Here is a 54,757-nt window from a genome sequence, read left to right on the forward strand (position 1 = left end):
CGGCTTCTTCACGCTGGAGGAGGCCGGCGGGCTGCTGGCCGCACACGTGTACGACCGGCTGCTGTCGGCTTCGGCCGCCCGCGGCTCCGGCGCGCTGTCGTATCTACCGCCCCGCCGCGACGGGCTGCTCGGCGAGCAGGGCTGAGGGCAGGGCCACCGTCGCGGTCAGGCCGCCGTAGGGCGACGGCACGAGCGCGACCTTGATGCCGTGCCTGGCCGCGAGCCTGGAGACGACGAACAGGCCGAGCCGGTCGCTCTGCGCCAGGTCGAACTCGGGCGTGTCGGTCAGCCGGTCGTTCAGCTCGTCGAGCTCGACGCGGGGCAGGCCGAGCCCGCGGTCCTCGACCTCGACGACCAGCCCGTGCGGGGTGCGGCCGGCGCGTACGTCCACTTTGGTCTTGGGCGGGGAGAAGAGGGTGGCGTTCTCGACCAGCTCGGCCATCAGGTGGGCCACGTCGGTCACCGCCGAGCCCACGAGCGCGACCGGGGGCGGTGTGAGCACCTCCACCCGGTCGTACTCCTCCACCTCGGCCACGGCGGCGCGCAGCACGTCGAGGATCGGCACCGGGTTGCGCCAGGCGCGGCCCGGGGCCTGGTCGGACAGGATGATGAGGCTCTCGGCGTGCCGGCGCATCCGCGTGGTGAGGTGGTCGAGCTTGAACAGGTCTGCCAGCTCCTCCGGCTCCTCCGTGGCCCGCTCCATGGTGTCGAGCTGCAGGAGCTGCCGGTGCAGCAGCGACTGGTTGCGCCTGGCCAGGTTCACGAAGACCTGGCTGACGCCGTGGCGGAGCCTGGCCTGGCTCACGGCGGCCTCGACGGCCGTGGACTGCACCTCGTTGAAGGCGCGGACGATGTCGTGGACCTCGGAGGTCTCGGCCTTGACCTCCAGCGGCGCCACTTCGGCGGCCGTGGGCGGCGCGGTGTTCGAGCGCAGCCGCTTGACCAGCGCGGCCAGCCGTACCTCGGCCAGCTCCGTGGCGGCGTCGCGCAGCCCGGCCAGTTCGCGGACGAGGCGCCTGCGGAAGCGCAGCGACAGCAGGATCGAGGCGACGACGACGACCAGGCCGACGCCGCCCGCCACGCCGAGCTTGACGAGCATGCCGACGGCCGTCGGCATCACCCGCTCGGTGATGCCCCGCACGGCCAGGGCCTGGTTGCGCTCGACCGCGGCCCACAGGTTCTGGCCGTCGATGTGCCAGGTGGCCGCGCCCACGGGCAGCCCGTTGGCCGCAGCCTGCCCCCTGACGAGCTCCTCGGCCTCCAGGAACTCCATGTAGACCGGCGAGGCGGCCATCTGCGCGTACGGCCCGCGCAGGCTGTCGTCCAGGTGCGACATCGCCTGCGAGAACAGCAGCCGCCTGGTGGCCACCATGCCCGTGAACGACTCCCGCTCGGCGTCCTCGACCCTGCCCTTGGCCAGCACGATGGCGATCAGCGCCCGCTCCCTGGACAGCACGTCCTTGGCCTCGCCCAGCATGGTCACCGCCCTGGCCTGCTGGTAGAGGGCCATGTCGGGCACCAGGACCATGGTGTCGTACATGCGGAAGGAGGCGTCCACGATCTGGCTGTAGCGCTCGATGACGTCGAGCGGCTCGGCGCGGGCGTCGTCGACGTCGCGGCGCAGCTCCGCCAGCTCGTCGAGCTTGACGTGGAGCCCGTTGAGCTGGGCGATCAGCTCCGGCGACAGCTCGCGCAGGTTGCCGGACAGCGTGCGCAGCTTCGTCACGGCCCGGTCGGTCCGCTCGCGCTGGCCGGCCAGCTTGTTCGCGCCCTGGTTGGTCACCAGGAGTTCCACCGAGGCCAGCCGCTCGTTCTGGAGGTGGATGTTGACCTGTTCGGACGGATCGGCCAGGTTGGTGGCCAGGTCGCTGATCGACAGCAGGCGCGTGGCCTGGCCGCCGGTCAGGCTCGCCGCGAACGCCCACAGGCCCACCAGGGACAGCAGTGGGACGAGCAGGAGCACGAGAAGTTTCAGCGCGATGGGGCGGCCACGCGTGGGGGGCATGCGACCTCCGGGTGCATGATGAGATCGCCTCGCAGATTACACCCCCCATTGGAAGGATTTCTGTGCGTCTTCCGCGTTCTTTCTCCGGCTGGACCATGGCGGTGTTCGGCGTCCTCGCCTTCGTGCTCGGCGTGCTCGGGCTGATCTCGCCGGACACGCTGCTGGTCATGCTCGGTTTCGAGGTCGTCGACGTACGGCCGGCCGGCGACTACACGCTGGTCTACATGGCCGCCTCGTCGATGGCGGCCGTGAACATGGGCGTCTACTACGTGTTCGCGGCCTCGGCCGACTACACGCCGTTCTTCCGCTGGACGGTCCCGTTCCGGCTCGTCACGTTCACCGTCTTCACCATGCTGGTCGTGACCGGCGCCGCGCCCGCCGAGTTCTTCGGCGTCGGGCTCTGGGAGGGCTTGGGGGCGTTGATCACGGGATTCGCGCTCTGGCGCGAGGGCAAGCTGCTGCCCGCGCGCCAGAGCGCGGAAGCGGCCTAGCGCTCGTCCGGGCCGCGGGCGACGAGCCGGTCGCCGGTCGCGGGCTCGCGTTCGAGCCGCCGTTCCAGGTCGCGCTTCTCGTCCTCCAGCCGGGCCACCCGGCTGGAGGACTCGGCGCGGGCGTGGCGCAGCCGGCGGTGTCGCCTGGCGGACCTGCGCGAACCCGAGCCCATCAGCCAGAGGCCCACCAGCGCGAGGGCCGCGGCGGCCGCTCCCGCGAGGAACATCTCCACGTGATCGAGCTCGAAGGCGTGTCCGAACAGGAGGTACCTGGCGCTCTCCTCGGTGAGCACCAGGGCGAAGGCGCCGCCGGCGAGCAGGATCAGGAGCAGTCCCAGTAAGATCATCCAACTCACCCCTTGTCGAGAGCGGTTCCACTGCCCGGAGATCGGCGGGGTATGCGCGATGATGGCGTTCATGAGACCCGAGCCAGGGCAGGTCCTGCACTTCTCCGAAGATCCGACGATCGAGAGGTTCGTGCCGCACGTGGCGGTGACCAGCACGCTCACCGAGCCGTACGTGTGGGCGGTCGACCACGACCGCTGCCCCGACTACTGGTTCCCGCGGGCCTGCCCGAGGGCCATGGCCTGGTCCGGCCCGCGCACCACCGACGACGACGTCGTCCGCATCGTCGGCGCGGGTTGCGGGCAGCGGGTGCACGCGATCGAGTACTGCTGGCTGAGGGCGCTGATGGACGTGCGCCTCTACGCCTACCGCCTGCCGGCCGACGGGTTCGCGCCCATCGGCGACCCGCCGCACGCCGTGGTCTCCCGCGACCCGGTGACGCCGCTCGGCCCGCCCGAGCCGGTGGGCGACCTGTTCGAGCTGCACGAGCAGGCCGGGATTCAGCTCAGGGTGCTGGACAACCTGTGGCCGTTCTGGAACGAGGTGACGGCCAGCAGCCTCGAGTTCAGCGGGATCCGGCTGCGGAACGCTCGTCGATGAGGGCCCTGAGGGTCTCGGGCGGCATCGAGCCGGGCGGCAGCTTCTCGCGCGCGTACCGGTTGGCCTCGCGCCGCAGCGTCTCGTTGACCGGGGTGGGCACGCCGTGCTCGCGGCCGAGCAGGACGATCTCGCCGTTGAGGTAGTCGGCCTCGATCGAGCCGCTGGCCCTGGCCAGGCTCTGCCACGACGATCCGCCGCCGCGGCCGACGCCGTCGATGGGCCGGGCGACCACCTTGTCGCCGCGCACCTCGGCCTCGTCGCCGGGGGTGGCGTAGGCGATGCCGGCCCGCTCCAGCACGGCCCTGGCCTCGCTCCTGGCCGACTCGACCAGCTCGACCTGGCCGGGGGCGTGGCCGATCAGCGCCTCGACGGCGTTGTTCAGGTTTCCGATCAGCTTGCCGTACTTCCAGCGCATCACGTCGGGCGAGGTGCGCGCCAGCAGGCCGTGCTTGCCGAGGTCGGCGACGATCTGCTCGTTGAGGTCGTCCACACCCTGTGGATAGCGTCCGACGTGCAGCATCCCCGAGTACGGGCGCGCGTGCGCGGCCACGACGCCCGGCGCGGGAATCTGGGCGGGCAGCCAGACGCACGCGCCGTAGACGCGCTCGAACCGCCGCAGGACCATGCGCTCGTTGGCCACGCCGTTCTGGGCGCAGACCACGGGCAGGTCGGGCGACCAGGGGGCCAGCGCGGCGATCGTGTCCTGTGACTTGGTCGCCAGGACGAGCACGTCGTCGTCGCGCGTGGGCACGGGGCCGTCGGCAGCGGGGACGTCGAGAGTCTCGGTGGACTCAGGGGTGATCAGACGCAGGCCGTCGCGCCTGAGCGCCTCGTAGTGCGCTCCTCGGGCGACGAGGAGGACCTCGTGCCCGCCCTGGTGCAGGCGGGCGCCGATGGTGCCGCCGACTGCTCCTGCTCCGATCACGATGTAACGCATCGTCCGAGAATGTCACTCCTCACTTGGCGAGTGCCACTCCGACGACCTCGGCGGCCGGGGCGGGCACGGCCGCGCCGTGGAGCCGTTCGCGCCAGATCGTCCTGAACACCCGCCAGCCGTCGCGCAGCGCGTGCAGGTTGCTCTCGCCGTGGATGCGGCAGCGCTCGTGGCTGGGCACCTCGCGGATGACGAGGCCGGCCTGGGCGGCGCGGACGTTCATCAGCGTCTCGATCTCGAAACCGTCGCAGTCGAGGTCGAGGACCTCCAGGTGGCGGGCCCAGAAGGCGTTGTAGCCGTAGCAGAGGTCGGTGTAGCGGGTGCCGTAGAGGAGGTTGGTCAGCCCGGTGAGGAACCTGTTGCCGAGCGAGCGGATCGGACTGAGGTCGTCCGAGCCGCCACCAGGGGCGTACCTGGAGCCCTTGGCGAAGTCGGCGCCGTTGACGAGCGCGGAGACGAAGGAGCGGATCTCCCGGCCGTCGGTGGAGCCGTCGGCGTCGATCATGACGATGATGTCGCCCCGGGCGGCCTTGAAGCCCTCGATGAGCGCGTTGCCCTTGCCGCGGCGGGTCTGCACGACGACCCGGAGGTCCGGGCGGAGCCTTCGCGCGACGGCGATGGTGTCGTCGGTCGAGTTGCCGTCGACGAGGACCACCTCGTCGATCCAGTCAGGCAGCGTGGCGAAGACGTGAGGAAGGTTCTCGGCCTCGTTCATCGCGGGAACGATGACACTGACGCCGACGGCGAAAGGCTGCTTGTTCATGGCATCAAGGTGCGCCTGCCTGCATGCAGGCCACTTGACAGTTCCTTGCAGCGGATCGGGTTATTGGCGAGGCGCTGGAATTTCCGCCTCTCCGGCCCGGGAAATGATCTCTTCCACGGTTTCTTCCGGCGTTTGCGCGGAGGTGTCCAGCCATAGTCCGAGTCGTGGGGTCTCCTCCCACAGAGCCCTGTCGAGCTGGGCGATCGTCCATCCGGCGCCGTAGCCGGTCTTGGCTCGTGCGTGTTCCCGCCGTTCGATCGCGGCGGGATTCGGCGCGAGCACGATCACGTACAAAGGGCGGCTGCGGATAAGTCTGGTAAAACCCTCCAGCTCGCTGCCGATAATGATGTCTTGGACAATTGCCGTGAATCCGGCCTCGTAATACAAATCAGCCGTATTCGCGGCGATCTGATGGCGCAGCCTGAGCTGGCGGACGGCCTCGGCGTTCACCTCCGGCGTCATCTCGGCGCGCCCGCTGACCACCATGCGCCGGAACGCGTCGCCCCGGACGTGGGCGGCCCGCGGCAGGCGCTCGGCCAGGGTCTGCGCCACCGTCGACTTGCCGGCGGCCGAGACGCCGGTGATCACGACGACGCCCTTCATCCGCGCGCCGTCCTCATCTGCGCCGTCCTCATTCACGCGCTGTCCTCATTCACGCGCCCACCAGCTTGCGTACCCGGTCGGCGCCCACGGCCATCAGCAGCGTGGGCAGGCGGGGGCCGGTGTCGCGGCCGACGAGCAGCTTGTAGAGCAGGGCGAAGAAGGCCCGCTGCGCCGCCTTCAGCTCGGGCGTGGTGGCCTTGGCGTCGGCGGGCAGCCCGGCCTGGAGCTTGGGCACGCCGTAGACCAGCGTCGTCAGGCTGTCGAGCGTCCAGTCGTCGAGGCCGTCGGCCAGCAGCCGCAGCGCCTCGCGCTCGTCGCCGCCGAGCGAGCCGAGCAGCTCGTGGTCGGGCGTCTCGCGGACGCGGGTGCGCTGGTCGGCGGGCAGATGGTCGTCGACCCAGCGCTGCGCCCTGTCGAGCCGCGGGCGGGCCTCGTCGAGCGCGGACACGCCGTCGAGGTCGCGCAGGATGCGCAGGGTCTGCTCGGCGTGCCCGGTCGTGATGTCGACGACGGAGGCCAGCGTGCGGTAGGCGACCGGGTGCGGCGTGGCCGGCAGCGGGCCCGCCGCCGTGCCCACGGCCCTGCGGTACGCGGCCAGCTCGGCGGGCTGGGCCTGCCCCGCGGCGACCTTGCGGCCCAGGGAGTCCCACTCGTCGTAGAGCCGCTGGATCTCGTGGTCGAAGGCGATCTTGAAGGACTGGGCGGGCTTGCGGCGGGCGTACAGCCAGCGCAGCACCGGCGCCTCCATGATCCGCAGCGCGTCGCCAGGGGTCGGCACGTCGCCCTTGGAGCTGCTCATCTTGGCCATGCCGGTGATGCCGACGAACGCGTACATGGGGCCGATCGGCTGTCGCCCGCCGAAGACCTCGCCCACGATCTGGCCGCCGACGACCCACGCGGAGCCGGGAGAGTGGTGGTCGACCCCGGACGGCTCGAAGACCACACCCTCGTGGGCCCAGCGCATCGGCCAGTCGACCTTCCACACCAGTTTGCCGCGGTCGTGCTCGGCCAGCCGGACGGTCTCGCCGAAGCCGCACTCGCAGGTGTAGGCCAGCTCGGTGGTCTCGTCGTCGTAGGCGGTGACCGTGGTCAGGTCGCGCTCGCACAGGTCGCAGTACGGCTTGTACGGGAAGTAGTCGTCGGCCTGCCGCTCCCCGCCCTGCTTGGTGCGGTAGCGCGACAGCACGGCGTCGATCCCGGCCCGCTCGCGCACGGCCACCAGGATCTGCTCCCGGTAGGCCCCCGAGGTGTACTGCTCGGTCTGGCTGATGCCGCGCACCTGCACGCCCAGCTCGGCGAGGGCGGCGGTCATGGGCGCCTTGAAGTGCTCGGCCCAGTTGGCGTACGCGCTGCCGGGAGGGGCGGGCACCGAGGTCAGCGGCTTGCCGATGTGCTCGGCCCACGACGGGTCGATGCCCGCGGGCACCCTGCGGAAGCGGTCGTAGTCGTCCCACGACAGCAGGTGGACGCATTCCAGGCCGCGCCGCCTGATCTCGTCGGCGACCAGGTGAGGAGTCATCACCTCACGCAGGTTGCCCAGGTGGATCGGGCCCGACGGGCTCAGCCCTGAGGCGCAGACGATCGGTTTGCCCGGCGCGCGTCGCTCCGCCTCGGAGATCACCTCGTCCGCGAACCTGGAGACCCAGTCGGTCTCGGCACTGTCAGCCATCGCGCCATTCTCGCGGGTAAGGGAGGTTCTAGCCAACGCGGCCACCGATCATCCCGATCAGATGGGCGGCGAGACCCGCCGCCCATCCGTCGGGCCACGGCTCAGGACAGCGTGGCGGCGTACGGGTCCCAGTCGTCGGGCAGCGGTTCCGGCGCCGCCGGGGTGGAGGCGACCCGGCGGAACTCCGACCGCTCGCCCGACTCCGTGATGGCCGACATCAGCTCCAGCACGTGGTAGGCCAGCTCGCCCGACGCGCGGTGCGGGGCGCCCGTGCGGATCGACCTGGCCAGGTCGAGGACTCCGATGCCCCGGCCGGCCATGGTCCCCGACACCGGCAGCTCCCGCCAGTCCGCGTCGCGCGGGCCCCGGACCAGCAGCGGGCCCTCGAAGGTGTTGGGGTCGGGCAGCGACAGGGCGCCCTCGGTGCCGATGATCTCGATCATGCGACGGTTGACGGCCGAGTCGAAGCTGAACGTGGCTGTCGCCGTGGCCGTGCCGGGGAAGTCCAGCAGGGCGTTGACGTGGGTGGGCACGTCGACGGGGAAGAGCGTGCCCTCCTTGGGACCCGAGCCGATCACCCGCTGGTCGCGCGCCCTGCGCAGGCCCGCCGCCACCCGGGAGACGGGGCCGAGCAGGGAGACCAGCGCGGTCAGGTAGTAGGGGCCCAGGTCGAACAGCGGCCCCGCGCCCGGCTGGTAGAGGAACTCGGGGCTGGGGTGCCACGACTCGGGGCCCAGGCTCTGCACGGCCGCCGTGACGGCGACCGGGTCGCCGATGAGGCCGGAGCGCAGGGCGTGCACGGCCGACTGCAGCCCGGCGCCGAGGAACGTGTCGGGGGCGCCGCCCACCCTCAGCCCGCTCCCGGCGGCCTCGGCCATGACCTTCGCGGCCTCGTCCAGGTCGAGTGCGAGGGGCTTCTCGCCGTACACGTGCTTGCCGGCGCGCAGGCTCTCCAGCGCCACGGCCGCGTGCGCGGAGGGGACGGTGAGGTTGACGACGATCTCGACCTCGGGCAGCGCGAGGATCTCGGCGAGGGTGCCGGACACCGGTACGCCGTGCTCCCCGGCCGCGGCGGCGGCCCGGCCGGTGTCGAGGTCCGCGACGGCGATCACCCGCACGTCGGGGAAGGCGGTGAGGTTGCGCAGGTACTGGCCGCTGATCACCCCGGCGCCGACCAGGGCGACGCCGACCGGGCCGTTGCTCAAGAGTCCTCCAGAGAGGTGAGGTACGCGTGGCTGTCGGCGAGGGCGGCGAACACGTCGGTCGCGCACTCGTCGAGCTCGACGACGCGCACGGCGCCGGGGGCGGCGGCGAGGATCTCGGGCACGGGCATGACGCCCCTGCCGACCGCGGTGTGCGGCTCGCCCTTGATCACGGGGCCGTCCTTGACGTGCAGCGCCTCCACCCGGCCCGACAGGCGGCCGAGCAGGGCGGGCACGTCCGCGCCGCCCACGGCCGCCCAGTAGGTGTCGATCTCCAGGAACACCTCGGGAGCGAGCAGGTCGGCCAGCACCTCGATGGCGTGCCTGCCCTCCACCTCGGGCTCGATCTCCCACCAGTGGTTGTGGTAGCCGATCCGCAAGCCGTGCCCCGCGGCCCGCTCGGCCAGGCCGTTGAGCAGGTCGGCGGCCCGCTGGAGGCCGTCGCGGGTGGTGAACTCCTCGTGCGCGACGCCGGCCGGGATGATCACCCTGTCGGTGCCGATCGTGGCGATCGCGTCGAAGACCTCCGCGGGCTCCCTGTGGAGCAGCGCGGACGCGTGCGTGCCCGACACGCTCAGCCCTAAGTCGTCGGCTACCTGGCGGAAGCCCTTGGGGTCGGTCGTGGGGTCGTAGGGCTCGACGGCGCGGTATCCGATCTCCGCGAGGCGGCGCAGCACCGTGTCGCGGTCGGCGCTCAGCGCGTCCCTGACGGTGTAGAGCTGGACACTGATGGGTTCGCTCATCCGCGTACTCCCAGGAGGTGCTCGAGCGCGAGCTGGTTGAGGTGGCTGAAGTGGAAGCCGCGGGCGGCCGCCGCCTCGACGTCGAAGTCGTCCTTGGCCAGGTCCTGCCAGGTCTCTCCGGCGGCGAGGGTGGGCCGGGCCAGCTCGTCCACCCGGGAGGCGCTGAGTGCCTGGCGCACCTCGGGGTCGGCGCGGAAGGCCCGCGACTTCTCCTTCAGAATCAGGTACGTGCGCATGTTCGCCGCCGCCGAGACCCACACGTCCTCGGGGTCCTCGGTGCGCAGCGGCTTGTAGTCGAAGTGGCGGGGGCCGTCGTAGCCGCCGTTCTCCAGCAGGTCGACCAGGAAGAACGCGCTCTTCGTGTCGCCGTGGCCGAAGATCAGGTCCTGGTCGTACCTGGGCCCGTGCTGGCCGTTGAGGTCGATGTGGAAGAGCTTGCCGTGCCACAGCGCCTGGGCGATGCCGTGCACGAAGTTGAGCCCGGCCATCTGCTCGTGTCCGACCTCGGGGTTGAGTCCCACCATCTCAGGGTGCTCCAGCTCGCCGATCAGCGCCAGGGCGTGGCCGATCGTGGGCAGGAGGATGTCGCCGCGGGGTTCGTTCGGCTTGGGCTCCAGGGCGAAGCGGAGGTCGTAGCCCTGGTCGATCACGTACTGGCAGAGGAGGTCCAGGCCCTCCTTGTAGCGGTCGAGCGCGGCCCTGACGTCCTTGGCCGCGTCGGACTCGGCGCCCTCGCGGCCGCCCCAGCACACGTACGTCCTGGCGCCGAGCGAGGCGGCCAGGTCGAGGTTGCGCATGACCTTGCGCAGCGCGTGGCGGCGGACGTCGCGGTCGTTGCTGGTGAACGCGCCGTCCTTGAAGACCGGGTGGGTGAACAGGTTCGTGGTGGCCATCGGGACCTTCATGCCGGTCTCGTCGAGGGCCTTCCTGAAGGCGGCCACGGCCCTGTCGCGGTTGGGCTCGACGGCGAGGAGGTCGTCGTCGTGGAAGGTGACGCCGTACGCTCCCAGCTCTGCCAGGCGGTGGACGCTCTCCACGGGGTCGAGGGCGGGCCGGGAGGCGTCGCCGAAGGGGTCACGGGCCTGCCAGCCGACCGTCCACAGGCCGAACGTGAAGCGGTCGTCGGGGGTGGGAGTGAATGCGGTCATTTCGCCGGTTCCTTATTTTTAGTCCATAATCTGAACATAATCCTGAGGAGGTGAGCGCCATGTCGTCAAGAGGGGTTCGGCATGATTCCATGCGCGCCCGAAACCTGGCCGTGGTGCTGGCGACCATCCACCGATCGGGACCGCACACCCGGGCCGCGCTGGCCGAGCGGACCGGGCTCACCAAGACCACCGTATCCAGCCTGGTCGCCGACCTGCTGGAGGCGGGCGTGGTGACCGAGAGCGGCGCGGTGCGGGGCGGCGAGCGCGGGCGGCCCGGCGTGGCGGTGAGCCTGAGCGGGCACCGGGTGGCCGCGATGGGGCTGGAGATCAACATCGACTATCTGGCCGCCTGCGTCGTCGACCTCACCCGTACGGTGCGGCTGCGGCGCACCAGGCCCGCCGACAACCGCAGCTCCGCCCCCGCCCGGATCCTCGCGGAGCTGCGCGACCTGGTGAAGGAGACCACGGCGGAGGCCGAGTCGACCGGGCTGCGCGTCATCGGCGCGGCGCTGGCCGTGCCCGGCACGGTCGAGGGCGGCGTGCTGCGCAGCGCGCCCCACCTCGGCTGGCGGGACGTACGCGTCTCCGGGCTGGTGGACGTGCCCTTCGCGCTCGACAACGAGGCCAACCTGGCGGCGCTCGGCGAGCTGTGGTTCGGCTCGGGCGCGAACGACTTCCTCTACGTCTCCGGCGAGATCGGCGTCGGCGCCGGGCTGGTGGTCGAGGGGGACCTGTTCCGCGGCACGTTCGGGCTGGCCGGCGAGCTGGGGCACGTGGTGGTCGTGCCCGACGGGCCCGACTGCCGGTGCGGAGGGCGGGGCTGCCTGGAGGCGTACGCGGGCCAGGACGCGCTGCTCGGCGAGCTGACCTCGGTGCGCGAGTTGGTCGCGCGCCTGGAGTCGGGCGACCCCGTGGCCGCCCAGGCGGTCGAGCGGGCCGGGCACGCGCTCGGCGTGGCGCTCACCTCGGCCGTGCACCTGCTGGACCCCGGCCGGATCGTGCTCGGCGGCATCTTCGCGCCGCTGTTCCGCTGGCTGGCGGAGCCCGTGTCGGAGGAGCTGCGGGCCAGGCTGGGGCCGATGCGCGACACCCCGCCCGCCCTGGTGGTCTCGGGGACCGGCGCGGACGCCGCCGTGCTCGGGGCGGCCGGGCTGATCATCCAGCGGATCATCGCCGAGCCCGCGCAGCTTCTCGGCCTGTAGCCGTGCAGGCCCGGCGGCTCCGCCGTTCCCGTGAAACCTACGGCTGGGGTGGCGGCTCCACGGGGAACAGCTCGTCCGTCACGGTGACCTCGCGTTTTCCGCAGGCGGCGCAGTCGTCGAGCCTGGGCAGCAGCACGCCGTACCACCGCAGCACGCTCAGCTCGTCCACGGACACCCCCATGGGCGCCAGCCCCGCGTGCGCGGCCTCCCGCCGGTTGACCCACTGGAACAACGGGGCCACCAGGTCCTGGCTGAGGCCGCGGAAGGCGGGCGACTCCTGCCCGAGCAGCTCCACCAGGGACAGCTTGACCATGTGCAGCGCGATCGGGATGACGTCGGTCGACAGGCCCGGCTGCGGCAGCACCGCCCGGTCCGTGTAGGAGAACCGGGCGGCGTCGGCCTCGCTGCTGATCTCGGTGTCGCCGGCCTGGGCGGGCAGCGCCTGGACGTAGCACTGGTAGCAGGCGGTCAGCCCCGGTATGACGCGCTGGACGATGCCGCCGTAGGCCCGCTGGAAGACCCCGCCGATGACCATCGGCAGGCCGTTCTCCACGCAGAGCCGGTTGACCAGCAGGCGGCTCTCGCGCGAGTCGGTCGCGCAGACCACCAGGTCGGCCCGGAGCTTGCCGATCAGCGCCAGCACCTCGTGCCGGGTCCTCCCGTCGATGTGCAGCGTGCTCGTCACCACCTCGGCCGCGGGGTTGTGCCGGTGCACCAGGTCTCGTACGGCCAGCGCCTTCAACCGGCCCACGTCGTTCAGGCCGCACTCGTGGCGGGAGACGTTGCCCGGCTCCAGCCGGTCGTGGTCGAGCAGCAGGAACTTGCCCACGCCCGCCTTGGCCAGCTCGCGGACGATGAAGCTGCCGCCCGACCCGAGCCCGAGCACGGCCACGGCCCGGTCGCGGAGCACGTCCGTCTCGAAGATCCCGCGTACCCGGTCGAAGACGTCGATGGAGGCGGGCACCACCGTGACGGGCACCTCCTCGCCGGGCTCGCCGTCCACCACCCGGCGGCACCGTACGGCGTCCGCCTCCACCTGGCAGACGAGCACCGCGCCGTCGGCCTTCGCCGCGGAGCCCCCGCCGTCGGACGCGGAGCCGCGCACGACCACGACGTCGGTGCCCGCCGTGCCGTCGATGACGCCGAGGTCGCCGTCGTCGAGCAGCCTCAGCGCCAGCCCGCCCACGTCTTCCGCCAGCGCGGCCCCGTGGACGACGACGTGCCGCGGGGCGCTCATGACGCGAAGGCCTTCATGTCCTCGGCGTCGATCTCCGGGACCATGTCGCCCGTCCGTTCGCCGGACGAGCGCACCTCCCATTTCCCGGTCTGCGGGTTGAAGACCATGCGCTTCCCCTGTGGCATGGCGCCCTTGGCCGCCTGCTCCATGAAAGCGCGAATGTCGTTGTGCCGGTCAGTGGCCACGGATTCTCTCCCTTTCAGGCGTCCATCAGGAATCGTGAGATGGGACTGCCGTCCTGCAGGTGGCATTCGTAGGCGGTCACCCAGAGCATCGCCTTGCGTACGACCTTGTTGAGGGAGATCGCCGCCGACCATTTCTCCGGCCGGTACGTGCAGATCTTCACCCAGCCCTCGCGGTCGCTCTCCCAGGTGTGCATGTCGTGGTTGGTCTTGTACGAGCTGATCGGCTTCGTGTAGCCGAGCAGGGGGAGCGGGTCGGTGACGTAGGACGCCGGGCACTCGTCCGGATATCCGGCGGGCAGATAGATCCGCAGCCCGTAGGGATACCCGGTGTTGCTGTAGTAGGTGCCGTGCACGAACGTGTCGCCGAGCGGGTTGAAGAAGTCGAAGGCGGGAAACTGCTGGCGTAGTGCCTTGCGATCGGCCGCCAGCCGATATCGCTGCCACTCATCCCATACCAATGGAGTCTCCTTGTTTCTTACTGCTCCTTCAGGTTTTGGATCCCCCAGGCGAAGACCTCCGGCAGGAGATATCTGTCCTCCGGGGCCTTGGGGGTCCATTCGAGGCTTTGGCGGCCGGTCTTGAGAATCGCGTGCCAGACGAATGGCTTTTCGCCGTCCCAGCCCAGCGTGTAGAGGAAGACGGCGCGGTGGCGGTGCCCGTGGACGATGATCGAGACGAGTTGTTCTCCCAGTGGGCGCAGCTCCGCCTCGTACCCGCTGCCGTGCATGAGGGGGTTGACGTACCGCGCCAGGAAGGTGGTGTGGTCGGGGATCGGGACCGGCTCCAGCCGGCCGGGGCGCGGGTCGTCGGGCGTCTCGCGGCGTCCGCCGGGGCGCGGGTCGGCGGGCTCCGCACGGCTCTCCGCCCTGGGGGCGATCTCCGGGAGGAGGGTGCGTTCGCGGGCCCGCGGCAGTTCGGCGCTCGCCCGGGGCTCGCCTTCGTGCCGCGCCGCCGAGGTTCCCAACTGATAGCGGGTCCGCGCCCGCGACCTGGCCTCCCGCAGGAGGTCGGAGCCGATTCCCGACGGGAGTTTCAGCCGGTCGGCCTCCTTGCGCACCGGGCTCTCGCCCGGGATCACGGCGAACGAGGCCGCCGCGCGGTCGAACGTCTCGATGTCGGGATAGAAGAACGGCGCGAGCCGCACCACGGCGTCCCTGGACGACTCGCCCCGGCCCCAGAACCGCGACCGCTGCTCGGGCGGCGTGGCGTCCCCGTGGACGAAGTTGGCGAGGATCTCCACGTGGCGCTGGCGTTCGGCCTTGGCCGCCAGCCGCTGGGCGCGGTGCCGGTCGCCAGAGCTGGGCTCGAACAGGTTGATCCAGTGGTGGGAGTGCCACATGCCCAGACATTGCAGCCCGAACGTCTCCCACATGCCGCTCTCCATGACCCGGGCGACCTCCGGATCGAGCTCGAGCGCGGTCTCGTGGCGGGTGACGTGCCCGGCCGGGCGGGTGGCCAGGAAGATCGTGGCGCTGCCGCCGTGGCTGAAGAGGCCGTAGAGGCTGCCGCCGGTCTCGATCTTCTGGTGCTCGAACGTCTCGTCGCAGATGACTTCGAGTTCGGACTCGTAAATCCTGATGACGTAGTGGTCGCTCATCGAAGGCTCTCCACGATCTCGAGAAGGGTACGGTCGGGGGACCACCCCGACTCGTCGAGGTCAAGGCGCTCACCTTCGGCTCCCGACTGCACGAGCACCAGGGGCGGGGTCGCGGGATAGTCGGCGGTCACGATGAGCGCGACCTGGCTGTCCTCCAACTCCACGATGACCGCCACCTGCTGGTCGGTGAAGGCCGCGACCTCGGGCTCGTACCCCGCGTGGATCAGCTCGCCCAGCTCGGTCTCCAGCCGGTAGCCGAACACCTCGCCGAGCGGCGGCTCCTCGGGCGGCGTGGGGACCGTCCGCGCGGTGTCGGGCGCGGCCCGCAGCACCTCGCCGAGCAGGTCGGCGTCGTGCACCCCGCGGGCCTGCCAGTGGCTGTCCAGGCACGCCAGCACGAACCAGGCGATCACCGCCGCGACCACCCTGTCCTCCGGCTGCGGGGCCGCCGCGAGATTGATGTACTGCCAGGTCGGCAGATCGCCGTCGCCGGGCAGGCTGTGCCGCGCGCCCGGGGTCTGGTCCCATCCGAAACTCGCCACCCGCAGCGAGAAGCCGAGCGACCCGTCGACGGTCGGGAAGAGCGAGTTCAGATACGCGAAAGCGGAAAGGGTGTCGCCGTCGCGTTCGAAATACAGAATGAGCGCCGGTTGCCCGGGGAACTCCAGCGCGCCGATCTCCTCCGCGCCCACCGATCCCGTGATCGCCCGCGGCACCCCGTTGTCGGAGACGAAAGAGCCGGTGTGCAGATCCGCGAATTTCGCGAACGCCGAGACGCCGCGCAGCGCTTCGTGCACCAGCCCTGGGACCCGGTTCCCGGCCAGCCGCCCGGCGGCGGGCACGGGCGAGATCAGCACCGACGGCCGGAAGTTCGGCGTCTTGTGCTGGAGCCGGCCGACCAGGCCGAGCGGGTAGTGCGCGTTCCGCAGCCGGTAACGCTCCAGCAGGAGGTCGCGTTCGTGCTGCTCGCGGGCGAACGACTGGCGCGAGTTCTCCAGCCGTTCCTCGGCGACCTGGTTGACCGACGCCTGTTGGTCGACCAGCGCCTGCTCCTCGGCCGCGCGCCGGTTGCGGACGTGGTCGATGATCAGCTCAGGGATTTTGCCTGCGAGAGTGCCGACGACAGATGTGACGATCGCGACGAGCCATTCCATCGTTCCCCCACCCAACCGCCAGGTTGGAAGGCCCCCCGATGCCCTCACGGTGACGCCATATCTATCACAGCAATCGTGGCAAGTCTGCTGGATTATGCGAGGCTTTGGAACGGTTCAACATGTGGGCGGCCGGAACGACATTTACAGTCGTGGAAATTTGTGAAGGTCCTGCGTATCGCCGATTTACCTGTCCGCATTTGGACATGCCCGCTTTGGACGGGACCGCTTTGGACGGGACCGCTTTGGACAGGGCCGGGCGGCTGAGGCCCGGCCCTCCTTCGAGCTATCGGGTGATCCTGACGTCGTCGATGCCGGCCTCGACCAGCGAGGCCGTGGAGGCATCGGCCGCGTCGACGAGGATGCGCACCGTCTGCCCGGCGAAGGCGTTCAGGCTCGCGGTGGCCGCGGCCCAGGCGCCGTTGCGGTTCGTCGCCGCGCCGGCCTGCTGGAACACCGTGGTCGTGGTGCTGCCGGCCACGCGGACCCTGAGGTAGTCGGCGCTGGAGGAGTTCGAGCCGTGTGCCAGGTACCACGACCACGACAGGTTCAGCGGGCCGGTCGCGGGCAGGGTGATCGGCGGTGACTGGATGGAGGTGACGCCGCCGTCGAGGTCGTACGCGCCCGCGGATGAGCCCGCCAGCCGCCCGGTGACCAGTCCGTTCGTGCCGCTGACCGTGGTACCGAGCTGCTTGGCGCCGCTGGAGTCGGTGGCCTCGGGGTCGCCGCGCTCCCACTGGCCCAGGGTGGCGCCGTCGGTGCCCGACGGGTTGGCGGTCCAGCCGGTCGCCGTCTCGAAGGTGTCCTGCCAGACCACGACCGGCGGCACGGCGGTGCCGAGCGTCCAGACGGCGTGCGCGATGGCGTCGGCGTTCCGGTCGAGCGCGGTGTCGTTGATGTTGGCCGTGGTGTCGCAGGCGCGGTGGTAGCAGACGTCGAACGCCTGACCGGCGGTGCCGCCCCAGAGCGTGGCCTGCGCCGCGGACTTGATGCCCTCCGCGCCCGTGAACGTGCCGCCCGCCGGGATGCCGACGGCGATGAACGGGCCGTAGTCGGAGCGGCCGTCGAAGTCGGTGCCCCGGGTCTGCACGCCGATCGAGGTGAAGTAGCCGATGATGGTCTGCTCGAGCGCCGCCGAGCCGGCCGGGCCAGGACCGGCTCCCACGCCGTCCGAGTTGTCGCCGTCGTACACGAAGTAGCCGGCGTTGGGGGAGCCGACCATGTCGAAGTTCAGGTAGCCCTTGATCCGCGCGCGTTCGGCGGCCGGCAGGTTGTTCACGTAGTACTGGGATCCGCGCAGGCCCAGCTCTTCGGCGCCCCACCAGGCGAACCGCAGGTGCTTGGTCGGCTGGAGCGACTGGCGCGACACCTCCAGCGCGGTCTCCAGGATGGCCGCGCTGCCGGAGCCGTTGTCGTTGATGCCGGGGCCGGCGGTGACGCCGTCGAGGTGGGCGCCGACCATGAGGACGTCGTCGGGGGTGCCGCCGGGCCAGTCGGCGATGACGTTGTAGCCGGTGGCGCCGTTGTAGGTGAAGCTCTGCAGGGTCGTGGTGAAGCCGGCGGCGTCCAGCAGGCCCCGGACGTAGTTCGCGGAGGCGAGGTAGCCGGGCCGCCCGTGGGCCCTGTTGCCGCCGTTGGCGTTCGCGATCGACTGCAACTGGGTCAGGTGGGCCTTGACGTTGGCGAGGGGGAGGTCGGGCGGGGCGGCGGCCTGGCTCGGTACGTGGAGCAGGGACGAGCACAGGGCCGCGACGGCTGCGGCGACTGCTAATCGGGCGCCATTTCTCCAGGTGAGCGGCATGGGGTCGGCTCCATCCGAAGGTTGAGGGGTAGATAGGAACGTAACCCCGCAAAAGGGATTCGCCTAGCCATGCTGCCCGCTACCCTGGGCCATCGGTATGTTTCAGGTCCGTGATGCAACAGATACATGAGATATCTTCCCTTTTGGGCGGATTGATTAATACGTTCGGGCAACGCGCGATTTGACCGGGGGTTCTCCCTCCACGTTCCGAGGAGCAAGCATGCGTTCCCGACTGCGCAAGGGTGTGCTCGGTGGCATCACCGCCGCTGCCGTCGCCCTTTCCCCCTTAGCCTTCACCGGCACAGCCGACGCACACCGTGGCGGAGACAGCGCTGTCCGCAAGCTCGTCAAGGAAGTTTCCGGCAAGAACGTCAAGAAGCACCTCCAGGCCTTCCAATCGATCGCGAACGCCAACAACGGGACCCGCGTCTCGGGCACGCCGGGCTTCGACGCCTCCCGCGACTACGTGGCGCGCAAGCTCCGCGGCGCCGGATACGACGTGACGATCCAGCCGTTCGAGTTCACCTTCGACGGCTACCGGACGCCGCCCGTGCTCAAGCGGACCAGCCCTGACCCGAAGACGTACTCGTACGGGTTCTTCAGCGACTTCGTGTCGATGGGCGACGCACCCGCGGGCGCGGTCAGTGGCACGGTCCAGGCCGTGGACCTCGTACTGCCGCCCGGCCCGGCCAACAGCTCCACCTCCGGCTGCGAGGCCGCCGACTTCGCCGGGTTCGTGGCGGGCAACGTCGCGCTCCTGCAGCGCGGCACCTGCAACTTCCGCGTCAAGGTGGAGAACGCCATGGCGGCGGGTGCGAGCGCGGCCATCGTGTTCAACGAGGGCCAGGAAGGCCGTACCGAGGTTGACCTGAACCCCGTGCTCGGCGGGCCCGGCATCACGATCCCGGCGTTCTTCGCCCGGTTCTCGGTCGGCCAGGAGCTGGCCGCGGCGGCGGGTTCGGCCGTGCAGATGAACTGGGACCCGATCGTCGAGACCAGGACCACGTACAACGTGATCGCCCAGAGCCGTAAGGGCAACCCGGACAACGTGGTGATGCTCGGCTCCCACCTCGACGGCGTCCAGGAAGGGCCCGGCATCAACGACAACGGCTCCGGCAGCGCCGGCCTCCTCGAGGTCGCGCTCCAGGCGGCCAAGATCAAGCCGAAGAACCAACTGCGCTTCGCCTTCTGGGGCGCCGAGGAGTTCGGCCTGCTCGGGTCGGAGCACTACGTCACGTCCTTGACCGCGGAGCAGCGGGCCAAGGTCACTCTGTATCTCAACTTCGACATGATCGCCTCGCCGAACTACACGTTCGGGATCTACGACGGTGACGGCGACGCGTTCGGCACCGCCGGGCCTCCGGGATCGGACGTGATCGAGGAGGACTTCGAGAAGTTCTTCGCCGGGCGCGGGCTGCCGTACAAGGGGAGCGCGTTCACCGGCCGCTCCGACTACGGGCCGTTCATCGCCGTCGGGATCCCGTCGGGCGGGCTGTTCACCGGCGCCGAGACGCTCAAGACCGCGGAGGAGGCCGCGATCTTCGGCGGCACGGCCGGGATCCCGCTGGACCCCTGCTACCACAGCGTCTGCGACACGATCGAGAACATCAACGACAAGGCGCTGGACGTCAACTCCGACGCGATCGCGACCCTGACCGCCAAGTACGCGTTCGACACCGGGACGATCCCCACCGACCCGGCGCCCACGGCGGCGGCCGCACAGCGGGCCGACGCCAAGCAGGTCCACCAGCACGGGCCCGCCGACTCGGCGAGCTGATCCATCTCCGGACGGCGCCCGCATCCCCTGTGGTGCGGGCGCCGTTCCGCGTCCGTGCCCGTTGTCCGGGCCTGTCGTCCCTGCCTGTCGTCCGTGCTCGTCGTTCGTGCTCGTCTTCCGTGCTTGTCTTCCGTGCTCGTCTTCTGGGCCTGTGTGATGCGGGGCGGCGCGTCCTGGATCGTGTTCTGACGCGACGGGCGTGACGCGCTCTGGCAGGATGGCGGCGTGGAGGTCGGCCGCCCTGTGATCCGCGCGTTGCGCGCCGCGGCGTTCGCGGCGATCTGCATCCTTGCCTCGGCCGCCCTGCACCTGCTGGTCGGAGGCGGTGCCATCAGACCGCAGGCGCTCGGCCTCGCGGTGGTGGCGACCTGGGCGACCGCCTATGCCCTGGGCGCCCGGCAGCGCGGCGGGCCGACGCTGCTGACCCTGTGCGGCCTCTCCCAATACGGGCTGCACCGGCTGTTCGCGACGCCCGACGATGTCGCGTCGACCCTGGTGCCGTCGATCACGGCCGATCCGGCGGGCCACGAACACGGCGCGGGATCCGGCATGCTGCTGATCCACGTCGCGGTGGCCGTGGGGTCGAGCTGGTGGCTGGCCCGTGGTGACGCCGCGCTGGCCGCGCTTTTGCGGCTGGCCGCCGTTCGGGTCGCCGGATGGTGCCGCCTGGTGGTGGCGGCGCTCGCCGTACCGGGGCGGACGGTGGTGGTGACCGGCCCCGCTGTCGTGCCGGTCTGGCCGGAGACGGCCCGCCGCGTCCCGGCGTCGCTGGTACGGGTCGTGTCGCGCCGAGGCCCGCCCCAGGGCCCGCCGAGGGTTGCCGCCCTGCCGCTGATCTGAGGCCGCTGATCTGAGGCCGCCGAACTGAGACCGCTGGTCTGAGGCCGACGATCTGAGACGGCCGATCTGATCTGGGACGGCGGTCTCACGAACAAACGTCCATCCGCCGCTCGCGGCCTTCACGGCCGCGCGAGCGCCCACCACGCCGTGCGGGTGTCGCCGCGTGGCGCGTGCGTCGCCGATGGGCGGCGCGTCTCACCATCTAGTCTTCGGAGTCCGCATTTGACTCACATTCCTACCCTCGTCCGCCGCACCCTGGCGTCAGCGGTCGGTGCCGCCATGGTGCTGCTGCTCACCGCTCCCGCGGCGCTGGCGCATGACAGGCTCAAGTCCAGCTCTCCGGCCGACAACGCCAAGGTCGAGAGCGTGGAGACGATCGAGCTCGAGTTCACCGCGCGCATGACCATGCCCACGATCCTGCTGGAGGGCCCGGACGGCGAGCGCGTTCCCCTCGGCAAGCCCCGTACGGAGGGCGTCAAGGTCTTCGCCGAGCCCGAAGGCGAACTGGCCGCGGGCCGCTACCGGATCGCCTGGCGGGTGGTCTCCTCCGACGGTCACCCCATCCAGGGCGAGATCCGCTTCACCCTGACCGCCCCGCCCAGCCCCAGCCCCAGTCCCAGTCCCAGCACGACGGAACCATCACCAGTGCCCTCAGAAACCCCGCCGACCGCCTCCGCACCGCCCGCCTCGCCCGCGGGTGCGCCGGTCGCGGCCGAGCAGGAGAGCGGCGGCGTGCCGGGCTGGCTGTGGATCGCGGTCGGTGCGCTCGTCCTCGGCGGCGTGGCGATCTTCTTCGGGGGTCGCCGCCGAACCGGCTCCGGCAGCTCCTGACCGCGACCCTGGTGTGGCCGGTAACCGGCCACACCAGGGCCCCGTCCTCAGGCCGCGGCGGTGACCGGGCCGACGCGGGGGAGCCGTTCGCGGCGCTCCAAACGCGTGATCGCCGCCGCGGAGAGCAGGCCGGCGACGGTCAGCAGCGCCCATGGCAACCAGGCCAGCCCGTACGCGCGAGCGACGTCCATCGCGGTGCCCGCCAGCACGTTCCCGGCGAGGATGCCCACTCCGGACAGCAGGTTGTACAGGCCGTAGTAGGTGCCGATCAGCCGGTCCCCCGCCATGTCCGCGATGGTGGCCATCTCGAACGGGAACGCGATCAGCGACCCCACGGTGATCAGGAGGGTGCAGGCCACCACCGGGACCATCGCCCACGCCACCGGCGGCGACAGGTCCGCCATGGCCGCCGGGGGCAGGAAGGCGACTCCCATGAGCGCCAGGCCGCGGGCGATGGCCTGACCGCGGGTCCACCGGGCCGAGCACCAGGCGGTGAGGCGCACCTGACCGGCGATGCCGAGCAGCGCGGAGACCGCGTACAGGGCCATCACCCCCGTCTGCCCGCCGCCCACGCGCTGCACTTCGAGCGGCAGGGCCAGATACATCTGGTACGACAGCGCGTACGAGGCGATCATCGCCGCCGCGAAGGAGACGAACGCACGGTCGCCGAACGCCTGCCGCCAGTCCCGCAGCACCGGCCGGTCCGACGGCGCCTGGCCGCGCCGGGCGGGCAGGCACAGGCCCTGCAGGACGGTGAGCACCGCGAAGATGCCCGCCGCGGCCAGGCAGACGGCCGTGAACCCGCCGCTCAGCAGGGCGATCCCGGCGAGCGGGCCGAGCAGGATGCCACCCTGGTAGAACACGTTGAAGACGGCGAACGCCGCCACCTTGCGCTCTCCTGCCGCCACGGCCAGATAGGCGCGGGCGGCCGGGTTGAACAGCGCCCCCGCGAACCCGGTCACCGCCGCGGCCACGATGAGCATCGGCAGCGACGTGGTGAGCCCGAACATCGCGAACCCGACCGTACGCAACGCGCACCCCAGCATGATCATGGGCTTGTAGCCGAGCCGGTCGGCCAGCGTGCCGCCGATCAGGAACATGCCCTGCTGGCTCAGGTTCCGCAGCCCGAGGAGGAGGCCGATCGTCCAGGCCGCCAGGCCCGCGGCGGCCGAGAGATGCTGGGCGAGATACGGCATCAGCATGTAGAAGCCGAGGTTGATGCCCGCCTGGTTGATCTGCAGGAGCTGGATCGGCCGGTCGAAGGAGCGGAACTCCCTCAGTGTGCCGCTCATCGGGTGCCTGCCAGCGGGTCGGTCACGTTCGCGCAGCGCGTCCAGCGGTGCACCTCGCGCTCGCCGGGGACGCGCAGCTCGTCGGGCTCGTCGGCGGGGGTCTCGCCGAGCAGGCCGTGGGCGCGGCAGTACTCGTCGTCGTAGACGGTGTTCCAGTACCGCCAGGGTCCGTCGGGAAAGATCGCGACGATGGACCGCTCCGGCGCGGTGCGGGCCAGCCAGCGCGCCACCAGTGTGACGGCGCCGGTGCTCCATCCGCCCGTCACGTACTGGCGGGCGGCCAGGGTGCGGCAGGCCCACACCGCCTCGGCCGGGCTGACCCAGTGCACCTCACCGAAGGCGTCGTAGGCGACGTTGCGCGGGTGGATGCTGGAGCCGAGCCCGCGCATCAGCCGCGTCCGAGGTGGCTGGCCGAAGATGGTCGAGCCGATCGTGTCGACGCCCACCAGCCTCAGGTCGGGGAAGTGGCCGCGCAGCACCTTGTGGATGCCCGCGCTGTGCCCGCCGGTGCCGACCGAGCACACCAGCGTGTCGATGTGGGGCAACCGGCCGAGCAGCTCGTGCGCCAGCCCGGCGTAGGCGTCGACGTTGTCCGGGTTGTTGTACTGGTCGGGGCAGTAGGACCCGGGGATCTCCGCGAGCAGGCGCCGTACGCGTTCGCGCCGGGCCTGCTGCCAGCCGCCGACCGGATGCGGCTCGGTCACGATCTCCAGGCGGACGCCGTAGGAGGCGAGGAGGCGGCACATGAGCGGCTCCATGCCCGGGTCTCCCACGAGCACGACCGGGTGGCCGAACACGATGCCGGCCAGGGCCAGGCCGAGGCCCAGCGTCCCGCTGGTGGACTCGACGATGGTGCCCTCCGGCCGGAGGTCTCCCCGGGCCCGCGCCCTGCGCACCATGTGCAGGGCGGGGCGGTCCTTGATCCCGCCCGGGTTGAAGCCTTCGAGCTTGGCCCAGAACCCACCCCCTCCCGGCACGAAAGGCGCCGACACATAGGCGAGCGGAGTATTGCCGACGGTAAGCGAGAGCGAGGAATATCCGATTTGTGGCGCCGCTTGCGGGCGCGCGAGAACGACATTGGACGACATTGCTCAATCCCCGAAGTGAATACGCGTGATCCACGGCATGACGGAACCGCCACGGATCGGAGTGGACCGGTGGACGACGAATTACGGCCGTCGGTCCTATATGCGCATCACGCAGAGAGTTTCCGGAGGGGCGCCCACGAGGCGGGCCAGGCCGCCGCAAGCCTGCGGCGCATGCCCGGCTTCCCCCAGGGAGCAGCCGGGCGGGGCCGCGGGTGCGGTGGTGGAGCCGGGCGTCGCGGCCGGGCTGGTCGCAGAGAAGTCCTGCTCGGTGCCGTGCCGGTGGTGCTCGGGCAGTTGGTTGTGCAGGCAGTGCGCGCTCTCCTGAACGGCGCCGCCTTCGAAGTGGGCGCCGTGGGCCACCGGCTCCGACAGCTCCACCGCCGCGCACGCGCCGCCGTGCGCGAACACCGTGCCGACGACCAGGGCGATCACGAGCACGACAGGGCTCAGCAGCCGACCGGCGCCGAATGCGGCCGGGCGGCGAGAAGCGGTCGTTCGTGTCGTGAGCATCATCGGCAATCATGCCCTCGGGGTGATGGTCTGCGCCCATCAATGACAAAGGTTCCGGTAAAGAACGCGCCCTTATCTGATCGGCCGGGCGCGTCGATGAGGACCATTCACTCGGGAAAATGTTGCCTCATTCAGGCCGACGTCACAGCGGGGACGCGGCATTTCTGCTGCATTTCCCAGCAAACCGGCCGGCCCGCTGCCATCTCAGGTGGAGTCCGCCATGACCTTGTCCAGACGTCGGATCATCGCAGGGGCCGGAGCGCTGGCCGCCGGTGCCATGAACGCCCGCCCCGCCGCCGCCGAGCCGCCGCCGCGCGCGCCCGACGGGGTCACCGCCGCGCGACTGGCCGAGGACGAGCGCTTCTGGGCCTCCGTCGCCCGGCAGTTCCGGGTGAGCCCGGACTTCGTCAACCTGGAGAACGGCTACTACGGCATCATGCCCGAGCCCGTCCGCCGGGCCTACCACGGCCAGGTCGACCACCTCAACGAGCGCAGCTCCCATCTGCTGCGCACGGCGTACAAGCCGCGGGCCGACGAGGTCCGCGACCGCATCGCCGCGCTGCTCGGCGTCTCCGGGAACGAGATCGCGCTGACCCGGGGCGGCACCGAGGCGCTGCAGAACCTGATCTCCGGCTACCGCCGCCTGCGCCCCGGCGACGCCGTCATGTACGCCGACCTGGACTACCACAGCGCCCAGTACGCGATGAACTGGCTGCGTGAGCGGCGCGGCGTCCGGGTCGTCCGCATCGTCATCCCGGAGCCGGCCACCCGCCGGGCGGTGCTCGACACGTACGAGCGGGCCCTGCGCGACCACCCGGAGGTGCGGCTGCTGCTGCTCAGCCACATGAACAACCGCACCGGCCTGGTGGCGCCGGTCCGCCAGATCGTGGCCATGGCCCGCGGCCGCGGCGTCGACGTGATCGTGGACGCCGCGCACTCGTGGGGGCAACTCGACTTCACCCTGACCGGCCTCGACGCCGACTTCGCCGCGTTCTCCCTGCACAAGTGGATGGGGGTGCCGCTGGGAGCCGGGTTCCTGTACATCCGGGAGCACCGCCTGCCCGACATCGACCCGGCTTACGCCGACGAGACCTATCCCGCGACCGACATCCGCTCCCGCGTCCACTCCGGCACCATGAACGTCGCCCCCTTCCTCACCGTGGACGCCGCCCTCGACTTCCACGAGTCCCTCGGCGCGCAGGCCAAGCAGGCCCGCCTGCGGTATCTGCGCGACCGCTGGGTCCGCCAGGTCCGCGACCTCGGCGGCTTCGACGTCCTCACCCCAGACGAGCCGGACATGTACGGCGCCATCACCGCCTTCCGTGTGCGGGGCCGTACCTCCGAGGCCGACAACCTGGCCCTCGCCGACGAGCTGATGAAGCGGCACCGGATCTTCACCGTGGCCCGCAAGGGCATGAGCGGCGGCGACGCGGTACGGGTCACCCCGGCCCTGTTCACCTCGGCCGACGACGTGGACCGGCTCGTGGCCGCCCTGCGGGGCGTCTCCCGGCGCCACTGACACGCGCTGAACCGTTGCCGCCGGGCCGTACGTGGTAGGGGCATGACGCTGCGACTGCTCGCCCTTCTCGCTCTCGTCGCCGCCTTCGTCGTGGGCACGTCCACGGCCGCCCGCGCCTGCGACTGCGTGGACCTCGCACCGGCGGAGTCGATGGGCCACGCGGATGTGGTCTTCACCGGCACCGTCGTGAACGTCCGCGCGGGTGCGGCCGATCCCTTCGGCCCACGGCCGCAGATCGTCTACACGTTCCTGGCGGACAACGTGTACAAGGGCGCTGCCGCCGCCGAGTTCGTGATCGCCACCAACGCCGACAGCGCCTCGTGCGGGTACGCGTTCGGCAAGGGCGGGCGCTATCTCGTCTTCGCCGACTCGGACGCCTCCGGACTCGCGCAGAAGGCTCAGGAAACGGCCCTGTCGTCTTCGCTGTGCGCGGGCAACGTCCCGGTCGACCCGGGCTCCGGCCCGCTGCGGCCCGGTGACGAGCGGGCCTCCGCGCACGAGAGCCTCGCGGGTCCTGTCGACGCCGAGCTGGTCACCGCTCTGGGCGCTCCCGTCAGGGTGAACGCGCCCTCGCCGGGCAATGCCGGTGAGCCGTCAGGTTCCGCCTGGGGGTGGATCGCGGTGGGCGCGGCCGTCGTCGTCGCGCTCGTCATGACGGCCGCGCTCGTCGTCCGCCGCCGCCGTCTCGCCCCCTGACGGGGGCACCCTGCCGCTCGAACCGTTCAGGGCTTGCGGTGTAATGCGACTCTGGCGCTATCATCGTTATATGGCGATTGATCGTGAGGGTGGCCGTTGTGTGAGCGCGGACATCGCGGCGGGGATCCCGCCTGCGGCGGCGCTGTTCCAGTCCCTGGCCGACGAGACCCGGCTGCGCATCGTGCAGCGGCTGACGCGCGGCGAGGCCCGCGTGGTCGACCTGACCGCCGAGCTGGGGCTCGCGCAGTCCACGGTGTCCAAGCATCTGGCCTGCCTGCGCGACTGCGGCCTGGTCGACTACCGCGCCCAGGGCCGCCAGTCCTTCTACTCCCTCACCCGTCCCGAACTGATGGATCTCCTCGCCTCCGCCGAACACCTCCTGGCCGCCACGGGCCACACCGTCACGCTGCGCCCCGCCCACGAGCAGGCAGGGGAGACGGTGTCGTGACCACGCTGACCCTGGCCCGGCGCGCCTCGCTCCAGCGGCGCATCCGGCTCCTGGTCGCCGCCACCATCACCTACAACGTGATCGAGGCGGCCGTCGCCATCACCGCGGGCACGCTGGCCTCCTCCACCGCGCTGATCGGCTTCGGCCTCGACTCCGTCGTCGAGGTCGCCTCCGCGACCGCGCTCGCCTGGCAGTTCTCCACCGCCGACCACGAGCGCCGCGAGCGCGCCGCCCTGCGCGTCATCGCGATCTCCTTCTTCGCCCTGGCCGCGTACGTGTCCTTCGACGCCGTACGCGCCCTGCTCGGCGCGGGCGAGGCCGAGCACTCCACGCCCGGCCTGATCCTGGCCGCCCTGTCGCTGCTGATCATGCCCTTCCTGTCGTATGCCCAGCGCCGCGCCGGTCGCGAACTCGGCTCGGCCTCGGCCGTGGCCGACTCCAAGCAGACGCTGCTGTGCACGTACCTGTCCGGGGTGCTGCTGGCAGGGCTCGCGCTCAACAGCCTGTTCGGCTGGTCGTGGGCCGACCCGATCGCCGCCCTGGTCATCGCCGCCGTGGCCGTGAAGGAGGGCCGCGCAGCCTGGCGCGGAGACGCCTGCTGCGCCCCACAGGCCGGGACGACCTCCGCCGCCGGGCCCGGCGAGTGCGCGGACGGCTGCTGTTCACCCACCTGAACGATGAGGGCTCGCGGGCCCGGCGGCGGTGACGGGGCCAGCTCCTTCGGCTCGAACTCGTGCGGGCCATCCCCACCCCGGACGCCACCCATGTGCACTACCGGGGCAGGAAACGTTTGAGCGCGGCTCCGCTACGGCAGGGCGGGCACCGCCGGGGCGGCGTTGGTCCAGCCGACCTGGAGCAGGAGGTTGGTGTAGGTCTTGTTCGGGAACTCCTTGCCGTCGATCGTGACCTTCCTGCTCTCTGACAGCAGGAGCATCGTGCCGGTGTCGATGATCAGGACTTCCCACGCCTTGTGCTCGTCCTTGGGCCGCACGCCCTTTTCCTTTGCCGCCGACTCCCCCGTGGCCTGCGGGTGGTCGATCCTGACGGCCGTGCCGGTCCTGCCCGCGTCGTCCTTGGCCGTCCCCAGGGAGTGGACGTTCGGCCTCGTCAGCAGGGCCTGGTAGGCGGCGGCGCGCACCTCCTTGGGCGCGGGCAGCCGGTGGAAGAGGTCGCGCAGCGAGTAGGTGACGCTGCCGTCCACGTCCATCTCCCGCCCGGCCCGCGCGGCCTCCGCCAGCCAGGACTTCAGTCCGTCCGGGTCCGCGGGGAGCCGCTGGACCTCGTCGTACGTCAGTTTCTGCCCCCCGAGCATGAACGAGTTCTCGCCCGCCACCGGGGTTACGTGGCCGCGGGTCGGTTCGGTGGACAGCTTCACGACCTGGCCGTCGGCGGTGCGGGACCACTGGGCCGGCGAGCCGTCGCGGCGCCACGCGGCCCGGTCCGCCGCGCTCTTCGGGTAGGCCCCCGGCTGCCGCGACCCGTACCAGGACTTGCCCTCGGGCGTCATCCAGTTCTCCATGAGGTGCTGCTCCACCACCCAGTAGCGGTTGGCCCCGCTGCCGAGCTGACGCGGGTTGGTGCGTTTCAACAGCGTCCTCGTATGCCAGTACGCGCCCTGCGGAGGAGCCGAACTCGCGGCCGTGGACCGCATCGGCGCCTGCGCGTGGCCCGGCAGGCTCGGGAGCAGGGCGGCGCCCGCCACGGCCAGGCCGGCCCCGACCGCGAGGAGCGGCCGGACCGATGTGGTCGTGAATTTCATGCTTCCTCCAGAACGTTCGAACCCGACATCCTGCCAATACGCTTGGGCGCCGCCCGAGGTTGCCCGCGGCGCGCAGGCAACTGCCGGTGCGGCCGAGGCGTATTAGGGGGCGTGGAATTGGACAGACAGCAGTGAGCGGCGCGGAGCACGACTTCGGCGCTTTCGTGGCCGCGCGGGCCACGACCCTGCTGCGGGTCGCCTACCTCGCCTGCGGAGACCAGGCGGAGGCGGAGGACCTGCTGCAGACGGCGCTGGAGCGCACCTATCGGAACTGGGACCGGGTACGGCACGACACCCCCGAGCCCTACGTGCGCAGGGTCATCATCAACACCGCCATCAGCCGGGCACGCAGACGGGCGATCCTGAACATCGTCCCGGTACGCGTCCCGCCCGAGCGCCCGGCCAGATCGACCGACGTCGACCTGCGCCACGTGCTCATGGACGCGCTGCGCGGCCTGCCGCCCCGGCAGCGCGCGGTGGTCGTCCTGCGGTACTGGGAGGACCTCAGTGAGGCGCAGACCGCGGAGGTCCTCGGCTGCACGATCGGCACGGTGAAGAGTCAGGCGTCGAAGGCGATGGCCAAACTGCGTACGGCGCTCGGTGAGACGTCCCTGGAAGGAGTGATCGGGAATGCCCACGCTTGAGGACCGGCTCCGGCAGATCATGGCGGATGAGACCGCGAGACTGGTCCCCGCCCCCGACCTCGCGGAGCGGGTCGTCCGTTCCACGCGGCGGAAGAGGCGGCGGGGCAGGATCGCGGCCGTGGCCGCGTCGCTGGCCGTGCTCGCGACCGGGCCCCTCTACCTGACGGTGGCCCCGGGCGCCATGAGCACGCCCGACGTCTCCGAGACGCCCGTCGCGTCCGAGACGCCCGCGCCGCCCGCGATCGACGACACCCCGCCCATGCCGTCCGAGACGCCGAGCTTCGGGGACCTGGGCGACGGGCGGGAGTTCGGGCGGGTCAAGGTGGGCTACCTGCCCAAGGGCCTGCAGTGGTCCAACTGGTCCCTGAACTACGGCGACCGGTACACGACCTCGTGGAACTTCGACGGCGACAAGGACGGCTTCTACTGCGTCCAGATCTACGTGAACGAGGGCGACGCCGTCCTGGAGGTCGACAACAGCGTGCAGGTGTACCGCGACGAGGGGGAGGGCGAAAGCGTGACCATCGGCGACCGGACCGGGTACCTGGTCGTCGAGGGGGTCGGCGAGGACGGAGGAAAGGGCACCCCCACGCTCATCCTGAACATGGGTGACCAGCGGCGGGCGCAGATCATGTTCAGCCCCACGTACGTCAAGGAGTTCGCCGATGACGCGGCCGTGAACCGCGAGCTGCGCAAGATCGCGGAAGGGCTGACCGCCGTGGACTGACCGGCCGGTCAGGGGGTACGCCGCCCCGGGCGGAGGATCCGACAAGGGATCCGACTGTGGGTCTATTGCAGCGGTCTGGTTCGTATGTCACATTCTGTATGCGGTATGTGAATCACCGGGCACCCAGGCGGAGAGGGAGACCCATGAGACGCGCAGGCCGACTTCTGGCAGCCGCCGCGATCCTCCTCCTGCTCAACGCGGGGCCCGGAACGGGGCTCGCCCAACCTCGACCAGGCTCCGAGACCCCGTTCGGCCGGCCGAACGCCACGACGCCCAATCCCGGGGTGAACAACAAGGCGGTTCCGGCCACCCGCCCCGCCGGGTACCTGGACCAGACGCGCTCGGAGGTCCTGGCGCGCAACGGCGTCGCCGCCACGAGCAACCCGCTGGCCACCGCCGCGGCGGAGCGGATCCTGCTGGCCGGCGGGAACGCGGTCGACGCCGCCGTCGCCGCGTCGGCGACGCTGGGCACCGTCGAGCCCATGAGCACGGGTCTCGGCGGTGACCTGTTCGCGATCGTCTGGTCGGCGAAGGACAGGAAGCTCTACTCGCTGGCGTCCAGCGGCTGGGCGCCCAAGGCGTGGACGGTCGGCTACTTCAGGGACACGCTCGGCGTCGACGAGGTCCCCGGCAGGGGGATCAACTCGGCGGTCGTCCCCGGCACCGTCTCCGGCTGGGACGCGCTGCTGAAGCGCTTCGGCAGCATGGGGTTCGAGGAGGTGCTGGAGCCGGCCGCCTCGTACGCGGAGGACGGCTTCGCCGTCCACGAGGTGATGCACGGCCAGTGGAGGTCGTCGGCCAACGCGCTCAGGGAGGACCCCGACTCGGCGCGGACGTGGCTGCCCGGCGGGCAGGCGCCCGAGCTGTACAGCGTCTTCCGCAACCCCGACCTGGCCCGCGCGCTGCGCCTGATCCAGAAGGACGGGCGGGACGCCTTCTACAAGGGCCCGATCGCCAGGGCCATCGTGGAGAAGTCGAGGACCGCGGGCGGGGTGATCGCGGCGGATGACCTCGCGCAGTACCAGTCGGAATGGGTGACGCCGCTCTCCACCGACTACCACGGCTACCAGGTGCACCAGCTTCCGCCGCCCGGCCAGGGATTCGCGGCCCTGGAGCTGCTGAACGTCCTCGACGTGTGCGCCCCGCGGCTCGGCCTCGACCCGGCCGAGCTGGGCCCGCGCGACCCGCGCTACTGGCACCTCCTCATCGAGGCCAAGAAGCTCGCCTACTCCGACCTGCACCGCTACAACGCCGACCCCAAGTTCGACCCGCCTCCGCTCGACCGCCTGCTCTCCAAGGAGTACGCGGCGACGCTGTGCGACAGGATCGACCCCGACCGCGCGACGCCGCTCGAGGTCACCGGCTCCGACCAGGGCAGCACGGTCTACTTCGCCACGGCGGACCGCTGGGGCAACATGGTCTCCCTGGTCAACAGCGTCTACTCCAGCTTCGGGTCCAAGGTCACCGTGCCCGGCTACGGGTTCGCGCTGGCCAACCGGGGGTCCGGCTTCACGCTCGACGAGACCCATCCCAACGTGGTGGAGCCGCGCAAGCGGCCGTTCATCACGATCATCGCCGGCTTCCTCACCAAGGACCGCCGGCCGGTGATGGCCTTCGGGAACATGGGCGGCGGCACCCAGCCGCAGGCCCACGCGCAGCACGTGGTCAACCTGATCGATCTCGGCATGAACGTCCAGGCCACGACCGACGTCGCCCGCTTCGACCACAGCCAGGAGAACGACGTCACCAGCCTGGACACGTACCTGTACGACCTCGTCGGGCCGAGACTTCAGGAGATGGGCCACCGGCTCAACCGGGCCAACGGCCACGCGGGCGGCTATCAGGGGATCCTGTTCGAGCCGGATCCGCGCCTGCCCGAGCCCATCCTGCCGAAGGGCGACGGCCCGCGCACGGGTGAGGCGTACGAGCGCCCGGTGAACGGCGTCTACCGGGCCGGCTCTGACCCGCGCAAGGACGGGCACGCCGGAGGCTGGTGACGGGCGCCGGCCATCGGAGCGGGGCCTGCGCCGGTGGCCGGTCCGCACGTGCCCCCCGCGTGGCGTGCTAGACCACCTCGAAGTCGGCCATCATCGCCATGTCCTCGTGTTCGAGGTTGTGGCAGTGCAGCAGGTACCGGCCCCGGTGGCCGTCGAAGCGGGCGAGCACGTCCACGACCTCGTACGGCCGCACGTCCACGGTGTCCTTCCAGCCCGCGTCCGTGGCGGCCGGTGGCCTGCCGTTCCTGGCCAGCACCTGGAAGTGGGCCAGGTGCACGTGCACGGGATGGTGGAAGTCGCTGGTCAGCCGCCAGACCTCGGCGGTGCCCAGGCGCGGGCGGGCCAGCGGCGCCCCTGGCCGATAACGCAGGCCGTTGATCGTCCAGGCGTCGTCCGTCCTGCGGAAGTCGAAGGTGCGCGTCGTGACGGGACGCGGCCGGTCGGGCGGACGTGACAGGACCGGCGGCACCGCGCTGTCGTCACGCCCTCCGCGGGTGACGACGAACCGCATGACGTTGCCCGCGGGCCCGTCGGCCAGGGTGTTGACCAGGGTGACGGCGGTGCCGACGGGGTAGGCGGAGAAGTCCACGACGACGTCGTACCGCTCGCCAGGGGAGATCGGCAGCTCGTCGTGCGCCACGGGTGCGGCCAGGAGGCCGGAGTCGCTGCCGATCTGCGTGAACCGTCCGCCCGGCGACAGTCGGAGCCGGTATCGGCGGGCGTTGGAGGCGTTGAGCAGCCGCAGCCGGTGGCGGGTGGCGCTCACCTCGGCCACCGGCCAGGGCGCGCCGTTGACCAGGATGACGTCACCCTCCACGCCTTCCAGGTACGCGGCGTCCAGCGCGGCGCCGCCGTGATGCCCGCCGTGATGCCCGCCGTCCGGGTAGCGGAAGGAGCCGTCCTCGTCGAACGACCGGTCGCAGATCATGAGGGGCAGCTCCCGCTCGCCCCCGGGGAGCGGGAGCGCGTCCTCCTCCTCGTCCCGCACCAGCGCCATCCCGGCCAGCCCGCGCCACACCTGCGGTGCGGTGAAGTCCATCCGGTGGTCGTGGTACCAGAGCGTGGCGGCCCGCTGCTCGACCGGGTACCGGTAGTCCTTGGTCACCGGGTGCAGCACCTCGCCGGGGTGGGAGCGGTGAGAGGTGTGGCCCGCGGGCACGACGAGATCGGCCGGGTAACCGTCGGAGTCGGGCGGGGTGACGCCGCCGTGCAGGTGGGTGGAGGTGGGCACGGGCAGCTCGTTGCGTACGGTGATCGTCACGGGCGTGCCGCGCCGCAGCTCGAACGTCGGCCCTGGGAAGGCGCCGCCGTACCCCCACACCTCGGTGCGCAGGCCCGGCAGGATCTCGACGGCGGCCACCCGCTGCGTCACCTCGTACCGGCCGGGGCTCACCGGCCGGGCCACCTCGGGGATCGGCAGCGGCACGGTGAACGGCTCCGGCAGCGGCGCCGCGCCGGCCAGCAGCTCTCCGGCCCGCTCAGGAAAGCCGCCGCACCCGGCCAGGCCGCCCAGCCCCGCCGCGCCCAGCCCGGCCCCGCCCAGCGCGCGGAGGAACGTCCGCCGCGAGACCCGCCTCATGCCGCCCTCCGGAAGGCGAGCCAGGTCCAGGCGGTGAAGACGGCGGACAGCCCGAAGATCGCCATCCCGAGCGGGAAGTGCAGCGCGAGGATCCGCGACTGCCCGAACACGACCTGCCCCGTCTCCAGCACCACCAGGCCCAGACCGGCCAGGGCCGGCCATCCCGGTCCGCGTCCCGGCCGCCACAGCAGGATCGACACCACGAGCTGCAGGTAGAGCACGCTGTGGGTGACGCCGCCGTTGTCGCGGTGCCAGGTCAGCAGGTCGACGTCGCCGGTGACGAACAGCCCGGCGAGCGCGGCCTGCGCGAGCACGCCCGCCAGGTGGACGGTGGCGGTCACGCGCAGGGACCAGACGATCCAGCCGCGCGGTCCCGGCTGAGGATTTGTGGAGCTCATGGCAGGAATGCTCCAGGGACGGACCCCGGGAGACATCCCGCCCCGGACGGCTTCCCCGCGTACGCCCGGAGACGTACGCGGGCCGCTGAGGGCCACGAACGTACGACCACGGGATGACGTCCGTTCTGGGGACTTTCGCCTACCTTGTGGGAATGGACAGCCGGAAGGTGGACACGCTGGTCGCCGTGGGCGCCCTGGCGGCGATCGTGGGCGGCACGTACGGCAACCTGTCGTGGACCGGCCCCCTCGAACGGCCCCTCGACCCCGCCGGCCTGACGCTGATCACGATCGCGGCGCTCTCGCTCGCCTTCCGGCGCACCAGCCCGCTGGCGGCCGGGGCCGTCGCGGCGGCCTGCGCGGTCGTCTATTACGGGGCCCGCTACCCGGGCGTGTTCACCGCTGGGCCCGCGCTGGCCGCGATCTACACGCTGGCCTCGCTCGGCCGCCGCAGGGCCGCGATCTGGCTGGCGGCCGGGCTGGCCGTGCCGGTGTACGCGATCATGGCGCTGGCCGCCGACGACCCCGCGGCCGGGAACTGGATGACGCTGCTGAGCGGCTGGCTGGCGGCCATGGTGGTGGCCGGCGAGGTGGCCAGGGCGCGGCGGGCGTACCTGCGGGCGGTGGAGCAGCGGGCCGAGGAGGCCGAGCGGACCAGGGAGGAGGCCGCGCTGCGCAGGGCCGGCGAGGAGCGGCTGTGGATCGCCCAGGAGCTCCACGACTCGCTCACCCACAGCATCTCGGTGGTCAACGTGCAGGCGGCGCTGGCCGTGGAGCTGTTCGACCGCCATCCGGACCGGGCGAGGGAGGCGCTGGCCGCGATCAAGGAGTCGGGGCGGGAGGCGATGAACGAGCTGCGCGCCTCGCTGGGCGTGCTGCGCCGGCCGGAGGAGCCCGAGGCCGGGCTGTCCGGGCTGCCCCGGTTGGTGTCCCGGGCCGAGCGGGCGGGGCTGCGGGTCTCGCACACCGTCGTCGGCGAGCCGTACGCGCTGGCGGCCGAGGCGGACCGGGCCGCGTACCGGATCGTTCAGGAGGCGCTCACCAACGTGCTGCGGCACGCGGGCACGGCGGCGGTCACGGTGACCGTCGAATACGATCACGCGAAAGTCGTCCTGCGGGTGGAGAACGACGGCGAACCGGGCACACCCGGGCCGGGGATGGGGTTGATCGGGATGCGTGAGCGCGCGGTCGCCGTCGGCGGCTCGGTGACGGCGGGCCCGGGTGAGAGCGGCGGCTTCGCCGTGCGTGCCGAGCTGCCGACGGGGCCGGTCCCGGCGTGATCAGGGTGCTGCTGGCCGACGACCAGCCGCTGATCAGGGCCGGGTTCCGGGCCCTGCTGGAGCTGACCGACGACATCGCCGTGGTGGGGGAGGCGGGCGACGGCGCGCAGGCCGTGGAACTGGCCGCGCGCCTGCGGCCCGACGTGGCGCTGCTCGACGTGCGCATGCCGCTGATGGACGGCATCCAGGCCACCCGCAGGATCGGCGCCACCCGCGAGCTGGACGGCGTACGCGTGGTGATCCTCACCAACTACGCCCTCGACGAGTACGTCTTCGCCGCCCTCAGGGCCGGGGCCAGCGGCTTCCTGCTGAAGGACATCGAGCCGGGCGACCTGCTGCAGTCGGTACGCGTGGCCGCGCGCGGCGACGCGCTGTTGTCGCCCTCGGTGACGCGCCGCCTGATCGAGGAGTACGTCAGCACCCCGCCCCGCCCCTTGCCCACCCGCGCGCTCGACCCGCTGACCGGCCGCGAACGCGAGATCGTGACCCTGGTCGCCAGGGGCCTGTCGAACGACGAGATCGCCGAGCACCTCGTGATCAGCGTGGCCACCGCCAAGACCCACGTGAGCCGGTCGATGACCAAGCTGGGCGTGCGCGACAGGGCCCAGTTGGTGGTGCTCGCGTACGAGTCGGGCCTGGTGGTGCCCGGCGCGGGCGCCTAGCGGGGCCCGCCAGGCAGGCCCATCGCCGGCGTCAGCCGTTGTGCATCCCCTGTTGCGGGCCGGTTCACCTTTTCGATCTTTCGGCCACCCGGGGAATGCCTAGATTCCTCATTCATGCGCAAGTTAGCACTCGCTCTGGTGTTCGCCATCGTGGCGTCACTCTCGGCCGGGCTCACGGCCGCCGGACCAGTGGTGGCCAACACGTTTGGGTTCTACATCTACCACCCCTCCTGGTGCTGTCCCAAGACCGACAACCGTGACATCTACTGGAACGGCGCCACCCTCACCAGCAACATGATCGCCGCCGCCGACTACGGCATGGCCAACCTCGACTACCAGACCGACCTGAGGATCGGCGGTTACGACAGCCCCGCCGGCACGCACACCGACCTGGTGATGTACGACGCGTACTACACCGACTACTGGGGCAAGGACTGGGACGGTTCGAGCACGGGCGTCAACATCACCGGTTCGACCAAGTGCGTCAGGGTCCTCGCCCAGATCGGCGGCGAGTACCTGTGCGACCGCGCCGAACTCCGCTTCGACCTGGCCGACATGAAGACCACGGCCATCCGCAAGAAGACGGCCTGCCACGAGATCGGGCACGCCATCGGCCTCGGGCACACCAACCTGACCTCCTGCATGAAGCAGGGCACCTCCACCACCCAGACCTACAGCAGCCACGACCGCTCGCACGTCAACGGGGCGTGGTGACCGTGAAGAAGCGCCTCGCGGTGGTCCTCACCCTGGTCGCCGCCGTCGCCACCGGCACTCTCGCCGGGACGCTGCTCAACCGCTCGGAACCCTCGTTCTGGGGGACGCTGCGCTACGGGGCCAGCGTGTCCGACGGTGAGTACCTGTTCGACTCGGTGGCCGACATCGTCCCAGGAGCCCCCGACTCCGGTGCGTTCAGGGCCGCAGGGGCGCTCGTCCAGGGCACGGTGGTGGACATCGAGCCCGGCATCGCCTTCGCCTCCGACGACTCGGCGGACGGCGCGGCCGTCGTGCCCTACGACAGCGCGGACGCGGCCATGCGCTACGCCGGCCTGGTGGTGCGCGTGGACAAGGTGCTAGCCGGTCGGCTCGGTCAGGGCTACACCGACGGCAAGATCCGCGTGCAGGTCGAGCAGCCGGTCACGACCTCGCTCGCCGAGCTGAAGGAGTCCGTCGGCACGGCGGGCACGGGCCTGATGTTCGTCCACAACCTGGCGGACCGGCAGCAGCTCCTCGGCCGCCCCGTCACCGACCCCGCCCGGCTGGCCTACGCCCGCTCCGTCCACCTCCCGATCGGCGAAGGGCTCTTCGTCGAGGAGGCGGCGGGCAGCCCGGTGATCGCGCCGCTCATGGACGGTCAGCGCGCGGCGCAGCTCCTCGGGTACACCTACGTCTCCGAGGACGGCGAGACCGAGCCCGCTCCCTCGCCGACCTGCGACGACCTCGTCGAACCCTGCTACACGCCGACGAGCAAGCCGTCGGCCACGGCGACGTCGGTCCCCGCGGGAGGCACGGAACCGGCGAACACCATGCCGCCCAGCCTCACGGCCCTGCGCGCGACCCTGGTCGCCGCGGCCTGCGCCGAGGGGACCGCGGTGGACTCCTCTTCCTGCTGAACATCTGTCCGAGCCGTGACCGGGGAGGGCGCGGACCGGCGGGGAGGACGGCCGCCTGCCGTCAGGGGCGCAGCCGATGGAACAGCTCGACCCTGAGGCGGTGGTACTCGAGGTCCTCCTCGTCGTGCCGCACCCCGGCGCGCTCGGCCCTGCGGAAGTAGGCGTACTCCCTGCGCAGCTTGTGCCGGACGAACTGGGCGAGCGCCTCCTCGTCCAGCCGGCCGGCGGTGCCGCCCGCGTCGTGGTAGGCCGCCACGAACTCCTCGCTCGGCCCCTTCACGTCGTCGCCCCATTCCAGGGCCGCGGCGGCCAGCTCCAGCTCGGGCGGGCCGACCAGGGCCTCGTCCCAGTCGAGGACCGCCACGAGCCGGCCGTCCCTGGCCAGGACGTTGCCGGTGTAGAAGTCACCGTGCAGCGGATGGCGTACGGGGTCGCGCCCGTGGAAGTCGGCCAGCCAGCGGTCGAGGCCGGGATCGGCCAGCTCGGCGGCGTCGGCGGGCGGCGTGCCGTACAGGCCGGACTCCTGGAAGGCGGGCACCGGGCGCGGGCCGGGGTCGTACGTCGCCAGCGCCCTGTGCAGGCGGGCCAGCAGCCGGGCACCCGCCACGCGTACGGCGGGGACGTCGGAGTCGGGCCAGGAGCCCGCGACGTACGGCCAGCAGGAGATCGGGCGGCCCGCCACCGTGATGACGGAGGCGCCGCCGGGAGCGGGCAGCGGCGCGACGGCCTCGGGGAGGGCGGCGGCGGCGTGCCGGGCGACGGCGTGGCACCACTCGGACTCGGCGGCGGTGCGCCCCTCGGGGCCGATCCTGATCACGTGGCCGCCGAGGCGGTAGGCCGCCGACTCCTCCCCGCCGTACAGGCGCTCCCCTTCCCCCTCGACGCCCCAGGCCGCGGCGGCGGCCCGGCGGATCTCGGGGGTGAGGGGCGTGCTGACGTAGATCACCTCACCAGCCTATGCGCCCCAGGGACGGGCCAGGGGAGGATCGTGGTGGAGGGGCCTTCGTGCCATGATGTGGGGGATGCCCGCTGATATGATGGTGCGCCTGGCCCGCTCGGCGGTGTTCGCCGTGGGGTGCGCCGGGCTGGCATCGGCCGCGCACCTGCTGGCCGGCGGCACGGTGACCGCCCAGACGTTCGCGTCGGCGCTGGCGGTGGGGCTGGCGATCGGCTTCCCCGCCACCGGCAGGGAGCGCCCGTTCGCGGTCATCATGGCGTTGCTCGCGGCCGGGCAGGTCGTCTCGCATCTGCTGTTCACCTCGGCGTACCGCGATCTCGTCCGCGACGCCCACACCGGGCACGGCGATCTCTCGCAGGGCGTCGGCATGGTGCTCGTGCACGCGGTGGCGACGCTGCTGACCGCGTGGTGGCTCGACCGGGGCGAGGTCGCGCTGTGGGCGTCGCTGCGCCGCGTGGCCGCGCACGTGGTCTGGTACGTGTACCGCCACACCGTCCCGGTGGTGTGGGCGCAGCCCGGCCCGGTCGCGCCTGAGCGGACGCCGGCCGAGGCCGTTCCGTTGTGGCTGTCCCACGCCGTGGTCCGGAGAGGCCCGCCGCCCGCCTGATCCCGCCCTCGCTCGTCCGGGCGGGTGTTTCCGCGTTTCCTGACGACCTCAGGCGGCCGTCACGGCTGCCGCATGCGCGAAAGGGACCCTCATGGCGAGGGATGTGCTCTCGGCTGCTCCGTCCCGCTCTGTCCGTTTATCCGAGGCCGGCCGGGCCCGGCTGGCATTGATCTTGCTGGTGCTGTCGGCCGGGCTGGTGGTGTCCGTGCTGGCCGGCATCGCGCTCGGCCCGGCGGTCGTGCCGCTGGGCGACGTCGTCCGCTATCTGCTCGCCGCGCTCACCGGCGGCGGCATCGGGGCGGACGAGGTCACCGGCTACTCCATCGTGTGGAACGTCCGCGCCCCGCGCGTGCTGCTCGCGGCCGTGGTGGGGGCGGGGCTCAGCGTCGTGGGCGTCGCGATCCAGGCGCTCGTGCGCAACGCGCTGGCCGACCCGTTCGTCCTGGGCGTCTCGTCCGGGGCCTCGGTGGGGGCGACGGCCGTGGTGGTGTTCGGGCTGTTCGCGAGCCTGGGCGTGTACGCGCTGTCGGTCGCGGCCTTCCTGGGCGCGCTGGGCGCGACGGCGCTGGTCTACCTGGCGGCGCGCGGGCCGCTCGGGATGACGCCGCTGCGGCTGGTGCTCATCGGGGTGGCGCTGGCGTACGGGTTCCAGGCGCTGATGAGCGTGCTGGTGTTCCTGTCGCCGAACGGGCAGGCCGCCCGTACGGTGCTGTTCTGGCTGCTGGGCAGCCTCGGGTCGGCGACCTGGCAGTCCTTGCCGCCGGTGACCGTGGGCGTGCTCGTCACCATCGTGCTCCTGCTGCGCCACGCGAGGGCGCTCGACGTCCTGTCGCTGGGCGACGAGACCGCCGCCAGCCTCGGCACGGACGCGGCGGCCGTACGCAGGGGGTTGTTCCTGCTCACCGCGATGGCGACGGGGCTGATCGTCGCGGTCAGCGGGGCGATCGCGTTCGTCGGGCTGGTGCTGCCGCACATGGTGCGGATGGTGGTCGGCTCCTCGCACCGGCGCGTGCTGGCGGTGGCTCCCGTGGCGGGCGCGGTCTTCATGGTCTGGGTCGACCTGCTCGCCAGGACGTTGTTCGCGCCGGAGGAACTGCCGCTCGGCGTCCTGACGGCGCTGGTGGGCGTACCGGTCTTCGTGGTGCTGATCCGGCGTCGCGGTTACCTGTTCGGAGGCGGCAAGTGATCCTCTCCCTGCGTGCGCTGTCGGTGGAGCGGGCCGGACGGGCGCTGATCGAGCGGCTCGATCTCGACGTGGACGACGGTCAGATCGCCGGTGTCATCGGCCCGAACGGCAGCGGCAAGACCAATGCAGAATTGTTACACTTCTTAGGACGGACACCACCTGAGCAGGGGCGCTGTCCGGCGCTTCCACTACCCACCCCGGCCTGGTCATTCCGTCCGCGTCGCCCCGCTGCCGATAGCCGCATGCCGGGACCGGAGGGTCAAGCCCGTCTTCGCGTGTACGTTAGCCGGTCGCCATTCCTCGATCATGAGATGCCAACGACCAGAGACGGGCTTTACCCGGAGGGCTCGGCATGCTTGCCTCGGGCGGGGTGATGCGGGCGGAATGACCAGGCCAACCTCAGCCACTTACGGCCCTCTCGTGCCGCGCGGGGCTCATTCCGGAGCGGAGCCCCCGCCGGAGGCTCGATCGAACCTCTCACGATGAGTAGCGCGCAAGAAAGCCGACCACCTCAGGGTGGCCGGACTTCCGTCATTTTGGGCCTGCTCGCAACGAGTCAGTCGATCGACTGCGGCAGATCAAACTCTCTCTTGCCCACGCCATCAAGGAACGCGCTCCACTCAGCGTGGGTGAACACCAACGCGGGGCCATCAGGGTTCTTGCTGTGTCGCACAGCCACATGTCGGCCAACGAAGGCAACCTCTACGCACTGTCCGTTGCCACCGCTGAGGCTGCTCGTACGCCAGTTAGCGCCCGACAGGTCAATGCCTTCCATGGATTTTTCCTTTCACGTCTCTTCAAGCACGGTGGCCAAGAGGGCATCTGTTGTCTCTGGGCTGGTAGCCAGGGCTTGAAGATCCGTAAACATTAGTGTATACCGCCCGATATCTTCTTGTCGTTCCAAGAAGAGGTCGGATGTACCTGACTCCATGTAGACAACGTCTTGAGCTTCCTGGAAGCGAAGGATCGCAAAGCTTCCGTGCATGCCAGGATGCGCCCCCACGTCATACGGGATCACTTGCAGTGTGACGTTCTGCTGGCGGGACGCTGCTCTCAGCCGTTCGATTTGAGCGCGCATGACAGACCGACCGCCGACCCTGCGACGCAACACCGCTTCATCGATCACCGCCTGGAGTACCAGCGGGTCCGATTGCGTCAAGAGTTCCTGTCGTGCGAGCCTCGCCGCTACGCGGTCGTCCACCTCCTCCTGCGACGCCTTTGGTACTGATCCGACAATTACCGCCCGTGCATACTCTTCTGTCTGGAGCAGGCCAGGCACGAACGAAGATTCAAAGTTGAGGAGAGCACTCGCCTCTCGCTCGAAGCCAATGTAGGCCGCGTACGGGCCCGGCAAGTGCTCGGATGTCGGCTGGAGCCACGTCTGATCTGACGCCGCTTTGAGAAGAGCTTCGAGCTCTTCGCGGTGCTTGCTGGGCACGTCATACAGATCAAAGAGAGTTCGCAGCGTGCGGGCCTGCGGTCGGACCTTTGCCTTCTCGATGCGGAACAGCGTGGATGCAACGAGCCCGGTTGCATCTGCAACTTGCTGAGGGCTGAGACCTGCTTGCTCCCTGAGTTGCCGCAGCTCCAGGGCAAGCCGCCGCAAGCGGGTCGTAGGAGCCTTATAGCGTGCCACGCCGGACAGCCTAGCGGAACGTAGCCGCGACTTGCACATGCACTATTGCATTTGAAGGATTGCTCATGCACGATGGCTTCACCGCAGGCTAAGCCGTGGCTATGGCCAACCGATGCGGAGTTCAAGGGCACGGGCAGCGCAACCCCGAAGAGGTGATGGTATGCGGCACCCCGAACACGATGAGGAACGCTTCATTCACTTAGTGCGACCTGCGTGGGATCTGTCTCGGCTCGATGTGGGCCTGTCGGTGCATTGGCCTCGATGGGTCGAGCCGTTCGTTTCGGTTCCTCGGGCACGGGGGGTTCTGCGGGTTCGGGCGGTGCTGAGGGGTAAGCACTGGGTCTTTACGTGGGGTCACGGTCGGGGTCGGTGGGTGGCTGCGTATGACGACAACGCGGTTACGCGGATCTGGGAGGAGGCCCAGTGAAAGCGGAAGAGCGGTTCCTGAGCGAGATGGTGTTCCCGGGCGAGAGGTGGGTCGTGCCGGTGGCCCGCCGTTGTGTCGGGTCGGTCCTTCGGGCGGCGGGCTACCGGGACGTGGACGACGCACAACTGATCGCGAGCGAGCTGATCTCGAACGCTCTACAGCACACCACCTCGGGACGTAGCGGCGGTCTCGTCGCGGTGGATGTCATCGCCATCGATGCGGTACGGGCACGGATCGAGGTCACCGACGACGGGGCGGACACCGTTCCGCGTCCGCGCCCGCCTGTTGACGATTGCCTTCGCGGGCGGGGCCTGCTGATCGTGTCGCAAGTCTCGATCGTCTGGGGTACTCGCCCGCTGGTCGGACGGCAGCTCATCGTCTGGGCTGAGGTGTCCATGGTGACGGGATCGGCGTCTTCGGGTGAGGCGGCCATCAATCCTCCGGCGTGGGAGGTCGGGGGGTTGGCGGGATGATCCGTTTGGGGTGGCGTCCGCCTCGCTGCGAATCGCCGCACGTTTCCGCTCCGTCGTCGGAGTGCGAACTGCTGGCGTGGGGGCTCCCGCGTGAGGGTGAACCTGAGGCGCGGGTGTTGCAGTGGACCTGCGACTGTCAGCCGGTGGTGTACGAGTTGGTGACGCTTGGTGGGGCGCGCTACATCCGCCGTCACCGTTCTCTCAACGAGACAAGGGTGACGCATGAGACGGCCCGTTGGACCGATCGCGTCGCGGACGGCATTTGGAACGCTCTGCTGTGCGGGCATGTGCGATAGCTGATGCTCATGAGCTGGGGTGGAGTTGGGGAGGGTCCTGTGGTGGGGGCCTTCTGGGGAGACACTCCACCCCTGGGAGGGCGGCGGCGCGGTTGATGCTCCTCATGTCAGAGGGTCGAGCGCCTGCGTTGCCGCCCTCATTCACCCTGCGGTACGGCTCCGATGAGGGGATCATGGCTGCGGCGAGCGAAGAGAGGCAAAGGAAATGCGGCAAAAGCCCACAGATGGGGCTTTTAGCAGATAAGCGGAGTAAACGAGCCAGAGGAGGCGTATAGGACTATAGCTAAACTACAGTAGCGTCACGTGTGGGGTCAGATTATTCACCTGTGGGCTAGGCGTTGAATCGCGTTTGCCCGAACTGGTGACATGTTCTCGACTCTTAGCAAGGATGCGCGTATGGCCTGGTCAAGATGTCTCTCGCCATACGTGGTTGGTGTGCTGTCTTTTAAAGTGTGACAGTTGCCGGTTTTGGATGCGTGCAATGTCGAGTGGCCTGCCGTAGTATCGCCAAAGGCGGTCGGTCAAACATGCAACTCTCGCCATACGGGCGGACCTCGCGCCAGTCGGATGTATCCGTTCGGGATAGCTCACTTCATTCCACATTTAGGTTAGCTTCGAAACAAGGAGGCCGATTATGGCATCGCAGCAGTTCGACCCGCCCTCGGGTACACGCGATTTTCTGTCGCGAGACCTTCGGATGCGCGAACACGTGTTTTCCGTGGTTCGCGACGTGTTCGAGCGGTACGGATTCGAGCCGTTGCAGACACCTGCCTTTGAGCGGTTGGAGACGCTGACCGGCAAGTATGGCGATGAAGGCGACAAGCTCATCTTCAAGATCCTGCGTAGAGGGGAACACGAAGCGACCGGAGCGGCTGACCTGGCACTGCGCTATGACATGACAGTTCCTCTGGCGCGTGTGGTCGCTGCGTACGGTTCACAGCTTCCCACTCCGTATAAGCGCTACGCCATGGGGCCGGTATGGCGAGCTGACCGTCCGGGAAAGGGCCGCTTCCGGGAGTTCACACAATGCGATGTGGATGTGGTGGGTTCCACGTCGCCGATGGCTGACGCCGAAGTCGTCTGCGCGGTAGCTGAAGCGCTCGACGCCGTAGGGGTAGTAGATTTCCGCGTTTTGGTGAATTCGAGGCGCGCACTGTCGGGCTTGCTGGAGGTCTACGGCATCCCCTCCGATCTGGGCGGCGGTGTGCTCATCACGCTCGACAAGCTCGACAAGCTGGCTCCCGATGCGGTGGTGGGCGAGTTGGTGTCAGCGCGTTCCCTGGAGGGTGCCACAGCGCGGACGCTGGTCGACGACCTGACGGCTGACGACGCGGTGGACCGGGTGCGGGTCATGCTCAAGGACAACGCGGGAGGACGGGCCGGGCTAGAGGAGATCGATCGCCTGATCGATCTGGCCAAAGCGAGCGTAGGTGGTTCTCGCCTGGAGTTCACACCAAGCCTGGTCCGTGGCCTGGACTACTACACGGGCACAATCTTCGAAGTGGTCGCAACGGGAATGCCAGGCTCAATTGCCAGTGGCGGCCGGTATGACCATCTCATCGCCAATCTCGGTGGACCGGACGTACCCGCCTGCGGTGGTTCGCTTGGCGTGGAGCGGATTATCGGCCTCCTCGATTCTCAACGCGATGATGCCAGGCAAACAGACATCGCCGTTACTGCCATCGATGAGGATTCGGCCGCAGAGCTGATGGGCTTCACAAGCGAGCTTCGCAAAGCAGGGCTGCGGAGCGAAGTCTATCTCGGCTCAAGCCGGAAACTGGCGAAGCAATTGAAGTGGGCGGCCGATAGGGGGGCGCGCTTCGCGCTTATCTACGGGCAGCAGGAACGAGCCGAAAGAACGGTCACGGTACGGGATATGGAGTCTGGCGAACAGACGCGCGTTCCCGTTCACAAGCTCGCGGAGCATCTAAAGGGACGGTGCGCCGCGTCGCAGTAACACAACCAGGAGGTACACATGGGTGTGCAAGGCGATCGGATCTTCGCGGCAATCCAGGAGAAGGGTTGGCCCGACCCTTGGGCCACCTTCGGTGAGTGCATGTGCTGGGAAGCCGCCTACTCCGTGCAACTCAAGAAGGCGATCGAGGACGCTCGTAAGGATCAGGACGAGGGGACTCTAGCGGCGGTCGAGGCGCTGTTCGCGGTCAAGCTGGCCAACCTGGCCAAGACGCGACGCCTGCTCGCTGACGTGCTCAGCGAGTACGAGGTCAACGGCATGTGGCGCGAACTCGACACCCGCGCCGGGCGTCTGGACATCGAGGACGTGTCCGAACGCTGGGCACGGGGACCGGCCGAGCACCCCTTCCCGATCGCGGTCAAGTCTCTCCAGTTCAACTGGACCTACATGAAGGCTCATGGGGTCCGCGCCTTCTACGAGATGACGGCCCGGTACGTGGACGGTCTCACCGAGAACACCCACCGCTGGCACGGCGCGTGGCAGGACGAACTCACCAGCGGTCTTGTGGATCGCGTGACCATGATGGAGTGCGACCTAGCCTCCGAAGAGGCACCGATGCACTGCAACGTCTGCAACAAGACGATCGCCGCGCTTCTGTTCCTCGACGGCTAGTGCGATACCTCCCTCGTGAGCGACCCGTCCCCGGCCTACAGGCACGAGGGCGGGTCGCTTCTCCATAGGTTGCTCAAACATGCGGGAGTGGCGGGGCCGGCGGAATGGCCGTAGGCCACCCGTAGGGCGAGCGCAAGCGAGTTCGGCCGGCGCCGCCACGGCTTTGTGTGATCAAGAGATGTCACGACGGTGATGCTTGGAGTTCGTGTGCGTGCGTGCAGGTTATGGGCGGTGGCGCGTGGCCGGTCGGCGGGCTGGGGTGTGTACGGCGGCTGGCCGTGGTCGGTGGGCGGCGGGTTGCGCTCGGCGTGCTGGTCGGCGCGGGCCGGGACCGGCCCCCAGGCCGCATGCCCGGATCCGCTGGCCGGGCGGCGCGGCGGGCGTCGCCCGCCGTGCGGCGGCGGGGAGGGCCGCCGCCCCTTGATTACCATAAGAATAATTCGGCAACTTGAACCGCCCAGGAGTGTGACGCAGATCACACAAGATCCGTTTTGCGGCGGGCGGCGTTGATCTTAATGGGGCGTAAGGCGCATATGCTGTTGCGTCGGTGGCGAATACGCCCGTCTTTGTCTCGAATTCGGCGTGTTTGGTCCGCCCTTTAAGGGTGTCCGTAATAACGGTAATGGTGCTCTGAGCTGGGAGAACGCGGGAACTTTTTGGGTACGTTGTTCGTTACTTATATGTAAAGATCGTTCACGACCTCGGGAGTTAGATGGCCCTACAAGGTGCGATTCCGGTTTCTCAGGAGATGGCGTTCCCGCACGGCTGTTTTGTTGCGGGGGAGGTGTCCCCGGTGCTCGATTTCGATGCTTCGACGAAGGATCGTGAGGTGAGGGCGCGGGACAAGGTGTCGGGCGAGTTGATGTGGTCGGTGCCGGTGATCGACGCTGACCCGTCGCTGAAGGCGTCCGCTAAGGCGGTCGCGGTGAAGATCGTTTCTGGGGTTGAGCCGGTGATTCCGGCTCCCCCGGCGTCGATGGTGGGGCTTCCGTTCGTGCCGGTGGTGTTCGAGGGGTTGACGGTGACCCCGTACGTTGCGGCCAACGGCCGGATGGCGTACTCGTTCAAGGCTACGGGTCTGCGGGCGGCGCCGGAGCAGGGCGTGCCTGAGCGGGGCGCGAAGCCGGGCCGGGGTGGCGCGAAGGACGCTGCGTGATGTCCGGGCCGGGGGTGCTGGCTTGCGGGGCGGGGGTACGTCCGGGGGTGGTGCCGGTGGCGCTGCCTTGTGGGAGGGGGCTGGGGCCGTCCACGGTGGCGGCGTGGCATAGACCGGGTTGTGGTGCGCCCGGGGCGTCGTCGGGGCGCGTTCTCTCGTAACACGCTGCCTGTGTGGCTGTCGGCGTGGGGCCGATAGCTGCTGTGGTGGTTGCGCATCCGCGCTGCGCTGATTCGCGCGGGTCTCTTCGTCCGGTCAGGTCTGCGGCTCCGTCTGTGGTGGCGGTGACACGCGGCCGTCCGGCTGGCGGTGCATTCGGTCAGGGTGTGCCGTCGTGAACTCCTGGATGGGCGGGTGGTGGTGGTTGCGCTGCCCGTGTGGCCTTCCGGGGTGTGCACAGTCCGTGTCCAACGGGATCGTTCCCATGTATCAAGGGAGAACTGTCATGTTCAAGCCGTCCACGCTCTTGGCCGCTTCCGTCCTCGCCGCGCTCGGGCTCCTGGTGGCGGCGGGGCCGGTCCACGCGCTGACCAGCTCGGCGCGGGGTCAGGTGTCGGCCTGCTGGAAAATCAAGGTGACCGGGGGCCGGGTCGCCGTGCGCGAGTTCCCGTTCGCGAACGGGATGATCTTGCACACGGTGCGGCGCGGGACCGTTCTCAGGAGCTGCACGCGGGTGCGTCCCAATGGGTCGGGCTACGGCAGCAAGTGCGGGCGGGGCGGGTACGACTGGTACAGCGTCACCTCTCGCGGCCGGGCCGGGTATGTGCCTGCCACGTGTGTGCGCGTGGTCTAGGCGGCTCTTGGTGAGGTGATCGCGAACACCGCGCCGTGACGGTCTGGGGAGCTGCCTGGTATTCCGGCCGGGCAGCTTCCGGGGCCCGTCGTGATCCCCTCTCCCTTGCTCTCCCTCCTCCCTCCTCGCCCCTTCCCCTTCCCTTCCTTGATCGCGTTGAGCGGTCTTCCCCCCGTCTCGGGTTCTCGGTGAAAGGTGTGTGCTTCGTGCTGCGCAAGCTGCCTGGTGATCAGGTCGAAAACGTCGTCTCCACTCGTCCGGACACGCAGATCCACTATCGGCCGGTGGTGGTGCGTACCCCCGGCATCGTCTTCCTGATTTCGCACCTGTTCAAGCTGGTCGGCGGGCTGGCACGGATGGTGTGGCGGCATCCGGTCGCCTGCGCGTTGTGGGGGGCGGCGGGTGCGTATCTGTACCTGTTCGGCTGGCGGGCGCTGCTGCTGACGCTGGCGGTGGAGATGTTCATGCTGGGCGTGTGGTGGTCGGTACTGCCACGCTCGTTCGCCCGCGTCGTCGGCTGGCCGTTGGTGAGCTGGTGGCGGTGGCTGTGGCTGTATCGGCGTCGGTGGCGTGGGGTGATGGCCGTGTCCGGGCTGGGTCATTCGGTCGGCGGGCGGGGGTTCCTGCCGGATCTGGTGCGTGTGCGGTCGGGTCCGTGGACGGACAAGGTCCTGGTCAAGATGCTGGGCGGTCAGTCCGATGAGGACTGGGCGGTCAAGAACGCGAATCTGGCGCATGGGTTCGGCGCGGTGTCGTGCCGGATGGTGGTGGTCAGGCCGGGCTGGCTGCTGCTGTTCTTCCCTCGGCGCGATGCGCTGGCCACGCCGATAGCGGCGCTGCCGTATCCGGTGGGCACGAGTGTGCGCAAGGTTCTGGTCGGCCTGGATGAGACGGGGCGGCGGTACTGGCTGAAGGTGCACGGCACGCATGTGCTGATCGCGGGGGCGACGGGGGCCGGTAAGGGCTCGTGGCTGTGGAGCATCGTGCGGGGGCTGATGCCCGCTGTGGCCAAGGGGCTGGCGGAGCTGTGGGCGCTGGACCCCAAGGGGATGGAGCTGTCCTACGGTCAGCGGCTGTTTCGCCGGTATGGAGCGTCTCCGCTGGCGTGTGCGCTGCTGCTGGAGCAGGCCGTGGAGGTGATGCAGGAGCGTGCGGCGCGGTATGCGGGGGTGCGGCGTGACCACGACCCGACGATCGATGACCCGTTCATTCTGGTGATCGTGGATGAGGTGGCGTTCCTGACCGCCTATCAGCCGGATCGCGCTCTGCGGGTGCGGATCATGGCGGCGTTGTCCACGCTGACCACGCAGGGCCGGGCGGTGGGGATCGGGGTGGTGGCCGCGCTCCAGGACCCGCGCAAGGACGTGCTGTCCATCCGCAACCTGTTCCCGGACCGGATCGCGCTGCGCCTGGATGAGGCCGAACAGGTGGACATGGTTCTCGGGGACGGGGCGCGGGATCGGGGGGCTCTGGCTGACCAGATCCCCCGTGACCCGGACAACCCGGAGGTCGGGGCGGGGATCGGGTTCGTGCGGCTGGAGAACCGGCCGGAACCGCTGCGGGTGCGCGCGGCGTATGTCAGCGACGCCGACGTCAAGGAGATGGAGCGCCGCTGGACGGTGTCCAGCGACGGGAAGCACGGGGAGAGCGGAGAGGGCGGGGATGCACGGTGAGCGTCGAGGAGGTACTACACGGCCTGACGTGCTCGGTGTGCGGGGAGGAGGATCAGCTCGTCCTGGACATGGTTCGGGGGCTGGTGGAATGCCGGTGCTGCGGGGCGCGCGGGCTGGCGGGCCGGGTGGAGGACTGGCCGGAAGAGGAGTTCGACGGGGAGTTCGGCGAGGAGTTGGACCTCGGCGCGGACCTGTACGAGGACGAGGATGAGGACCCGTACGGGGACGTGACCCTGCACGAGGACGAGAACGAGGGCGAGGGGTTCGAGACGGTCGGCGGCGACGGGGGGTTGCTTGACCGGTGAGGGAGAGGGGGTGCCGCGTGCTGTGGCGGGTGCGCGGCTCCCGTCTTTGGATGTGGTTCGGGCGCTGGCGGAACAGGCGGGCGTGTGTGTGCGGCCCATTCCCATGTGGGTGGCGGATACGGTGACGGGTGAGCGCAGGATCGTGAACGTGGCGTGCGGGGCTCGGCTGGAGGCCACGTGCGGGCCGTGTGCGCGGCGTGCCCGGCTGGCTCGGATCGTGCAGTGCCAGGAGGGGTGGCATCTGGACGTCGAGCCGGTGAGGGAACCGGCGACAAGAAAGAAGTTGATCAAGGAATCGGCCGGCCGCTGCGTGGAGGGTGACGATGCGCAGGCCGGGGGCGGTGTGCGGCGGGTGCGTTCGACGCGGCGGCGGCAGGATGCGCCGAAGCTGCCCAGGCGGGACGGGCGTGGGGGCACGCTGGGGCGGACGTTCGTGGGTGTGGGCGGCAGGGTGTATCGGCCGTCGATGTTCGTGACGCTGACGCTGCCTTCGTATGGGCGGGTGCGTGACGGGCTGCCGGTTGATGCGGGCCGCTATGACTATGTGCGGGCGGCGCGTGATGCGGTGCATTTCTCGCGGCTGGTGGATCGGTTCGTGCAGAATCTTCGCCGGGTAGCGGGCTACAGCCTCCAGTATTTCGCGGTGGTGGAGTTTCAGAAGCGGCTTGCGCCGCATCTGCACATGGCGGTGCGGGGGACGCTGGCGCGGGCGGAGGTGCGTCAGGTGGTGGCGGCCACGTATCACCAGGTGTGGTGGCCTGCGGCCGATCGGGTGCGGTTCGAGGGCGATCGGTTGCCGGTCTGGTGCAGCGGGGCGGGCTATGTCGATCCGGTCACCGGGGAGGTTCTGTCGTCGTGGGATGAGGCGCTGGATCGGCTCGCGGATGATGCTCGGGCGGTGCCGTTGCATGTGGCGCGGTTCGGGACTCAGGTCGATATGCAAGGGGTGCTCGGGGGCACGGCTGATGCGGATGAGTGCATGGGCTACCTGGTGAAGTACCTCATCAAGTCGGTCAGTGGCGGAGCCCTGGCGGGCGGTGACGCGGGGTCGGCGCGGCGGTGGCATGTGGGGCGGCTGCTGGAGGCGCTGCGGTTCGAGCCGTGTGCGCCGGGGTGTGCGAACTGGCTGCGGTACGGGGTGCAGCCGAAGGGGGCGAAGGCGGGGCTGGTGCCGGGCTTGTGCCGGGGCAAGGCGCATCGGGCGGAACATCTCGGTTACGGGGGTCGGCGGGTGCTGGTGTCGCGTCGGTGGTCGGGCAAGACGCTGGGTGAGTACGCGGCGGAGCGGCGGGCCTGGGTGGCTGCGGCCCTGGGGCTGGAGGAGGAGCGGCAAGCGGATCGGCTGGTGTGGCGGATGGCTTCCAGCTCAGACCCGGCCGTGCCTGAGCTGAAGGTGCGGCTGGCGGGGCTGATGGAGGAGCGGCAACAGCTCCGGCGGGCGCTGAAGCGGGCCAGCACAGACGGCCGGAACGGAGGGGACGGCGGGGGCGATACGAGGGAGAGGTGAGGCGGTGACGCGGGAGATGGTTCAACTGCCGCTGTTCGAGGTGGAGGAGGCGGCGGTTCGCGTGCGCCCGGCTTGCGGGTCGGCGGGGTCTCCGGATGGTGAGGGTCGCACCGGGAAGGACAGCGCCGAAGGCTCCGCTTCTGCTTGCCCCGAGGAGGTGGGTGAGACGTTGCGGCGGCCAGCCACGTCGGAGCCTGGGGCGGGTGGGCGGGGCCGGGAGAGTGCGGGGCAGGGTACTCCTCCAGTCGATCATGGTTCGGGGGACGGCGGTGGGGCGGCGGGGTCGCGGCGGGCCGACCAGCGCGCCCGGGATGTCGTGGAGGTGTCTTCACCTGCGGGGGCTTCGGCTGCTGCTGATCCTTTGTCGGCGGAGGATCGTGAGTGGGCACGGCGGACGGCGGCGGCGCTTGGTCCGCTGTCGGAGGAGGAGAGGGGTTACCTGGCGCTGGTCTTCGGTAACCGTCACCGGTAGGGCCGGTGTTGCCGATACCCCGGGGGGTGATCTTCCCGGGGGTATCGGTGTGTGCGGGTCAGGCGGCTTGCGGGGTCACGTTCTTCGTGGGCTGGCCGGTCGGGGGCCGGTCGGTGTCGATGCGGACGCGATCACGGACGGGCACGCTCCTTTTGCCGCGCCCGATCGGCAGGACCGCCACGGTCACCATGCGGCGGCAGATCTCCCGCTGTTCACCTAGGCCCAGCTCTTCCCATGCCTGCGCGATGTTCTCGACCCCGATCAGCTTCGTAACCGGGTTGGTGTTCTCCAGCGCGCCGTCAAGTGCGGCCTTGGCATCGTCGAGCTTCTTGCGCCGTATGGCGGTCCGGCTCTTCATCTGCGCCTTGGTGATCTCGTCGGCCTCGTACTCCTCGCCAATCTCGATCAACCGTTGTTCGTGCTTGGCGATCTCGGCGCGCAACGCGGGCACGTCGATGGTCTTGCCGGGCGCGGAACCGATGATCTCGGCAGGGTCTGAGAGTTCGATCCGCTCATGAATCGTGGCGATCACCAACCGGTCTAGTTCTGCGGCGGCGATCGTGACGTGTCCCGACCCCTCCCCGCCGCACCGGTAGTGGCGCTCTTCGTCGATGCGGAGGACTTCCCCGCTCTTGCGGTCCTTGATCTTGCGGCGCTTGTTCTGCGAACGCAGCTTGTCACCACACGGGCAGTCATAGATGCCCGAACCGAGCAGGACCGGGACAGTGCCCACATGGTTGGTGCGGCGGTTGGGGTCGGTCAGCTTGTGTACCAACGCCCAATAGTCGTCGGGGTCCACGATCGGGTCGCCGGGCAAGGTGCCCACCACGTCATCCGGGGTGTAGTGGAGGGGGCGGGCCGTCTCCTGCTGGCTCTCCTCGCCCTCCTCGCCCTCGATGTACTCGGCGTGATCACGCTCCGGCCGGTGGACGGCCAGACCCGCGTTACGCGGGCGTAGGAGCATGGCCCGTGCCTCCGCAGCGGAGAACGGCCTACCGGTCGTGGTGACCACACCGGCGCGTCGCATGTCGCGGGCCACTTCCTTCATGAAGACGCCGGTCAAGGCAACCTCCGTGTAGTGAGCAATGTGCTCGGCCTCGCTGGGACGGTGCGTGATCCCGTCGGGCTCGAATCCGAAGGCGCGACGCCCACCACCGAACCGCCCTTCCTCGGCCTTCTCCCGGCGCTTGCGGGAGACTCGCCGGGCCGTGTCGCGGGAAGCCTGGTTCGCTATGGCGCAATGGATGCGGGCGGATGTGATGTCGCTGTCATTGGCCATGCGAAGGCTGCCAGTGCAGGAGGCGACGACGATACGCGGCCGTGAACCCTCGACCACGTCAATGAGGTCTTCGAGGTCACGCGGGTCACGAACGGTGCGGTCCAGATGGTAGGTCATGAAACGCCGGTAGGTGCCCTTGCTGAGCAGTTCCAGCGCACGCCGGAACTTCGGCCGAACCGTACGGAGCTGTGTCTCCCCGTTGGGTAGCTCGATCTTGCGGCGCTTGAAAGCACTCGTGTCGTTCTCGACCAGGATCATGCCCACCGGCCACCCCATGCGGCCCGCGTGCCTGATGGTGTCCTGGACCTGACGGGCCACACCGAAGATGTCGCCCGGATCCGCGTCGGAGATCCGAACCAACAACAGCGCTGCCCCAACAGGGCGAACATCCGCTGTCCAGACCTCGCCGCGCGCATCCCATCGACCGGGAATGCCATTGATGGTCATCGGTGCGCCGTCGCGCATCGCTTCCCGGATGGACGTGATGAACGCTTGCTCTTCCGGAGCGAGATCGGCGGAGTTCTGGATCTTGCGTGCCATCCTGTTACATCCTCTCTGACCTGGGCTTTCACCTACAATTCTACCCGGAAGATGTGTCAAAACTCGTACCTGGGCAAGTCCACCGCGCTGCGCTGCGTCTACCGCGCGCTGCGGCCGACCTCCGGCGCGGTGCTGCTGGAGGGCACCGACCTGACCTCGCTCAAACTGCGCGAGAGCGCCCGCTCCATCGCCGCGCTCACCCAGGACGCCCATGCCGAGCTGGACTTCACGGTCGCGGAGGTGGTCGGCCTCGGCCGCGCCCCCCACGTGCGCGGCAACCGGCCGCTGGACGCCCGCGAGCGCGAGCTGTGCCGCGCGGCCATGCGGCGGATGGACGTCGCCCACCTGGCCGACCGCAGCGTGCTGACGCTGTCGGGCGGGGAACGGCAGCGCGTGCTCGTCGCCCGCGCCCTGGTCCAGGAGCCGCGCGTGCTGGTCCTGGACGAGCCCACCAACCACCTGGACGTACGCCACCAGATCGCCCTGCTGTCCTTCCTGCGCGGCTGCGGCCTGACCGTGCTCGCCGCGCTGCACGACCTCAACCTCGCCGCCGCCGTCTGCGACCGCATCGCCGTGCTGCGCGCCGGACGACTCGTCGCCACAGGAACCCCGGCCGAGGTCCTCACCCCGGAGCTGATCCGCGACGTCTTCGGCGTCGAGGTGACGGTCGTGGAGCACCCACGCACCGGCGCCCGCCAACTTCTCTACGACCTCGATGAGGGAACCCGCTCATGATCCGCGTCAAACCGTTCCTCCTGCCGCCCCTGCTCGTCCTGCCCGCCCTGCTGGCGACCGGCTGCGGCGCCACCGTGCGACCGGCCGCCACCGGCGCGCCGACGACCGTCACCATCTCCAACTGCGGCCAGGACGTCACCTACACCCGCCCGAGCCGCCCGGTCGCCTACGACGTCGGCGGCGCCGAGAAGATGTTCGCCCTGGGCCTGGCCGACCGCATGCGCGGCTACGTCATGAACACCCTCGGCGACCCCTCCATCGCCGGATCCCCCTGGAAGGACGCCTACACCAAGGTCGAACGCCTCGGCAACGAACGCATCACCCGCGAACTCGTCGTCGCCGCCAAGGCGGACTGGGTGCTGGCCGGCTGGAACGCCGGCTTCAGCGAGGAACGCGGCATCACCCCGGCCCTGCTCCAGCAGGTCGGCATCGCCAGCTACCTGCACACCGAGACCTGCTGGGGCTACGGGGACAAGGGCCTGGACGTGCCGCCGCTGGAGGCGCTCTACACCGACCTGCGGAACCTGGGCCGGATCTTCGGCGTCGAGCCGCGGGCCGAGCAACTCGTCACCGAGTTGGAGGCGCGCATCGCCGCGCTGAAGCGGACCTGGCCCAGCGGCGGCACCCCCGCCAAGGTGTTCGTCTACGACTCAGGCACCGACCAGCCCTACACCGCCGGACGCCACGCCGCCCCGAACGACCTCATCGCCGCGGCGGGCGGCACGAACATCTTCGCCGGGCTGGACAAGGGCTGGACCACGGTCGGGTGGGAGCCCGTGGTCGAGGCCGGACCCGAC

General features: G+C 70.2%; 55 protein-coding genes (2 of these 55 cut by a window edge). 30 read left to right on the forward strand and 25 right to left on the reverse strand.

The genetic code is table 11. The features are described from left to right. Window positions 1–145 carry the 3' portion of an NUDIX domain-containing protein gene (locus ACZ6S0_RS38025; protein WP_465924173.1) on the forward strand. 341 nt of this gene lie to the left of the window's left edge, so the window shows 145 of its 486 coding nt (coding positions 342–486); its start codon lies off the left edge, out of view; its stop codon occupies window positions 143–145. On the opposite strand, the gene ACZ6S0_RS38030 is transcribed toward ACZ6S0_RS38025, so the two are convergent. After that, complete coding sequence (locus ACZ6S0_RS38030; protein ID WP_465924174.1) at window positions 104–2,005, reverse strand: sensor histidine kinase; 1,902 nt, start codon at window positions 2,003–2,005, stop codon at window positions 104–106. The genes ACZ6S0_RS38025 and ACZ6S0_RS38030 overlap by 42 nt on opposite strands. 62 nt (window positions 2,006–2,067) lie before the next feature. Between ACZ6S0_RS38030 and ACZ6S0_RS38035 the strand changes: the two genes are divergently transcribed. Continuing rightward, entirely contained in the window at window positions 2,068–2,496 is a 429-nt protein-coding gene (locus tag ACZ6S0_RS38035; protein ID WP_465924175.1) for a hypothetical protein, read from the forward strand. Here the strand turns inward: ACZ6S0_RS38035 and ACZ6S0_RS38040 are convergent. Next, window positions 2,493–2,843 (reverse strand): hypothetical protein, encoded by a 351-nt coding sequence (locus ACZ6S0_RS38040; protein ID WP_344884994.1) that lies wholly within the window; start codon window positions 2,841–2,843, stop codon window positions 2,493–2,495. The genes ACZ6S0_RS38035 and ACZ6S0_RS38040 overlap by 4 nt on opposite strands. Window positions 2,844–2,913: 70 nt before the next feature. Here ACZ6S0_RS38040 and ACZ6S0_RS38045 point away from each other — a divergent pair, with 70 nt between their 5' ends. Next, window positions 2,914–3,441: a DUF6886 family protein gene (locus ACZ6S0_RS38045; protein WP_465924176.1), complete on the forward strand. Its 528-nt coding sequence runs from the start codon at window positions 2,914–2,916 to the stop codon at window positions 3,439–3,441. Here ACZ6S0_RS38045 and ACZ6S0_RS38050 read toward each other — a convergent pair. The 7 genes from ACZ6S0_RS38050 to xylA form a co-directional block, all read right to left on the reverse strand. After that, complete coding sequence (locus ACZ6S0_RS38050) at window positions 3,407–4,378, reverse strand: ketopantoate reductase family protein (protein WP_465924177.1); 972 nt, start codon at window positions 4,376–4,378, stop codon at window positions 3,407–3,409. The two genes, ACZ6S0_RS38045 and ACZ6S0_RS38050, sit on opposite strands and share 35 nt — an antisense overlap. Window positions 4,379–4,397: 19 nt before the next feature. After that, window positions 4,398–5,138: a glycosyltransferase family 2 protein gene (locus tag ACZ6S0_RS38055; protein ID WP_465924178.1), complete on the reverse strand. Its 741-nt coding sequence runs from the start codon at window positions 5,136–5,138 to the stop codon at window positions 4,398–4,400. Window positions 5,139–5,198: 60 nt separating this feature from the next. After that, window positions 5,199–5,777, reverse strand: coding sequence for an AAA family ATPase (locus tag ACZ6S0_RS38060; RefSeq protein WP_465924179.1), 579 nt, complete (start codon window positions 5,775–5,777; stop codon window positions 5,199–5,201). Window positions 5,778–5,790: 13 nt separating this feature from the next. Next, window positions 5,791–7,410, reverse strand: coding sequence for a lysine--tRNA ligase (lysS, locus tag ACZ6S0_RS38065; protein ID WP_465924180.1), 1,620 nt, complete (start codon window positions 7,408–7,410; stop codon window positions 5,791–5,793). Window positions 7,411–7,511: 101 nt separating this feature from the next. Continuing rightward, complete coding sequence (locus ACZ6S0_RS38070) at window positions 7,512–8,615, reverse strand: Gfo/Idh/MocA family protein (protein ID WP_465924181.1); 1,104 nt, start codon at window positions 8,613–8,615, stop codon at window positions 7,512–7,514. Next, a complete protein-coding gene (locus ACZ6S0_RS38075; RefSeq protein WP_465924182.1) occupies window positions 8,612–9,355 on the reverse strand; it encodes a sugar phosphate isomerase/epimerase family protein in 744 nt (247 codons plus the stop codon). Before ACZ6S0_RS38075 ends, ACZ6S0_RS38070 begins: the two co-directional genes overlap by 4 nt. After that, entirely contained in the window at window positions 9,352–10,503 is a 1,152-nt protein-coding gene (gene xylA, locus ACZ6S0_RS38080; RefSeq protein ID WP_465924183.1) for a xylose isomerase, read from the reverse strand. Before xylA ends, ACZ6S0_RS38075 begins: the two co-directional genes overlap by 4 nt. Window positions 10,504–10,592: 89 nt before the next feature. On the opposite strand from xylA, the gene ACZ6S0_RS38085 reads away from it, so the two are divergent. After that, window positions 10,593–11,705 carry an ROK family protein gene (locus tag ACZ6S0_RS38085; RefSeq protein WP_465924184.1) on the forward strand — a complete coding sequence of 371 codons (1,113 nt, stop codon included), beginning with the start codon at window positions 10,593–10,595 and terminating at the stop codon, window positions 11,703–11,705. A 37-nt stretch (window positions 11,706–11,742) separates the two neighbouring features. On the opposite strand, the gene ACZ6S0_RS38090 is transcribed toward ACZ6S0_RS38085, so the two are convergent. The 6 genes from ACZ6S0_RS38090 to ACZ6S0_RS38115 all read right to left on the reverse strand — a co-directional run bounded on the left by ACZ6S0_RS38090 (window position 11,743) and on the right by ACZ6S0_RS38115 (window position 17,676). Continuing rightward, complete coding sequence (locus tag ACZ6S0_RS38090; RefSeq protein ID WP_465924185.1) at window positions 11,743–12,942, reverse strand: ThiF family adenylyltransferase; 1,200 nt, start codon at window positions 12,940–12,942, stop codon at window positions 11,743–11,745. Further along, window positions 12,939–13,127, reverse strand: a complete 189-nt coding sequence (locus tag ACZ6S0_RS38095; protein WP_465924186.1) for a hypothetical protein — start codon at window positions 13,125–13,127, stop codon at window positions 12,939–12,941. The genes ACZ6S0_RS38090 and ACZ6S0_RS38095 overlap by 4 nt, the downstream gene beginning before the upstream one ends. 14 nt (window positions 13,128–13,141) lie before the next feature. After that, window positions 13,142–13,585, reverse strand: coding sequence for a hypothetical protein (locus ACZ6S0_RS38100; protein WP_465924187.1), 444 nt, complete (start codon window positions 13,583–13,585; stop codon window positions 13,142–13,144). A 17-nt stretch (window positions 13,586–13,602) separates the two neighbouring features. Next, window positions 13,603–14,724, reverse strand: a complete 1,122-nt coding sequence (locus ACZ6S0_RS38105) for a hypothetical protein (protein WP_465924188.1) — start codon at window positions 14,722–14,724, stop codon at window positions 13,603–13,605. Then, entirely contained in the window at window positions 14,721–15,878 is a 1,158-nt protein-coding gene (locus tag ACZ6S0_RS38110) for a hypothetical protein (protein WP_465924189.1), read from the reverse strand. The genes ACZ6S0_RS38105 and ACZ6S0_RS38110 overlap by 4 nt, the downstream gene beginning before the upstream one ends. A 283-nt stretch (window positions 15,879–16,161) precedes the next feature. Next, complete coding sequence (locus ACZ6S0_RS38115; protein WP_465924190.1) at window positions 16,162–17,676, reverse strand: M28 family metallopeptidase; 1,515 nt, start codon at window positions 17,674–17,676, stop codon at window positions 16,162–16,164. A gap of 220 nt (window positions 17,677–17,896) precedes the next feature. Between ACZ6S0_RS38115 and ACZ6S0_RS38120 the strand changes: the two genes are divergently transcribed. From ACZ6S0_RS38120 to ACZ6S0_RS38130, 3 genes are all read left to right on the forward strand, one after another. Next, window positions 17,897–19,453, forward strand: coding sequence for a M28 family metallopeptidase (locus tag ACZ6S0_RS38120; RefSeq protein WP_465924191.1), 1,557 nt, complete (start codon window positions 17,897–17,899; stop codon window positions 19,451–19,453). Window positions 19,454–19,678: 225 nt separating this feature from the next. Next, window positions 19,679–20,293 (forward strand): MFS transporter, encoded by a 615-nt coding sequence (locus ACZ6S0_RS38125; RefSeq protein ID WP_465924192.1) that lies wholly within the window; start codon window positions 19,679–19,681, stop codon window positions 20,291–20,293. Window positions 20,294–20,515: 222 nt separating this feature from the next. Beyond that, window positions 20,516–21,124 (forward strand): copper resistance CopC family protein, encoded by a 609-nt coding sequence (locus ACZ6S0_RS38130; protein WP_465924193.1) that lies wholly within the window; start codon window positions 20,516–20,518, stop codon window positions 21,122–21,124. 47 nt (window positions 21,125–21,171) lie between these two features. On the opposite strand, the gene ACZ6S0_RS38135 is transcribed toward ACZ6S0_RS38130, so the two are convergent. From ACZ6S0_RS38135 to ACZ6S0_RS38145, 3 genes are all read right to left on the reverse strand, one after another. Then, window positions 21,172–22,416 (reverse strand): MFS transporter, encoded by a 1,245-nt coding sequence (locus tag ACZ6S0_RS38135; RefSeq protein ID WP_465924194.1) that lies wholly within the window; start codon window positions 22,414–22,416, stop codon window positions 21,172–21,174. Beyond that, window positions 22,413–23,504, reverse strand: a complete 1,092-nt coding sequence (locus ACZ6S0_RS38140) for a PLP-dependent cysteine synthase family protein (RefSeq protein ID WP_465924195.1) — start codon at window positions 23,502–23,504, stop codon at window positions 22,413–22,415. Before ACZ6S0_RS38140 ends, ACZ6S0_RS38135 begins: the two co-directional genes overlap by 4 nt. A 96-nt stretch (window positions 23,505–23,600) precedes the next feature. Then, window positions 23,601–23,942, reverse strand: coding sequence for a hypothetical protein (locus ACZ6S0_RS38145; RefSeq protein ID WP_465924196.1), 342 nt, complete (start codon window positions 23,940–23,942; stop codon window positions 23,601–23,603). Window positions 23,943–24,234: 292 nt separating this feature from the next. Here ACZ6S0_RS38145 and ACZ6S0_RS38150 point away from each other — a divergent pair, with 292 nt between their 5' ends. The 4 genes from ACZ6S0_RS38150 to ACZ6S0_RS38165 all read left to right on the forward strand — a co-directional run bounded on the left by ACZ6S0_RS38150 (window position 24,235) and on the right by ACZ6S0_RS38165 (window position 27,351). After that, window positions 24,235–25,533 (forward strand): aminotransferase class V-fold PLP-dependent enzyme, encoded by a 1,299-nt coding sequence (locus ACZ6S0_RS38150; protein WP_465924197.1) that lies wholly within the window; start codon window positions 24,235–24,237, stop codon window positions 25,531–25,533. Between the two features lie 42 nt (window positions 25,534–25,575). Beyond that, window positions 25,576–26,229 (forward strand): hypothetical protein, encoded by a 654-nt coding sequence (locus tag ACZ6S0_RS38155; protein WP_465924198.1) that lies wholly within the window; start codon window positions 25,576–25,578, stop codon window positions 26,227–26,229. 70 nt (window positions 26,230–26,299) lie between these two features. After that, a complete protein-coding gene (locus tag ACZ6S0_RS38160) occupies window positions 26,300–26,677 on the forward strand; it encodes an ArsR/SmtB family transcription factor (RefSeq protein WP_465924199.1) in 378 nt (125 codons plus the stop codon). Continuing rightward, a complete protein-coding gene (locus ACZ6S0_RS38165; RefSeq protein ID WP_465924200.1) occupies window positions 26,674–27,351 on the forward strand; it encodes a cation efflux transmembrane domain-containing protein in 678 nt (225 codons plus the stop codon). The genes ACZ6S0_RS38160 and ACZ6S0_RS38165 overlap by 4 nt, the downstream gene beginning before the upstream one ends. A gap of 131 nt (window positions 27,352–27,482) precedes the next feature. On the opposite strand, the gene ACZ6S0_RS38170 is transcribed toward ACZ6S0_RS38165, so the two are convergent. Further along, the gene (locus ACZ6S0_RS38170) at window positions 27,483–28,436 is read right to left on the reverse strand and encodes a hypothetical protein (protein WP_465924201.1); all 954 of its coding nucleotides are present in this window, start codon (window positions 28,434–28,436) and stop codon (window positions 27,483–27,485) included. Between the two features lie 131 nt (window positions 28,437–28,567). Between ACZ6S0_RS38170 and ACZ6S0_RS38175 the strand changes: the two genes are divergently transcribed. The 3 genes from ACZ6S0_RS38175 (at window position 28,568) to ACZ6S0_RS38185 (ending at window position 31,804) form a co-directional block, all read left to right on the forward strand. Then, the gene (locus ACZ6S0_RS38175) at window positions 28,568–29,080 is read left to right on the forward strand and encodes a SigE family RNA polymerase sigma factor (protein ID WP_465924202.1); all 513 of its coding nucleotides are present in this window, start codon (window positions 28,568–28,570) and stop codon (window positions 29,078–29,080) included. After that, complete coding sequence (locus tag ACZ6S0_RS38180; RefSeq protein ID WP_465924203.1) at window positions 29,067–29,807, forward strand: hypothetical protein; 741 nt, start codon at window positions 29,067–29,069, stop codon at window positions 29,805–29,807. Before ACZ6S0_RS38175 ends, ACZ6S0_RS38180 begins: the two co-directional genes overlap by 14 nt. Window positions 29,808–29,950: 143 nt before the next feature. Next, window positions 29,951–31,804, forward strand: a complete 1,854-nt coding sequence (locus tag ACZ6S0_RS38185) for a gamma-glutamyltransferase family protein (protein WP_465924204.1) — start codon at window positions 29,951–29,953, stop codon at window positions 31,802–31,804. A gap of 67 nt (window positions 31,805–31,871) precedes the next feature. Here the strand turns inward: ACZ6S0_RS38185 and ACZ6S0_RS38190 are convergent, their stop codons facing one another. Both ACZ6S0_RS38190 and ACZ6S0_RS38195 read right to left on the reverse strand, forming a co-directional pair. Beyond that, window positions 31,872–33,383 carry a multicopper oxidase family protein gene (locus tag ACZ6S0_RS38190; RefSeq protein ID WP_465924205.1) on the reverse strand — a complete coding sequence of 504 codons (1,512 nt, stop codon included), beginning with the start codon at window positions 33,381–33,383 and terminating at the stop codon, window positions 31,872–31,874. Beyond that, window positions 33,380–33,781, reverse strand: coding sequence for a hypothetical protein (locus tag ACZ6S0_RS38195; RefSeq protein WP_465924206.1), 402 nt, complete (start codon window positions 33,779–33,781; stop codon window positions 33,380–33,382). Before ACZ6S0_RS38195 ends, ACZ6S0_RS38190 begins: the two co-directional genes overlap by 4 nt. A 152-nt stretch (window positions 33,782–33,933) precedes the next feature. On the opposite strand from ACZ6S0_RS38195, the gene ACZ6S0_RS38200 reads away from it, so the two are divergent. The 4 genes from ACZ6S0_RS38200 to ACZ6S0_RS38215 all read left to right on the forward strand — a co-directional run bounded on the left by ACZ6S0_RS38200 (window position 33,934) and on the right by ACZ6S0_RS38215 (window position 37,330). Further along, window positions 33,934–35,058, forward strand: a complete 1,125-nt coding sequence (locus tag ACZ6S0_RS38200; RefSeq protein WP_465924207.1) for a sensor histidine kinase — start codon at window positions 33,934–33,936, stop codon at window positions 35,056–35,058. Next, entirely contained in the window at window positions 35,055–35,720 is a 666-nt protein-coding gene (locus ACZ6S0_RS38205; RefSeq protein ID WP_344885095.1) for a response regulator transcription factor, read from the forward strand. The genes ACZ6S0_RS38200 and ACZ6S0_RS38205 overlap by 4 nt, the downstream gene beginning before the upstream one ends. Window positions 35,721–35,834: 114 nt before the next feature. Next, window positions 35,835–36,434, forward strand: a complete 600-nt coding sequence (locus ACZ6S0_RS38210) for a hypothetical protein (RefSeq protein WP_465924208.1) — start codon at window positions 35,835–35,837, stop codon at window positions 36,432–36,434. A gap of 2 nt (window positions 36,435–36,436) precedes the next feature. Further along, window positions 36,437–37,330: a hypothetical protein gene (locus ACZ6S0_RS38215; RefSeq protein ID WP_465924209.1), complete on the forward strand. Its 894-nt coding sequence runs from the start codon at window positions 36,437–36,439 to the stop codon at window positions 37,328–37,330. A gap of 61 nt (window positions 37,331–37,391) precedes the next feature. On the opposite strand, the gene ACZ6S0_RS38220 is transcribed toward ACZ6S0_RS38215, so the two are convergent. Beyond that, window positions 37,392–38,276 (reverse strand): phosphotransferase enzyme family protein, encoded by an 885-nt coding sequence (locus tag ACZ6S0_RS38220; protein ID WP_465924210.1) that lies wholly within the window; start codon window positions 38,274–38,276, stop codon window positions 37,392–37,394. Window positions 38,277–38,352: 76 nt separating this feature from the next. Here ACZ6S0_RS38220 and ACZ6S0_RS38225 point away from each other — a divergent pair, with 76 nt between their 5' ends. Next, window positions 38,353–38,895 (forward strand): MFS transporter, encoded by a 543-nt coding sequence (locus ACZ6S0_RS38225; RefSeq protein WP_465924211.1) that lies wholly within the window; start codon window positions 38,353–38,355, stop codon window positions 38,893–38,895. Between the two features lie 91 nt (window positions 38,896–38,986). Next, window positions 38,987–40,081 (forward strand): FecCD family ABC transporter permease, encoded by a 1,095-nt coding sequence (locus ACZ6S0_RS38230; protein ID WP_465924212.1) that lies wholly within the window; start codon window positions 38,987–38,989, stop codon window positions 40,079–40,081. Between the two features lie 556 nt (window positions 40,082–40,637). On the opposite strand, the gene ACZ6S0_RS38235 is transcribed toward ACZ6S0_RS38230, so the two are convergent. After that, a complete protein-coding gene (locus ACZ6S0_RS38235) occupies window positions 40,638–40,856 on the reverse strand; it encodes a DUF397 domain-containing protein (RefSeq protein ID WP_465924213.1) in 219 nt (72 codons plus the stop codon). Window positions 40,857–40,868: 12 nt separating this feature from the next. Further along, window positions 40,869–41,717, reverse strand: coding sequence for a helix-turn-helix domain-containing protein (locus tag ACZ6S0_RS38240; RefSeq protein WP_465924214.1), 849 nt, complete (start codon window positions 41,715–41,717; stop codon window positions 40,869–40,871). Window positions 41,718–42,140: 423 nt separating this feature from the next. On the opposite strand from ACZ6S0_RS38240, the gene ACZ6S0_RS38245 reads away from it, so the two are divergent. The 8 genes from ACZ6S0_RS38245 to ACZ6S0_RS38280 all read left to right on the forward strand — a co-directional run bounded on the left by ACZ6S0_RS38245 (window position 42,141) and on the right by ACZ6S0_RS38280 (window position 50,934). Beyond that, window positions 42,141–42,617 (forward strand): ATP-binding protein, encoded by a 477-nt coding sequence (locus ACZ6S0_RS38245; protein ID WP_465924215.1) that lies wholly within the window; start codon window positions 42,141–42,143, stop codon window positions 42,615–42,617. Between the two features lie 930 nt (window positions 42,618–43,547). Then, window positions 43,548–44,870 carry a histidine--tRNA ligase gene (hisS, locus tag ACZ6S0_RS38250; RefSeq protein WP_465924216.1) on the forward strand — a complete coding sequence of 441 codons (1,323 nt, stop codon included), beginning with the start codon at window positions 43,548–43,550 and terminating at the stop codon, window positions 44,868–44,870. A gap of 18 nt (window positions 44,871–44,888) precedes the next feature. Then, on the forward strand, window positions 44,889–45,500 hold the full coding sequence (locus ACZ6S0_RS38255) for a hypothetical protein (RefSeq protein ID WP_465924217.1): 612 nt from the start codon (window positions 44,889–44,891) through the stop codon (window positions 45,498–45,500). Between the two features lie 793 nt (window positions 45,501–46,293). Continuing rightward, window positions 46,294–46,656 (forward strand): plasmid replication, integration and excision activator, encoded by a 363-nt coding sequence (locus tag ACZ6S0_RS38260; RefSeq protein WP_465924218.1) that lies wholly within the window; start codon window positions 46,294–46,296, stop codon window positions 46,654–46,656. Between the two features lie 445 nt (window positions 46,657–47,101). Beyond that, window positions 47,102–47,449 (forward strand): hypothetical protein, encoded by a 348-nt coding sequence (locus ACZ6S0_RS38265; RefSeq protein WP_465924219.1) that lies wholly within the window; start codon window positions 47,102–47,104, stop codon window positions 47,447–47,449. Between the two features lie 206 nt (window positions 47,450–47,655). Next, window positions 47,656–49,122, forward strand: coding sequence for an FtsK/SpoIIIE domain-containing protein (locus tag ACZ6S0_RS38270; protein WP_465924220.1), 1,467 nt, complete (start codon window positions 47,656–47,658; stop codon window positions 49,120–49,122). Further along, the gene (locus ACZ6S0_RS38275) at window positions 49,119–49,427 is read left to right on the forward strand and encodes a hypothetical protein (protein ID WP_465924221.1); all 309 of its coding nucleotides are present in this window, start codon (window positions 49,119–49,121) and stop codon (window positions 49,425–49,427) included. The genes ACZ6S0_RS38270 and ACZ6S0_RS38275 overlap by 4 nt, the downstream gene beginning before the upstream one ends. Before the next feature lie 10 nt (window positions 49,428–49,437). Then, on the forward strand, window positions 49,438–50,934 hold the full coding sequence (locus ACZ6S0_RS38280; RefSeq protein WP_465924222.1) for a replication initiator: 1,497 nt from the start codon (window positions 49,438–49,440) through the stop codon (window positions 50,932–50,934). A gap of 530 nt (window positions 50,935–51,464) precedes the next feature. Here ACZ6S0_RS38280 and ACZ6S0_RS38285 read toward each other — a convergent pair. Beyond that, the gene (locus ACZ6S0_RS38285) at window positions 51,465–53,225 is read right to left on the reverse strand and encodes a recombinase family protein (RefSeq protein WP_465924223.1); all 1,761 of its coding nucleotides are present in this window, start codon (window positions 53,223–53,225) and stop codon (window positions 51,465–51,467) included. A 51-nt stretch (window positions 53,226–53,276) separates the two neighbouring features. Between ACZ6S0_RS38285 and ACZ6S0_RS38290 the strand changes: the two genes are divergently transcribed. Beyond that, window positions 53,277–53,960, forward strand: a complete 684-nt coding sequence (locus ACZ6S0_RS38290; protein WP_465924224.1) for an ABC transporter ATP-binding protein — start codon at window positions 53,277–53,279, stop codon at window positions 53,958–53,960. Continuing rightward, window positions 53,957–54,757 carry the 5' portion of an ABC transporter substrate-binding protein gene (locus ACZ6S0_RS38295; protein ID WP_465924225.1) on the forward strand. 201 nt of this gene lie beyond the right edge of the window, so the window shows 801 of its 1,002 coding nt (coding positions 1–801); its start codon is at window positions 53,957–53,959; its stop codon lies off the right edge, out of view. Before ACZ6S0_RS38290 ends, ACZ6S0_RS38295 begins: the two co-directional genes overlap by 4 nt.

It is taken from the genome of Nonomuraea sp. NPDC051298, from assembly GCF_055586305.1.

What these genes read in the sequence shown, in the direction of transcription:
- ACZ6S0_RS38030 (WP_465924174.1), bottom strand. Translation starts at nt 2,005, where the DNA reads ATGCCCCCCACGCGTGGCCGCCCCATCGCGCTGAAACTTCTCGTGCTC.
- ACZ6S0_RS38040 (WP_344884994.1), bottom strand. Translation starts at nt 2,843, where the DNA reads ATGATCTTACTGGGACTGCTCCTGATCCTGCTCGCCGGCGGCGCCTTC.
- ACZ6S0_RS38045 (WP_465924176.1), top strand. Translation starts at nt 2,914, where the DNA reads ATGAGACCCGAGCCAGGGCAGGTCCTGCACTTCTCCGAAGATCCGACG.
- ACZ6S0_RS38050 (WP_465924177.1), bottom strand. Translation starts at nt 4,378, where the DNA reads ATGCGTTACATCGTGATCGGAGCAGGAGCAGTCGGCGGCACCATCGGC.
- ACZ6S0_RS38055 (WP_465924178.1), bottom strand. Translation starts at nt 5,138, where the DNA reads ATGAACAAGCAGCCTTTCGCCGTCGGCGTCAGTGTCATCGTTCCCGCG.
- lysS (WP_465924180.1), bottom strand. Translation starts at nt 7,410, where the DNA reads ATGGCTGACAGTGCCGAGACCGACTGGGTCTCCAGGTTCGCGGACGAG.
- ACZ6S0_RS38075 (WP_465924182.1), bottom strand. Translation starts at nt 9,355, where the DNA reads ATGAGCGAACCCATCAGTGTCCAGCTCTACACCGTCAGGGACGCGCTG.
- xylA (WP_465924183.1), bottom strand. Translation starts at nt 10,503, where the DNA reads ATGACCGCATTCACTCCCACCCCCGACGACCGCTTCACGTTCGGCCTG.
- ACZ6S0_RS38085 (WP_465924184.1), top strand. Translation starts at nt 10,593, where the DNA reads ATGCGCGCCCGAAACCTGGCCGTGGTGCTGGCGACCATCCACCGATCG.
- ACZ6S0_RS38090 (WP_465924185.1), bottom strand. Translation starts at nt 12,942, where the DNA reads ATGAGCGCCCCGCGGCACGTCGTCGTCCACGGGGCCGCGCTGGCGGAA.
- ACZ6S0_RS38105 (WP_465924188.1), bottom strand. Translation starts at nt 14,724, where the DNA reads ATGAGCGACCACTACGTCATCAGGATTTACGAGTCCGAACTCGAAGTC.
- ACZ6S0_RS38110 (WP_465924189.1), bottom strand. Translation starts at nt 15,878, where the DNA reads ATGGAATGGCTCGTCGCGATCGTCACATCTGTCGTCGGCACTCTCGCA.
- ACZ6S0_RS38115 (WP_465924190.1), bottom strand. Translation starts at nt 17,676, where the DNA reads ATGCCGCTCACCTGGAGAAATGGCGCCCGATTAGCAGTCGCCGCAGCC.
- ACZ6S0_RS38120 (WP_465924191.1), top strand. Translation starts at nt 17,897, where the DNA reads ATGCGTTCCCGACTGCGCAAGGGTGTGCTCGGTGGCATCACCGCCGCT.
- ACZ6S0_RS38135 (WP_465924194.1), bottom strand. Translation starts at nt 22,416, where the DNA reads ATGAGCGGCACACTGAGGGAGTTCCGCTCCTTCGACCGGCCGATCCAG.
- ACZ6S0_RS38140 (WP_465924195.1), bottom strand. Translation starts at nt 23,504, where the DNA reads ATGTCGTCCAATGTCGTTCTCGCGCGCCCGCAAGCGGCGCCACAAATC.
- ACZ6S0_RS38150 (WP_465924197.1), top strand. Translation starts at nt 24,235, where the DNA reads ATGACCTTGTCCAGACGTCGGATCATCGCAGGGGCCGGAGCGCTGGCC.
- ACZ6S0_RS38155 (WP_465924198.1), top strand. Translation starts at nt 25,576, where the DNA reads ATGACGCTGCGACTGCTCGCCCTTCTCGCTCTCGTCGCCGCCTTCGTC.
- ACZ6S0_RS38160 (WP_465924199.1), top strand. Translation starts at nt 26,300, where the DNA reads ATGGCGATTGATCGTGAGGGTGGCCGTTGTGTGAGCGCGGACATCGCG.
- ACZ6S0_RS38170 (WP_465924201.1), bottom strand. Translation starts at nt 28,436, where the DNA reads ATGAAATTCACGACCACATCGGTCCGGCCGCTCCTCGCGGTCGGGGCC.
- ACZ6S0_RS38180 (WP_465924203.1), top strand. Translation starts at nt 29,067, where the DNA reads ATGCCCACGCTTGAGGACCGGCTCCGGCAGATCATGGCGGATGAGACC.
- ACZ6S0_RS38185 (WP_465924204.1), top strand. Translation starts at nt 29,951, where the DNA reads ATGAGACGCGCAGGCCGACTTCTGGCAGCCGCCGCGATCCTCCTCCTG.
- ACZ6S0_RS38190 (WP_465924205.1), bottom strand. Translation starts at nt 33,383, where the DNA reads ATGAGGCGGGTCTCGCGGCGGACGTTCCTCCGCGCGCTGGGCGGGGCC.
- ACZ6S0_RS38195 (WP_465924206.1), bottom strand. Translation starts at nt 33,781, where the DNA reads ATGAGCTCCACAAATCCTCAGCCGGGACCGCGCGGCTGGATCGTCTGG.
- ACZ6S0_RS38200 (WP_465924207.1), top strand. Translation starts at nt 33,934, where the DNA reads ATGGACAGCCGGAAGGTGGACACGCTGGTCGCCGTGGGCGCCCTGGCG.
- ACZ6S0_RS38210 (WP_465924208.1), top strand. Translation starts at nt 35,835, where the DNA reads ATGCGCAAGTTAGCACTCGCTCTGGTGTTCGCCATCGTGGCGTCACTC.
- ACZ6S0_RS38225 (WP_465924211.1), top strand. Translation starts at nt 38,353, where the DNA reads ATGCCCGCTGATATGATGGTGCGCCTGGCCCGCTCGGCGGTGTTCGCC.
- ACZ6S0_RS38230 (WP_465924212.1), top strand. Translation starts at nt 38,987, where the DNA reads ATGGCGAGGGATGTGCTCTCGGCTGCTCCGTCCCGCTCTGTCCGTTTA.
- ACZ6S0_RS38235 (WP_465924213.1), bottom strand. Translation starts at nt 40,856, where the DNA reads ATGGAAGGCATTGACCTGTCGGGCGCTAACTGGCGTACGAGCAGCCTC.
- hisS (WP_465924216.1), top strand. Translation starts at nt 43,548, where the DNA reads ATGGCATCGCAGCAGTTCGACCCGCCCTCGGGTACACGCGATTTTCTG.
- ACZ6S0_RS38255 (WP_465924217.1), top strand. Translation starts at nt 44,889, where the DNA reads ATGGGTGTGCAAGGCGATCGGATCTTCGCGGCAATCCAGGAGAAGGGT.
- ACZ6S0_RS38265 (WP_465924219.1), top strand. Translation starts at nt 47,102, where the DNA reads ATGTTCAAGCCGTCCACGCTCTTGGCCGCTTCCGTCCTCGCCGCGCTC.
- ACZ6S0_RS38285 (WP_465924223.1), bottom strand. Translation starts at nt 53,225, where the DNA reads ATGGCACGCAAGATCCAGAACTCCGCCGATCTCGCTCCGGAAGAGCAA.
- ACZ6S0_RS38290 (WP_465924224.1), top strand. Translation starts at nt 53,277, where the DNA reads ATGTGTCAAAACTCGTACCTGGGCAAGTCCACCGCGCTGCGCTGCGTC.